The sequence below is a fragment of the Chryseobacterium pyrolae genome (assembly GCF_025153485.1).
GTDB lineage: Bacteria > Bacteroidota > Bacteroidia > Flavobacteriales > Weeksellaceae > Chryseobacterium > Chryseobacterium antibioticum.
This window is the reverse complement of sequence record NZ_JANZQH010000010.1, coordinates 115,344-160,102: the sequence shown is the minus strand read 5'-3', so window position 1 is coordinate 160,102 and position 44,759 is coordinate 115,344. Positions and strand designations below refer to the sequence as shown.

Annotated in this window: 38 protein-coding genes (1 of these 38 only partly in view); 29 read left to right on the top strand and 9 right to left on the bottom strand. The window is 34.9% G+C overall.

The genetic code is table 11. The annotated features are described in order from the left end of the window. Window positions 1-84 precede the first annotated feature (84 nt). Window positions 85-549, bottom strand: a complete 465-nt coding sequence (locus NZD88_RS18655; RefSeq protein WP_034729320.1) for a DUF1573 domain-containing protein — start codon at window positions 547-549, stop codon at window positions 85-87. 129 nt (window positions 550-678) lie between these two features. Between NZD88_RS18655 and NZD88_RS18650 the strand changes: the two genes are divergently transcribed. From NZD88_RS18650 to NZD88_RS18625, 6 genes are all read left to right on the top strand, one after another. Further along, entirely contained in the window at window positions 679-3,294 is a 2,616-nt protein-coding gene (locus NZD88_RS18650) for a valine--tRNA ligase (RefSeq protein ID WP_259831127.1), read from the top strand. Window positions 3,295-3,387: 93 nt separating this feature from the next. Further along, window positions 3,388-4,023: a DUF4241 domain-containing protein gene (locus NZD88_RS18645; protein ID WP_259831125.1), complete on the top strand. Its 636-nt coding sequence runs from the start codon at window positions 3,388-3,390 to the stop codon at window positions 4,021-4,023. A 65-nt stretch (window positions 4,024-4,088) separates the two neighbouring features. After that, the gene (locus NZD88_RS18640) at window positions 4,089-4,979 is read left to right on the top strand and encodes a ribokinase (RefSeq protein WP_259831123.1); all 891 of its coding nucleotides are present in this window, start codon (window positions 4,089-4,091) and stop codon (window positions 4,977-4,979) included. A 90-nt stretch (window positions 4,980-5,069) separates the two neighbouring features. Further along, complete coding sequence (locus NZD88_RS18635) at window positions 5,070-5,915, top strand: alpha/beta hydrolase family protein (RefSeq protein ID WP_259831121.1); 846 nt, start codon at window positions 5,070-5,072, stop codon at window positions 5,913-5,915. Beyond that, window positions 5,912-6,556 (top strand): HD domain-containing protein, encoded by a 645-nt coding sequence (locus NZD88_RS18630; protein ID WP_259831118.1) that lies wholly within the window; start codon window positions 5,912-5,914, stop codon window positions 6,554-6,556. The genes NZD88_RS18635 and NZD88_RS18630 overlap by 4 nt, the downstream gene beginning before the upstream one ends. Window positions 6,557-6,595: 39 nt before the next feature. Then, entirely contained in the window at window positions 6,596-7,189 is a 594-nt protein-coding gene (locus tag NZD88_RS18625) for a hypothetical protein (protein WP_259831116.1), read from the top strand. A 74-nt stretch (window positions 7,190-7,263) separates the two neighbouring features. Here NZD88_RS18625 and NZD88_RS18620 read toward each other — a convergent pair whose 3' ends face one another. From NZD88_RS18620 to NZD88_RS18585, 8 genes are all read right to left on the bottom strand, one after another. Then, window positions 7,264-7,494, bottom strand: coding sequence for a hypothetical protein (locus tag NZD88_RS18620; RefSeq protein WP_169234965.1), 231 nt, complete (start codon window positions 7,492-7,494; stop codon window positions 7,264-7,266). A 125-nt stretch (window positions 7,495-7,619) separates the two neighbouring features. Beyond that, window positions 7,620-8,510, bottom strand: a complete 891-nt coding sequence (locus NZD88_RS18615; RefSeq protein WP_169234966.1) for a DUF72 domain-containing protein — start codon at window positions 8,508-8,510, stop codon at window positions 7,620-7,622. Window positions 8,511-8,606: 96 nt separating this feature from the next. Next, window positions 8,607-10,700 (bottom strand): T9SS type A sorting domain-containing protein, encoded by a 2,094-nt coding sequence (locus NZD88_RS18610; protein ID WP_259831115.1) that lies wholly within the window; start codon window positions 10,698-10,700, stop codon window positions 8,607-8,609. Window positions 10,701-10,975: 275 nt separating this feature from the next. Further along, on the bottom strand, window positions 10,976-12,544 hold the full coding sequence (locus NZD88_RS18605) for a hypothetical protein (RefSeq protein ID WP_259831114.1): 1,569 nt from the start codon (window positions 12,542-12,544) through the stop codon (window positions 10,976-10,978). 6 nt (window positions 12,545-12,550) lie between these two features. Next, entirely contained in the window at window positions 12,551-13,123 is a 573-nt protein-coding gene (locus tag NZD88_RS18600; RefSeq protein ID WP_259831113.1) for a hypothetical protein, read from the bottom strand. 612 nt (window positions 13,124-13,735) lie between these two features. After that, complete coding sequence (locus NZD88_RS18595; RefSeq protein WP_259831131.1) at window positions 13,736-15,403, bottom strand: ribonucleoside-diphosphate reductase subunit alpha; 1,668 nt, start codon at window positions 15,401-15,403, stop codon at window positions 13,736-13,738. A 48-nt stretch (window positions 15,404-15,451) separates the two neighbouring features. After that, complete coding sequence (locus NZD88_RS18590; RefSeq protein ID WP_259831111.1) at window positions 15,452-15,739, bottom strand: hypothetical protein; 288 nt, start codon at window positions 15,737-15,739, stop codon at window positions 15,452-15,454. A 133-nt stretch (window positions 15,740-15,872) separates the two neighbouring features. Continuing rightward, a complete protein-coding gene (locus tag NZD88_RS18585; RefSeq protein ID WP_259831110.1) occupies window positions 15,873-16,847 on the bottom strand; it encodes a ribonucleotide-diphosphate reductase subunit beta in 975 nt (324 codons plus the stop codon). Window positions 16,848-17,273: 426 nt separating this feature from the next. Between NZD88_RS18585 and NZD88_RS18580 the strand changes: the two genes are divergently transcribed. The 23 genes from NZD88_RS18580 to NZD88_RS18470 all read left to right on the top strand — a co-directional run. Beyond that, window positions 17,274-17,963 (top strand): ABC transporter ATP-binding protein, encoded by a 690-nt coding sequence (locus NZD88_RS18580; protein ID WP_047449905.1) that lies wholly within the window; start codon window positions 17,274-17,276, stop codon window positions 17,961-17,963. Window positions 17,964-18,063: 100 nt separating this feature from the next. Next, on the top strand, window positions 18,064-19,293 hold the full coding sequence (locus NZD88_RS18575; RefSeq protein ID WP_169234973.1) for an ABC transporter permease: 1,230 nt from the start codon (window positions 18,064-18,066) through the stop codon (window positions 19,291-19,293). A gap of 89 nt (window positions 19,294-19,382) precedes the next feature. Next, window positions 19,383-20,654 carry an ABC transporter permease gene (locus tag NZD88_RS18570; protein WP_259831108.1) on the top strand — a complete coding sequence of 424 codons (1,272 nt, stop codon included), beginning with the start codon at window positions 19,383-19,385 and terminating at the stop codon, window positions 20,652-20,654. 127 nt (window positions 20,655-20,781) lie between these two features. Beyond that, window positions 20,782-21,975 (top strand): efflux RND transporter periplasmic adaptor subunit, encoded by a 1,194-nt coding sequence (locus tag NZD88_RS18565; protein ID WP_259831107.1) that lies wholly within the window; start codon window positions 20,782-20,784, stop codon window positions 21,973-21,975. A gap of 146 nt (window positions 21,976-22,121) precedes the next feature. Further along, a complete protein-coding gene (locus NZD88_RS18560; RefSeq protein WP_259831106.1) occupies window positions 22,122-22,685 on the top strand; it encodes a hypothetical protein in 564 nt (187 codons plus the stop codon). 11 nt (window positions 22,686-22,696) lie between these two features. After that, complete coding sequence (locus tag NZD88_RS18555) at window positions 22,697-24,214, top strand: glycosyltransferase family 39 protein (RefSeq protein ID WP_259831105.1); 1,518 nt, start codon at window positions 22,697-22,699, stop codon at window positions 24,212-24,214. A 77-nt stretch (window positions 24,215-24,291) separates the two neighbouring features. Further along, a complete protein-coding gene (gene bla, locus NZD88_RS18550) occupies window positions 24,292-25,044 on the top strand; it encodes a subclass B1 metallo-beta-lactamase (protein ID WP_259831103.1) in 753 nt (250 codons plus the stop codon). A gap of 314 nt (window positions 25,045-25,358) precedes the next feature. Next, on the top strand, window positions 25,359-26,258 hold the full coding sequence (locus NZD88_RS18545) for an NAD(P)/FAD-dependent oxidoreductase (protein WP_259831101.1): 900 nt from the start codon (window positions 25,359-25,361) through the stop codon (window positions 26,256-26,258). A 102-nt stretch (window positions 26,259-26,360) separates the two neighbouring features. Continuing rightward, entirely contained in the window at window positions 26,361-27,626 is a 1,266-nt protein-coding gene (glyA, locus tag NZD88_RS18540) for a serine hydroxymethyltransferase (protein WP_259831099.1), read from the top strand. 58 nt (window positions 27,627-27,684) lie between these two features. Further along, window positions 27,685-28,149 (top strand): regulatory protein RecX, encoded by a 465-nt coding sequence (locus NZD88_RS18535; RefSeq protein ID WP_169234980.1) that lies wholly within the window; start codon window positions 27,685-27,687, stop codon window positions 28,147-28,149. An 8-nt stretch (window positions 28,150-28,157) separates the two neighbouring features. Further along, window positions 28,158-29,285 carry an aminotransferase class I/II-fold pyridoxal phosphate-dependent enzyme gene (locus NZD88_RS18530; protein ID WP_259831096.1) on the top strand — a complete coding sequence of 376 codons (1,128 nt, stop codon included), beginning with the start codon at window positions 28,158-28,160 and terminating at the stop codon, window positions 29,283-29,285. Between the two features lie 121 nt (window positions 29,286-29,406). After that, complete coding sequence (locus NZD88_RS18525) at window positions 29,407-31,335, top strand: polysaccharide biosynthesis protein (protein ID WP_259831094.1); 1,929 nt, start codon at window positions 29,407-29,409, stop codon at window positions 31,333-31,335. Between the two features lie 35 nt (window positions 31,336-31,370). After that, window positions 31,371-32,189, top strand: a complete 819-nt coding sequence (locus NZD88_RS18520; RefSeq protein ID WP_259831093.1) for a polysaccharide biosynthesis/export family protein — start codon at window positions 31,371-31,373, stop codon at window positions 32,187-32,189. Window positions 32,190-32,196: 7 nt separating this feature from the next. Further along, complete coding sequence (locus tag NZD88_RS18515; RefSeq protein ID WP_259831092.1) at window positions 32,197-34,590, top strand: GumC family protein; 2,394 nt, start codon at window positions 32,197-32,199, stop codon at window positions 34,588-34,590. Continuing rightward, a complete protein-coding gene (locus NZD88_RS18510; protein ID WP_259831091.1) occupies window positions 34,587-35,879 on the top strand; it encodes a nucleotide sugar dehydrogenase in 1,293 nt (430 codons plus the stop codon). Before NZD88_RS18515 ends, NZD88_RS18510 begins: the two co-directional genes overlap by 4 nt. Before the next feature lie 41 nt (window positions 35,880-35,920). Further along, window positions 35,921-37,285 carry a lipopolysaccharide biosynthesis protein gene (locus NZD88_RS18505; protein WP_259831090.1) on the top strand — a complete coding sequence of 455 codons (1,365 nt, stop codon included), beginning with the start codon at window positions 35,921-35,923 and terminating at the stop codon, window positions 37,283-37,285. Between the two features lie 248 nt (window positions 37,286-37,533). Further along, window positions 37,534-38,517: a hypothetical protein gene (locus NZD88_RS18500; RefSeq protein ID WP_259831089.1), complete on the top strand. Its 984-nt coding sequence runs from the start codon at window positions 37,534-37,536 to the stop codon at window positions 38,515-38,517. Next, the gene (locus tag NZD88_RS18495; RefSeq protein ID WP_259831088.1) at window positions 38,518-39,783 is read left to right on the top strand and encodes a glycosyltransferase family 4 protein; all 1,266 of its coding nucleotides are present in this window, start codon (window positions 38,518-38,520) and stop codon (window positions 39,781-39,783) included. A 20-nt stretch (window positions 39,784-39,803) separates the two neighbouring features. After that, complete coding sequence (locus NZD88_RS18490; protein ID WP_259831087.1) at window positions 39,804-41,117, top strand: glycosyltransferase family protein; 1,314 nt, start codon at window positions 39,804-39,806, stop codon at window positions 41,115-41,117. After that, on the top strand, window positions 41,098-42,357 hold the full coding sequence (locus tag NZD88_RS18485) for a glycosyltransferase family protein (RefSeq protein WP_259831086.1): 1,260 nt from the start codon (window positions 41,098-41,100) through the stop codon (window positions 42,355-42,357). The genes NZD88_RS18490 and NZD88_RS18485 overlap by 20 nt, the downstream gene beginning before the upstream one ends. A 1-nt stretch (window position 42,358) precedes the next feature. Further along, a complete protein-coding gene (locus tag NZD88_RS18480; RefSeq protein ID WP_259831085.1) occupies window positions 42,359-43,564 on the top strand; it encodes a glycosyltransferase in 1,206 nt (401 codons plus the stop codon). Then, window positions 43,561-44,445 carry a hyaluronidase gene (locus NZD88_RS18475; protein ID WP_259831084.1) on the top strand — a complete coding sequence of 295 codons (885 nt, stop codon included), beginning with the start codon at window positions 43,561-43,563 and terminating at the stop codon, window positions 44,443-44,445. The genes NZD88_RS18480 and NZD88_RS18475 overlap by 4 nt, the downstream gene beginning before the upstream one ends. Window positions 44,446-44,457: 12 nt before the next feature. Then, window positions 44,458-44,759 carry the 5' end (the start) of a polysaccharide biosynthesis protein gene (locus NZD88_RS18470; protein WP_259831083.1) on the top strand. Its footprint extends 736 nt past the window's final position, so 302 of the gene's 1,038 nt are visible here — the first part of the coding sequence; its start codon is at window positions 44,458-44,460; its stop codon lies beyond the right edge, outside the window.

Sequence of the window (44,759 nt, the reverse complement as noted above, 5' to 3'; positions counted from 1 at the left end):
AAAGCAAAAACAAATTTGCTCTGGTTTAATTATTTATTTTTGTCCTGTAATATGTATCGGATTTTCAGGACTAGTCAATAGAGATTACTTTGCTGCTGCTTTTTTAGCAAGTTTAGCGGCTTTCTTTTCAGCTTTAGCTGCTGCTTTTTGCTCTTCAGCTGTCAACGGCTTCGGTTCAGGAGCGCTGGCGTCTACATTACCTTTGATGTAGATTACGCTTCTGCTGTTAGCCGGGTCATTAGAGAAAACCTCAATCATTTTATTGAAAGGTCCGTTAAGAGTAGTATTATATCCTACTTTGATCTTAGCAGATTTTCCTGGCATGATCGGGTCCTGGCTGAACTCAGGAGTTGTACATCCGCAAGAAGGCTTTACATTGGAAAGGATCAAGGGTTTGTCACCTGTATTGGTTACTGTGAAAAATCTTGTACCGTCTGCACTTGGCTTGATTGTACCATAGTCAAATGTAGTTTTATCAAATGTAATAGTCTGTGCAGATGCCAATGCAAATGTTCCAAATAATGCAATTCCTGCAATTAATTTTTTCATATTCTTGAATGTTAATATGTTTGTTAGATAAATTTTGAGAAACAAAGTTAAAAATTATTTTAATTCATACTTAAAATTTTTTTTCTTTAGACTATTTTTGCAAATTGTAAGCAAAAGAAATAGAATTTTATGCAGATTTCAGAAAAGTACAATCCACAGGAAACTGAACAGAAATGGTACAACTTCTGGATGGAAAACAAATATTTCCATTCAGAACCTAATGAGAAACCACCATATACTGTGGTAATTCCTCCGCCAAACGTAACGGGGATATTACACATGGGACATATGCTGAACAATACCATTCAAGATGTTCTCGTCCGCCGTGCAAGAATGCAGGGCTTTAATGCCTGCTGGATTCCGGGCACAGATCACGCTTCAATTGCCACTGAAGCCAAAGTTGTTGCTAAACTGAAGTCTGAAGGGGTCAATAAATCAGATATTACCCGCGAAGAATTCTTAAAACATGCCTGGGAATGGACCGACAAATATGGAGGAACCATCCTTGAGCAGTTAAAAAAGTTGGGTTGCTCTTGTGATTGGGACAGAACACGTTTTACTCTGGAAGATAAAATGTCTCAGCAGGTGATCAAAAGCTTTGTAGATCTATATAATAAAGGATTGATCTACAGAGGATACAGAATGGTTAACTGGGATCCGGAAGCCAAAACCAATATCTCTGACGAAGAGGTAATATTTAAAGAGCAGAACGGAAAATTATATTTCCTGAAATATAAAATAGAAGGAACAGAAGAATTTCTTTCTGTTGCTACAACGCGTCCCGAAACTATTTTCGGGGATACCGCCGTATGTATCAACCCGAATGATGAAAGATATGCTCATCTGAAAGGCAAAAATGTAATCGTACCGATCGTCAACAGAGTGATCCCCATCATTGAAGATGACTATGTAGATATTGAATTTGGAACGGGTGCTTTGAAAATTACACCTGCCCATGATACCAATGACTACGAAATCGGACAGAAACATCAGTTGAAAATGATTGATGCTTTGGATGACGATGGAAATCTTAACGAGCATGGTTTACATTATGCTGGTAAAAATAGATTTGATGTAAGAAAGCAAATTGCAAAAGAATTAGAAGAGAAAGATCTTTTGTTGAAAGCAGAAGATTATGTGAATAAAGTAGGGACATCAGAAAGAACAGGGGCTGTTATCGAGCCTAAAGTTTCAGTTCAGTGGTTCCTGAAAATGTCTGAAATTGCTAAACCCGCTTTAGATGTAGTAATGGATGATGAGGTTAAATTCTATCCTGAGAAGTTTAAGAATACCTACAAACACTGGATGGAAAACATCCGTGACTGGAATATCTCCCGTCAGCTTTGGTGGGGACAGCAGATTCCTGCTTTCTACTATGGAGAGGGAGAAAATGATTTTGTAGTTGCAGAAAACATCGAAGACGCTTTAGTCTTGGCTAAAGAAAAAACAGGAAACCCGGATCTCGAAACATCGAATCTAAGACAAGATGAAGATGCTCTTGACACCTGGTTCTCATCATGGTTGTGGCCAATGTCTGTTTTCGATGGATTACTTGATCCTGAAAATAAAGATATCAATTATTATTATCCTACATCAGATTTGGTAACGGGTCCGGATATTATTTTCTTCTGGGTAGCCAGAATGATCATGGCCGGATTGGAATACAGAAAAGAAGTTCCATTCAAAAATGTTTATTTTACAGGTATTGTAAGAGATAAGCTAAGAAGAAAGATGTCTAAACAATTAGGAAACTCACCGGATCCTTTGGAGCTGATTTCTAAATATGGGGCAGACGGCGTTCGTGTAGGAAGTTTACTAAGTGCACCTGCAGGAAATGATCTGTTGTTTGATGAAGACCTGATGGTTCAGGGAAGAAACTTCATGACGAAAATCTGGAGTGCTTTCCGTTTGATCAACATGTGGAACCATGAAGACAAGCCTGCAAATTCTACAGAAACTCAGACTATAGAATGGTTTGAAAATCAATTAAACAAATCAATTGCTGAAATTAATGATCAATTTGATAAGTTTAGAATCTCAGATGCTTTACACTTAATTCAAAAATTAGTTAAAGACGATTTCTGTGGTTGGTATTTGGAAGCGATCAAGCCTAATTACGGAGAAGGAATTTCTAAGGAAGTTTATGACAGAACCGTTATTTTCTTTGAAGAGTTAATGAAACTGCTGCATCCGTTTATGCCTTTCCAATCCGAAGAAATCTGGCAGTTAATTTCTGAAAGAAACAGAGATGAAGCTTTGATTATTGCTCAGCAGAAAAAAGCGGAAGCATTTAACGAAGATATTATTAAAAACTTCGAAACGGCATCAGAAGTTATTTCAGGGGTTAGAAATTACCGTCAGACAAAAGGTATTTCTCCAAAAGAAGTGGTAGAAATTTATACAAACGCTTCAGAATTTGCAAATGGATCTGTAATTAAGAAATTGGGTAATGTTGCTGAAATTCATTTCGGTGAAAAAACAGATAAGCCAAGCTTTACATTCCTAGTTGGAGCGACTGAAGTTTCTATTCCTCTGAGCGATAATTTAGATTTAGGCGAAGAGAAAAAGAAGACAGAAGAAGAATTAGCCTATTTAAAAGGATTCCTTATTTCTGTTGACAAGAAGCTTTCCAATGAAAAATTTGTAGCCAATGCTAAACCTGAGGTTGTAGAGGTAGAACGCCAAAAACAGAAAGATGCTCAGGATAAAATTGTTATCTTAGAAGAGAAGCTGAAGAGTTTGTAAATTTAAAAGATAGATAATAAGTTTGTCGGAATGTCAGGCTGAGCACAGATTTTTATCTGTACTCAGCCTGACAGTTTAAATAATTAAGAATAAATGACACACCTAGAAAACATAAAAAAGCTGTTCTCAAAGAACTTCGTAGAAAGCCCTTTACTGGAAAGCTTTGAAGTTGGGAAACTCTACCTTTCAAGTGGAAAACTGGTTGCCTGTGATCCTTTGATCACCAATGATATGCAGCCTTTCACTACAGAATTTCCAAAGGGGAATTTTTCTGTTTTACTGCATAAAGAAAGAGAAAGCAACTGTGTAGCATATGCAGAGGTTATTTTTAGCAATACGGAAATCACAGAATGGGAAATGGCAGTTACTGCAGGACAAAATGTGAAAGATCTTGCTGATGAAGAGGTTTTTGGATATCCTGTAGAAAGCGGAATGGGATGCCTGATGGACGTAGATACTCAAACCAGTCTTAACGAACTTGAAAAAAGACTGTATCATAGCAAAGGCGCAGATTTCATGGGGATCTATGAAGAATTCTTTCATGAGTATTTCTTTGATGAAAAGGGAGCTATCGATCAATATGCATTCCTGAAACCGGCTGATGAGCATCCTGGTACCATTTTCGCGTTTGAAACTGGATATGGTGAAGGTTTTTATGCGAGCTACATTGCATACGATAAAGATCACAAGCCTGTGAAGATAATTACTGAATTTATTGAGATAAGTTAATTAAATTAGTTATTTTTGAAACTTAGTTTTCTGAATAGATTATATTAAACTAACATAAAACACCAATGAACTTCTCATCAGAACAACCCAAAATTATTGTTGTAGGCAGCTCTTCTATAGATCTGGTTTTAGAAACCGAAAAAATACCTCAGCCCAATGAAACGGTTTTGGCCGTTAATTCAGATAGCTATTTTGGAGGTAAAGGCGCCAATCAGGCGGTAGGAACCTCAAGATTGGGAGCCAGTGTTTATTTTATTGGCTGTGTAGGTATGGATCCTCTGGGGCAACAGATCATGCGGAATCTGGTAGGGGAAAACGTAAATGTAGGCTTTGTCCATGAGACGGATATGGAATCTACAGGTACAGCCTATGTAACTACCAGTCATGGGAATGCAGCTATTGTAGTGGTTCCTGCTGCTAATAAATGCCTGAGTATTCAGCATATAGAAGAAGCGGACCGGTATTTTCAGACGGTAGACCTTATTCTTGTTCAGCTTGAAGTAGCGATGGAGGTGGTAGAATATACCATAAGAAAAGCGAAAAAATACGGAAAAAAGGTAGGACTGTATGCTTCACCAGCTATGAAGGTGAGTAAAGGAATTATCGAAAACGTAGATTTTATTGTTGCAAAAAGTAGCGAACTTCATACCGTTTTCGGGGAAGAGAAGAGAGAAGAGATTCTAAAAAAATATGTCAACAAAGTTTTTGTAAGAGACGATACGAATTCGACGATCTATTTTGATGGAACCGAAATGAAGTATTACAGAAACGACAAAGACGAGACCGTTTACAAAATGGGAATGGGCGATGCCTTTATTTCAGGATTTGCCGTAGCACTCTGCCATGGAAATACAATTGAGGATTGTGTGAAATTCGGAAACGAGGTTTCTTCAAGGGTTTCCGGAGGGAAAGGGTCGCAGACCGGACTTCCCAGAATGTCGGATTTCTTTTCCTAAAGCTATTTGCCACATATCGAAAGTCAGAAACTTAACATAAAAATATAAGTAAAATCTCCACTTTTATAGTGGATTTTTTCTTTTTACACTATGGAAAAACTGGAACTCATTACAAAAGATCATGTATCTCTGTCGGTTCATCTTTTCAGGCCTGAAAAAAGCAATGGGAAACTGCTTCTGATCAACTCGGCAACGGGTGTCAAACAACAGATATATTTCTCATTCGCCCGTTTCTTTTCAGACCATGGCTTTACGGTACTTGCTTACGATTACAGGGGAATCGGACTTTCAAAACCGGATCAGATGAAAGGTTTTAAGGCCTCAATGAGGATCTGGGGCTCTGAAGACTACAAAACCCTTACACAATATATTAAAACTGAATTTTCGGAATATAAAAAGTACTGTCTGGGACATTCAGTCGGGGCATTGATCCTGGGAATGAATGAAGATTCTGAAATGTTTCACGAATTTGTTTTTGTGGGAACCCAGAATGCATTTGTGGGAAACCTGAAATTAGGGACAAGAATTGAAGCTTATCTTGGGTTCGGAATTGTTCAGCCTTTAACTACCGGATTATTAGGGTATTTTCCCGCCAATTGGTTTGGGCTTGGAGAAAGTCTTCCAAAAAATTGTGCATATGACTGGAGAACCTTAATTTTAAACAGGAAATCAACCAACAGATTGTTGGAGAAAATGGTTGACTATTCTAAAAATTTGACACAAAAAGTCTTTGTGATCCGGGCGGAAGACGATGCATGGCTGACTGAAAAAGGTGTATTAAGCCTTTTAAACAATACCTATCCTAACCTTAAACCTTCCTACAGGCTGGTGAAAACCTCTGAATCTGACAAAAGAGAGATCGGACACATCAATTTTTTTAGAAGTTATAATAAAAAACTCTGGAACATTATTTTAAACGAATTGACAGCTCAATGAAAAGTACGATCGAAAACACCGTAGAATTTGTAAAAGAAAAATTGGAAGGCGCTGAAGCCGGACACGACTGGTATCATATTGAAAGAGTATGGAAGCTTTCAAAAAAAATTGCAGTCACAGAAGACTGTAACCTGGAGGTTGTAGAACTTTCCGCGTTGTTGCATGATATTGCAGATCCCAAGTTTCACAACGGAGACGAAACCATAGCTCCCAGGATCGCAAGAGAATTTTTAGAAGGACAGCAGGTTTCGGAAGACGTCATAGAAAAGGTTTTATTTATCATTAAAAATATTTCGTTCAAGAACAGAGCTGAGGTTCCTGCCGAGCTGCCTGTCGAGCTTAAAATTGTACAGGATGCCGACCGTATTGATGCTATCGGTGCTATCGGAATCGGAAGGACATTCAATTTCGGAGGTTTTAAAAACAATCCTATGTATGATCCGGAAATCCAGCCCAGCCTGAATATGTCTAAAGATCAGTATAAAAAATCCAACGGAACCACCATTAATCATTTCTACGAAAAACTTCTGCTTTTGAAAGATCTTATGAATACTACGAAAGGGAAGGAGCTGGCACAGGAAAGACATGATTATATGCTGGGATTTCTTGATCAGTTTTTCAAAGAGTGGAATGTTGATTAAGACTTTTCCCGAAAAATCTTAAATCAGTATCTTTGCAGTATGGTATTTATCATTTTTGTTATCTTTTGGGCTTGTGTGCTTTCTCTGGTTTTGTCTAAAGTAAAATCGGGAAGGGTGGCAAAATGGGCAAAACTCTTCCGTATACTCACGGTAGTTTTTTCAATATCTACTTTTACATACTGGTTTATTAAAAAAAGCGCGGTAAGTTTTGTAGATAATTCTGTTGGACTGCAGGTCGTTAATAAACTTCCTCAGACCCTGGATTTTTATCTCATTAAAGTAGATAGCGCTAAACACGGAAATCTGGAACCTAAACATATTGGAAAAATACGTCCGGAATATTATAGGGTAGAATATCTTAAAATGGATAAGTCCGATGAATACTGGATCATAGGATATCTCGGAAAAAAAAATATGGTCTATTTCTCGCAGCATGCTGTACCCAACAAAAATATTGACCAGATCGTAGAAGTACAGAACTATATCAATCAAAGTGTAAAGCTCTCTGAGACTGCAAAAAAAGAAGTAGATGCTTATAATTATGAAAATGCAAAGCTGGGAATCTGGGTGTCTTTGGATTTTCTTCTTCTTTTCCTGAACCTGGTACTTATAGTCAGAAAAAATAAGCAATAAGCAATAATGAGCAATAAATAATTTTTAAACACAATCTAAAAATTATTTATTGCTCATTATGTATTACCTATGTATTATGGATAATCCAGGATCTGCATCACCTGCTCTTTAAATTCTTCAGGGCAGCTTTTGACCAATTTATCTTTATTCTGTTTACTGATCTGATGCGGTTCCAGCCATTCGGTGCGATTGGCGCTCAGACTGTGGTTATCGTAGACCCTTTTTATGGTATGATCTTCATAAAATGTATATTCATCACCGAGCCAATTACTGGCAATGCTGATTGTGCAAATTTTTTCTCCCATGACATTTTGTATTTTAGAAATGCCTGTCCCTATATGGGTGGCATATATCCTAAGGTACTAAATTTTTTCTATTAAAACAGCTTTTTAAAAGCCAGGATGAAAAGTGCACGGTATTTTAATAACCGCTAAAACAATGTACCATTATTATCTGAAGCCATCTGCGGAATGTGAATATCAGTTTTCCATTCCTCATTCATTTTTTTGATGAAATAGGCAGACAGTAGCGGAGATGCTTTTTCAAGATTCTGGTGCACAAAGAAATACACATTCTGAATACCTTCCTTTTTCCATTTGGTAAGATGGGCCAACCAATCGTCCAGCCTTTCATAGTCGCTTTCTGCATTGGCACCAACGTATCGTATAAATGCATTGGGAGTGGTAAGGCGCATATGAAGCATGTCTCTTCTTCCTGCAGTGTCTACAATAATGTTGGTGATATTGTGGGCTTCAAAAAGATCACAGGTTGTATTGAAAATTTCTTCGTCCGTAAACCATTCCGTATTCCTAAGTTCAATGGCAAGAGGAACTTCTTTGGGCCAGTCTTTAACAAATTTTTCCAGCCTGTCATAATCTTTAGGCTTAAAATTATCATGAAGCTGTAGAAAAGCCATACCCAGTTTTTCATCAAAGTTCATCACTGCCGATGCAAAGTGGGTCACCGGTTCAGTCACATCAATCAGTCTTCTGAAGTGAGAAACCGTATTGGTTATTTTGGGGAAGAACTTGAAATTTTCAGGTGTTTTTTCTTTCCAGACTGCGACCTGTTCGGGGGTAGGCATTCCATAAAAAGTAGCATTCAGTTCAATAGAATTAAACTGTGTGGCGTAATATGTCAATTCGTCTTTAGTTCCTTTAGGATAAAATCCTTTAAGATCGGTTTTATTCCATTTAGCACATCCTATGGAAATATTTTCCAGTCCTTTTTTATTTTGATTTAAAATTTCCTTAGTTCTGGAATGATCCTTAGGAAGTGTAAAATCTATTTTTGAAGGGTCTTCTACTTGTCCGAATTTCATATCTGGTATTTTTAGGATTAAACTAGTGTAACAAATATAAAACAAAAACCATAGATGATTCTACGGTTTTTGTTCAAAGTGCTATTTTAAAACAGGCTATTCTTTTATGATTTTTTTAGAAATTTCGGTTTTATCGGTTTTAATCTTTAATACATATATTCCATGAGGATAAGCGGAAAGATCAATTCGGACTAAATCCTGATTGAAGCTTTGCTGGAAAATAGCTCTTCCTTGCGCATCAAATATTTTTATATTCTTGATTTTATCTTCAGACTTTAACTGGATAAAATCCTTAACTGGATTTGGAGAAGCTATAATTTCAATCTTGTTACTTTTTGAATCGTTTGTTGCTAAGAAACTTCCACAATTGGTTGTAAATGTAATGTCAGGATACATACTCTGTACGTCATTTAACTGGGCATTATCCACACAAACAGAAAGGTTACTGCTATAATTCATAAAATCAAGTCCTTCTTCAATAGAGCTGTTTCTTATATTGGTAGAAGTAAGATTAGGCATGTTCCACAGAGTTAAATACTGAAAATTGGGAGAATTTGAAAAATTCAGATCAGTAATTTGGGGACAGTTATTAAAATAAGCATTTTTTAAATTGATATTTGCAGAAGTATTTATGCTTGATACTAAAGGTAAACTAGTTACCGTCAGATCTTCCAGATTGATATTATTGGAAACATTTACAGCTGGAAGTAAGCTGTTCTGAGCAAGTTCCAGTGACTTTAGAGCAACACATTCACTAGTATTTAAAGCATTAATTTCGGTGTTGTTTATCGTTAGATCCTGAAGCCCCGTACATTGTTGTAAATTTACCGTTTGCAATTCTGTAAATATTCCATCACTATTAAGGACATTGAAACCAATGGCTAACCTTTGCAGGCTTAAACAATTTTGTATATCCAATTCTTTTAAATGATTATTATTCCTAAAGACCAGGTTTGTTAAAACAGTACAGTTTTTGGCACTAATCTTTTGAAGATTATCGTTGCCCTGAGTATTGGATGTTTCAAATCTATCGGTTTTTAAAGTATGTAAATGAGCAAGGTTATTCACATTTACCCAATTCATGTAACCTGCAGAGCCTGTAATGTCGATGTTTTCCAGATTCTGTGCAGTGCTAAAGTTGACATTATTAGTGATCTTCTGATTGAAAGCTTTTAATATTTTAAGTTTTGGTAAGCCGGTAAGATTCAGAGATGTTACATCCCCAAAGTAGACCCCTGAAGTGGTAGAATAAGTATTTCTATTATAAAATGAACAGTCAAGTTCCTCAAGATTTACCAACCCGGCTGTTGAAAAATCAATAGTTGCTGTATTGAGTCCTTTAATTTTTTTAAGATTGCTGGCTCCATTAAGATTTACAGAAGAAAAATAGGCTCCATTGGTATTATAATGATCTGTATCCGCAATGATTTCCTGTAAATTAGTACAATTATTGGCAATCAATTCAATATTTTGGTTAATAGATATCCCTACAGAATAAGGGAGTCCTAAAACGGAAACTTTTGTTAAAGTATTTAAGTTTGGAACAGATATTTTCCCCAAAAATTGACAAGAATTGAATGTTAAGGTGTTGATATTCAAACTCTCAAGATAAAGTTCTTTAATGTCTTTAGAATTGATGATCATATTTCCGGTAAGTTGCGGGCAATTCTTAAATCTCAGGATTTTGCTAACAGGGGTAGCCATATTAATATCAGAGGCAAACTGATTGATGTCTTGTACCGCTGAACAATTATCAAAAGAAAAATCTACCGGAACTACCTGAGACATACCCGAACCATCTGCAAATTCACCTGTTCCTGTGTATAATACTTTTTTAATTTTAGTATGTCCAAGAAAACTAATGACTGCAGACTTCGTATGGTAAATATACAGCTCCTCCATGTTAGAGAAAAGCTTTGCATCGTCAACATTATCTGGGAGGTCGTTATATGCAACGGTTCCGTCCTTTTTGATAGTTAAAATTTTTACTTGCTGTGCTTCCGAAACCTGAATTTCTCCATCCCCGTTGGTGTCGACCGCAATAGGGTTTCCACTGATGTTTTTAGCAATATCGTTGCTTGTACTGGAGCTTAAGATTAAAGTCTTAAACTTTGAATCTGCAAAATTTAAATTTTGAGAGTAAGCCATAGAAAAACAGCTTACCGAGAGGGTAAGAATAATTTTTTTCATGAATGTGTTTTTATTAAAGTTCCAATTCCTATGAATTAGAACTAATCCTGCAAAAGTAAATTTTTTTTTTGAATTTCATTGTAAATTTTATTCATTGTTTGTATTTATATCATATACAGGGATTATATCCGGTAATATTTGTAATATTTTTTTGAGGTTTGTTGTTTCAAAATATAAAAAGTCCTTTTATTAAATAGGGTTTAGCGTTAGACAACAAAAACCATAGAAATTTCTATGGTTTTATGCTGTTTTATAGCTGAATTTGTTTTGTCGTCTTATTTTACACCCTGTGTTACCATTCTATTTGAAATAACAGGATAAATACAGCCTGAAGTTTTTAGATTAACCGTAATAGTAGCTGGAACAGATCGATAAGCGGTATCCCCGTAAGGTTCAATGATTTTCCCGTTTGAATCTTTTACTGTTCTTCCTTTTATCGTATAGGTCATTGTTGCGGTTCCTGTAAATCCACTTGAAGGAGTGAAGGTAACAATACCTGTAGATTTATTGTAAGACCATGTTCCTTGCGGAGTTACTTTTTTACGGTACAAGGTAAGGTCCGTATCATTGGTTTTTGTAAAACTGAAGGTTGAATAATCGATATTCGCATTGCTTGCAGTAGGTGGAGTAGTAATGCTGATTGCACCTTTATAAGCAATATCATTATTAAAAACAGGAATAACGACTGGCTGAAATTTACACGTAGAAGCTACATCATCACTGGCAACGGCCGCATAAGGAAGAGTAAGTTTCACATTTCGGATGATATGCTGCTGAAAAGCCGCTCCCGTGGCAGCTGCAAAACCAAGCTTAAGCACAGCCGGAACCGTTGCATCTAAGGTGTGAGAAGTAGCAGGTCCTTCCGTATCTGAAGTGTTAAAATCAGTTGTCTGCGGATTCGCGTTTTCAGTGTAAGGCACTGACGTTTTATAATGATAATAGTTGATAATATTGGTAGGTGTTCCGTTTTGAGTGGTCTGGATATCCACCTTTACATCAAAGCCATCCGTTGTAGTAGGGGTTGTGAAGTGCGGAATCAGGTCAAGGTATACCTTTCTGAATTCTCCGGCATTATTTCTAAGATCAAATATGGAAGAAAGGCTGTTGGAAGTTGCCAGATAGCTTCTGTCCGCTTGCAGGATTCTGCCCACAGTTCCTGAATTGCTTAAAGTAGATCGGGTAACCAAAACCGGATATCCCGTATATCCTAATCCTAGACCATTGGCATTAATCGCAGCTCCTCTTGCTCCTCTTAAAGTCACATGGCTTGCCGTCTGGCTCCAGGCAACTCCGGCAATACCATTGATTCTGGATTCACCCTGAAAACGCTTCGATTTGAAATTTCCGAACTCATCCAGAGCAATGCCCAGGTAAGCCTCTGATAGACCAGCTTTTCTTTGGCTTGCGTAGGTGTTCTGTGTTCTGTTGTACGCATATCCGATACCAGCACCCGGTGCTCCGATCGTAGGACTTGCTACCGAACCATCATAAAGGAAAAATGATAAACCATCACCATAAGCACCACCTAGTGGTGTTCCGTTTTTCATATCATATTCAAATTCAACATGAAGCCCGTTTACTGAAGTAAAAGTTCTTCCGTTGATAAACAATCCTCCAAACTGTCCTGAAGCCGCGGGAGTAAGTTGTACTCCTGTAGAAGTATGCGATGCATTTCCCTGTATGGTAAGTTCTGATGCTGAAGAAGCATTCATTAGTGAACTTGAATAGGAATAAAACCCGTAAATACTTGCTACTTCAGTACTGTCTGTCTGTGCATACAAGAAATTAGTAAGCAGTGAGAAAACCAGGCTCATCAGAGATAGCCCTTTAAAATTCTTTTTCATGGCTGCTTATTTTACGACAAATACGATGTTGATAAAAGATGCTGAAGTAGCATTTGATAAAACATCATAATTTAATACGCCCGTGTTGCTGATGCTGTTTATCTTAAAAACCGTAGCATCATAGCCCGTTACGTAATAGTGCAGATCTGTTGCATTGGGAAAAAACGGAATCGAGGCCGGAGCCGATGCACTTCTTGCATTTGCCGGAACATTCGAAAACTGATTTTTATACAAAGTGTACAGGTCTTTTGTCTGTCCTGCTGCAATCGTTGTCGTATCAAAAACCACACTTGGCATGTAGAAGAATTTAGCTACATACGGAGAAAGGCATACCCAGTCAGGAGTTGCCGGAGTACCTACGTTTTGGCTGATACATTTTTTGTTGGTATCAAAAATAACGAGTCCTGTAGCGGGGTTGGTAACCGATGAAAGATTGCTGATTCTTGGGAGTAAAACTCCTTTAGAAGTACTGGTAATATCTAAAATAGAGCTTTGATCAGGGGAGGATGTGTTAATGCCCACCTGTGCGGTAATGGAGCAGAAAGCCATTACCAAAATTAAAGTGATAATTTTGTGCATTTTCGAAATAATTTTTTTGTGTGTTTGTACTATTAACAAATTTCTTGCCAATAGAAAAATAATTGTTTAATATAAAGGTTTTGTGTGTTTTGTGTTTTAAATGATATTTGTTTATTATTAATTTTAATTAAAAGAAACAAATTGAGTTTAAATTCATCATTTGGTGATTTGTGTTTAACTATTTTGTGTGTTTTTATGTGTATTCATGCATTTAGGTTTTCTTTGATTTTGTTTTGTGTTTTTGCTAATTATTTATTTTTTAATAAAATTCCAAAATGCAATATTTTAATCAATTTCTTGTTTTTGGTTATAAATGTTTAATTTTTAAATGAATTAATGTTGGTTAAAAAATCATTCAGTTTGCCAATCTTAATTAAAATTTTAAACAAATGTATATAAAATTGCTTGATAATAATAAATAAAGATCTGTCGTACAGGTACTTGATTCACTGCTTAGGGAGTGGGCAGCCGATATTTTCAGTATCAATGAATGATTAACGGGAAAATAGATTTTTCAGACTCAAATGTTAAAATTGTGTTAAAGTTTAATCTAACAAAAAAAGCACGCCAAAAAGCGTGCTTTACTATGTTGATGTTTATTATTGATGGATATTATGCCTCACAAGCAGAACAGCTAACAAAATTAACCATCATTTCTTTAGAGACAGAAGAACTTCTTTGATAATAAAGTGTTTTTACACCTTTTTTCCAAGCCTCAATATAAAGGTAGTTAACATCTTTTACAGGCATTGTGGAAGGAATCTGTAGGTTCAGAGACTGGGCCTGGTCAATGTATTGCTGTCTTTGAGCAGCCTGAGAGATAATTTCCATTGGAGAAATCTCTTTAAATGTTTTAAATACTGCTTTCTCTTCGTCAGTAAGCTCTTTTAAATGCTGTACGGAACCGTGGTTTAGCATGATTGTTCTCCAGGTTTCCTCATTGTCAAGGCCTTTTTCTTCTAACAATTTCGCTAAGTATTTGTTCTTACGCATGAAGTTTCCTTTAGCAAGACCAGCTTTATAATAATTGGAAGCAAATGGCTCAATTCCGGGAGAAGTCTGTCCTAAGATCGCAGAACTTGAAGTGGTAGGAGCGATAGCCATTGTGGTGGTGTTTCTCAATCCGTAACCTTTCAATAGTTCCGGTTCACCATAAATATTGGCTAATTCTCTTGAAGCAGTTTCTGCCTGCTCTTTGATATGTCTGAAAGCTTTTGCATTGAACTGAGTCGCCTCAAAACTTTCAAACGGAATCATATTTTTCTGTAGATAAGAATGGTATCCTAAAACTCCCAATCCAAGCGCTCTGTGACGCAATGCGAAGTTTCTTGCTCCCTGAAGGTAATAGTTTCCTTCTGTTTTTTCGATAAATTCAGTTAAAACAGCATCCAGGAAATAAACCGCTAATTTTACAGCATCCGTATCTTTCCACTCGTCATACAGCTCCAAATTCATTGAGGACAGACAGCAGATGAAAGATTCTTCTCTCGTAGAAGGAAGCATGATTTCAGAGCAAAGGTTACTTGCATTCACAGTCATTCCTAAATCCTTATAAACCTGCGGCTTATTTCTGTTAACGTTATCGGTAAAGAAAATATAAGGAAGACCTTTCTGCTGGCGGCTTTCAAGAACTCTTGCCCAGATTTTACGTTTGTCCATATCACCGTCAATCATATCCTGCATCCAGTAATCAGGAACGCAGATCCCTGTAAATAAGTTCTGAATAGGACTTCCGATGTCTTTGATCGATAAGAATTCTTCAATATCACCATGGTCAACATCCAAATAAGCAGCAAAAGCACCTCTTCTTACGCCTCCTTGAGAAACCACATCCATTGCCGTATCGAATAATTTCATGAACGAAACCGCTCCTGAAGATTTTCCGTTATCTGTAACAGCAGTACCTCTGTTTCTAAGTTCTCCAAAATATCCTGAAGTTCCACCTCCGATCTTTGTCTGCATGATTACTTCACCCATTTTATGAGTAATGCCCTCAATGCTATCCGGGATGTGAACGTTGAAACAAGAGATAGGAAGACCTCTCTGTGTTCCCATGTTGGCCCAAACCGGAGAAGAGAAACTGATCCACCCTTTCACGATCATTTCTTTGAAAGCGGCTTGTAGTTCCGGCTTATATAATTTTTTTGCAGCAGCAGTGGTGATTCTGTCGATGGCTCCGTCTACCGTTTCCCCTTTTAACAGATATCCTCTGTTTAGCATCTGCTCAGACTCTTCATTGAGCCACCATATATTTGAATTTTGTTCTTCCATAGATGTTATATTTTCGAATTCCGGAGCAGTGTTATGCTCCGGAATTTTGTTGCTTTTTTATATTGATTGTAAAATTTCCACTTTGTGCGTACCGTTCAGTCCGCTTTCATCTCTTAATCGTTGAAACTCTTTAAAAGACGGTACATTTAAAACCTCATGCTGAACCTCTTCATTGATATAATTTGAATAATGTACAAAAGTAACCCCGTCTTCTTTTACATACACCTTATACTCAAATGTCTCCTGGTCCAGATTTTTAAAATCATCCAGAAACTTTTGGATATGGGTTTTGTTCTCTGAAACGTATTCAGGCTGTACGGTATAGGTTACAATTACATTGATCATTTTTTTTGTGCTTGAGAATTGTTTTGTTATTCTGAGGGGCGAAGGTGTTTTTATTAAGATGAAATGCTTCGGCTGGCTCAGTATGACATTGCTAATACTATATGTTTTGACGCTCGCTTCGCTCGCGCTCTACTTAAAACAAATCGTTCGCCGTAATACTCTTGTCGTGTTTTGTATAATCCACCGGTCTTTTAGCAAAGAAATCATCCATAGAATTGGCGAAAACTTCTTCTTCAAACCATTTCATTGGACGGTATTGTTCAGGAGAAACGTTGTAACGGGTTTCCATATCGATTTTCTTCAAACTGTCGTCTACACGGTATTTCATGAAGTTCAGAAGGTCTTCTTTTGAGAAAAAGCTTAATTCTCCTAATTCAAAGATCCAGTCCAAGATTTCGCTTTCCAGTTCAATAGACTGATCTACCAATGTGTAGATGTCCTCGATATCTGAATCTGTTAATAGATCCGGTTGTTCCTCACGGATTTTGTTGATCAGGTAGATCCCTGCATTAGCGTGGATTTGCTCATCGATAGAGGTCCATGCGATAATGTTGGAAACATTCTTCATATATCCTTTGAATCTTGTAAAAGAAAGTATGATCGCAAATTGTGAGAAAAGGGATACGTTTTCGATCAGAATACTGAATAATAAAAGAGAAGATACGTATTCTTTCGGTGTCGTAGAGTTGGCGTGTTTCAGAACGTTGGAAAGGAAGTCAATTCTCTTTTTTACGGCAGGAATTTCTATAACATTCGTAAATTCTTCATTATAACCTAACACCTCTACCAAACGGGAATAAGCTTCTGAATGACGGAATTCACATTCTGCAAAAGTAGCGCCCAGTCCATTGAATTCAGGTTTTGGTAAGTGATTGTATAGGTTTCCCCAGAATGTCTTTACAGACACCTCGATCTGTGCAATGGCTAAAAGCGCATTTTTCACAGCGTGTTTTTCGTTCGGCTCTAACTGCGAATGAAAATCCTGAACATCTGCAGTAAAATCCACTTCCGAATGCACCCAGAACGATTTGTTAATCGCCTCTACAAACTGAAGAACCTCAGGGTATTCAAATGGCTTGTAACTTACTCTCTTATCGAAAATTCCCATATTAAAATAGCTTTAAAATTAAATAATCAGCATCACTGTGGATAACTTGGAAGTAATGCTTAACTTCTTGTATGTTTGGTATTTACATCTGAAACATATTCACATTGATCAATGTCGGTTTCTTGTAAAGAACTAATGACAAAGTTCGAAAAAAAGAACTGATTTTGAAAGGGGTAAATACTAATTGGCTGAGTTTTAACTGTAAAAGTTTTCCACATTTACATGAAACCAGCACGGGTAATGGCTTACAGGGGGTTCGGGGTAAAAAATAAATGGAAAATAAGGCTTACAGTTAAACAAAAGTTTGTAATGTGCTTTGAATAAAGGTAAAATCAGTTAAACAATAAAATATTCGAATATATTATGGTTCTTGTAACAAATTGAAAATATCATCTACTTATAGGGGTATAAAACAAGCATCACTTAATGTTAGTAATTCAGGATTTACATAAGTCATACGATACGGGGAAAAGCAAGTTGCACGTTCTTAAGGGAATTAATCTTAATATTTCTGAGGGCGAGTTTGTTTCTATTATGGGGAGTTCCGGGTCCGGAAAGTCTACGCTTCTTAATATCATCGGTATTCTGGATGAAAAAGATTCTGGGACTTACGAGCTGGATAACGTTCCTATTGAACATTTATCTGAGGTGAAAGCTGCGGAATACAGAAGCAAATTCTTAGGCTTTATATTTCAGTCTTTTAATCTGATCAGTTATAAAACGGCTCTGGAAAATGTGGCGCTTCCTTTATACTATCAGAACGTTCCCAGAAAAGAGCGTAACAAGAAAGCGATGGAATATCTGGAGAAAGTAGGTCTTGCTCAATGGGCAGATCACTTACCCAACGAACTTTCCGGTGGACAAAAACAGAGGGTAGCAATCGCAAGAGCATTGATCACAGATCCAAAAGTAGTGCTTGCAGATGAGCCAACCGGAGCACTGGATTCAAAAACAACGCATGATATTATGAAACTTCTTCAGGATATCAATAACGAAGGAAGAACCATCATCGTTGTTACCCATGAACCTGACGTAGCTGCACAGACCAAAAGAAACGTAATCCTGAAAGACGGCATCATTGAGAGTGATGAGTTTATTAAGCAGATCGTTTTATAGAATGTGCTGATTTTTGAAAATTTGATAATAAGATAATTTGAAAATTTAGAGCCCAATTTTTTAATCTTTAAATTATTCAATCTTTAAATACCAATAAAAAATGTTTGACCTAGATCGGTGGCAGGAAATATTCAGTTCTATTCGCAGTAATGTATTGCGGACAGTGCTTTCGGGGTTTACAGTGGCTTTAGGGCTATTTATTTTTGTGGTTCTTTTCGGAATTGGAAAGGGGCTGCAGAATGCCTTTACCGAAGGTTTTGCAAGAGATGCACAGAACCTTATCACGATCTATACGGGTAAAACCACCATGGCCTATAAAGGACTTCAGTCTGACAGAACGGTCACGATGAATAATGACGACTACGATTTCCTGATCAATACAGATAAAGAAAAAGTAGGCGATGCCAGCCCGAGATACAGCACCAGTTTAATGGTGAAATATGGGAAAGAAAGTGGTACATACCAGGTAAACGGTGCAGAACCAGGAGAAAAGATCATTGAGAACAGGAAGATGCTCGATGGACGCTATCTTACCTCTATGGACCTGGTGAGAAAGCAAAATGTGGCCGTGATCGGAAGAATGGTTCAGCGTGACCTGATCAAGAATGGAAGTCCTGTGGGGAAAGACCTGAATATCAATGGAACCATGTTCAAAGTTGTAGGCGTGTTTTCTGATGATGGGGGAGACTGGGATGAAAGACATATTGCCGTTCCTATTACGACCCTTCAGCAAATGAAAAAAGGCTCTGATACCGTATCTACCGCATATATTGCCTATAACCCAAAACTGACCCCCGAAGAAGCCATAAAATATGGTGACGAACTTAAAGACAGGCTAAAGTCAAGAAAAAATGTAGCTCCTGACGATGAAAACGGAGTCCGTGTCTGGAATAATGCCAAAAACATGAACGAAACATTTCAGTTTATGGCGGTACTGACCATCATCGTAGGCTTTATTGGATTAGGAACTTTGTTGGCCGGAATTATCGGGATCAGTAATATCATGGTGTATATCGTAAAAGAAAGAACCAAAGAGATCGGTGTCCGTAAGGCTATCGGTGCCAAACCTAGGAGTATTGTAGCATTGATTGTACAGGAAAGTGTGGTGATCACAGTAGTTTCAGGTATTGTTGGAGTTGGAATTGGCGTTTTGGCGCTAAGTTTAATAGGAGACAGTCTTGAAGAATATTTCATCAAAAGCCCGAGTGTAGGTTGGGTGACAATCCTTATGGCATTTATCGCCTTGGTACTTTCAGGACTTATTGCAGGATTCGTTCCGGCATACAGAGCTTCGAGAATCAAACCGATAGAGGCATTAAGAACAGAATAATGATGGGCTTGTGATGATGGGAAATAAACTTATCAGTTTTATCATTCATCAATGATCAATTATATAGTATAAACTTATAACTCAAAGAAGTGAACATTTTATTTAAAAAAGATACTTGGCAGGAAATTTATTATTCATTGAGGAATAATAAGCTTCGTACGTTCCTTACCATGATTGGGGTAGGCTGGGGAATGTTTTTGTACGTGAGTCTTCTTGGAGCTGCAAAAGGGATGGAGAATGGTTTTGATAAACTATTTTCAGGTTTTGCGACCAATTCTATTTTTCTATGGGCTCAGAAAACCTCTATTCCCTTCGATGGATTTCCTAAAGGCAGACAGGTTCATCTTAATTTATCCGATATGGATATGCTGAAAAGAAAAGTGAGTGCTATAGATTATATCTCACCCCAAAATGCAAGAGGAAGCTTTACCGGAACCCCTGGCGAGTCTATGTCAAGAAACGGTAAAAATGGAACCTATTCTCTTACGGGAGATTATTCGGTGGGAAATAAGATTTCAGAAAAGAAACTCATTTTCGGACGGTACATCAATGATGCTGATGTTATGGGTAATAAGAATGTGGTGGTGATTGGAGAAGAGATTTACAAAAATTTCTTTGATGCCAAGAAAAAAGAAAACCCGGTAGGTAAACAGGTTAATATAAAAGGAATATTCTTTAATGTAATTGGTGTTTTCAGAGTCAAAAAAGGAGGTGGATTTGAAAATGATCAGACTGCGTTTATTCCGCTTTCCACCTATACCAAAATGTATAATGCCGGAGAGCAAATTGATATGTTTGCGATTGTAAGTAAGCCTAACGCTAACGTTAATGAAGTAGAGGAAGGTGTAAAACAGGTATTGAAAACCCAAAATAAAGTATCTCCTGAAGATACCAATGCCTTTGGAAGTTTCAATCTGGGTAAAGAATTTAAAAAACTGACAGGATTCCTTACGGGGATGCAGCTTTTAACCATTATCGTTGGAACGCTGACCATTCTTGCCGGAGTAATCGCCATATCGAATATCCTTCTGATCACTGTAAAAGAAAGAACAAAAGAAATCGGAATTCGGAGAGCTTTAGGAGCGAAACCTGCCGAAGTAAGAAATCAGATTCTTCTGGAAAGTGTTGTCATTACACTGTCCTCGGGGATTCTCGGGTTCATGTGTGGAATCTTTGTCCTTATTATTTTAAATGCAGTGACTCAGAACCAGGATGAATTTCCTTTCTACAATCCAACCGTAAACTACGCAAACGTATTTGGAGCCATGGCGGTAATGGTTGTTCTAGGTTTAATTATCGGAATGATCCCTGCACAGCGAGCAGTAAAGATCCGGCCAATTGAAGCCTTGAGATCAGAATAATCATTTGGTAATAGGTTGATGTAGTAATTTAAAAATAATGACAGATTTTTTTAATGTTTAAATTCTTAAATCATTAAATATTTAAATTAGTTGAAAAAACTTTAATAGTAAAAAATAAACTAGATATATGAAAAAGAAATTCACTTGGAAAAAAGCCATTTATATTGTACTGGGGCTTTTATTTGCAGTGGCATTGTTCCTCGGGATCGGGTATCTCGTGAAATCAAATTCTAAAGAGAGTGAAGCTTTCCTGACCAGAAAACCAAGCTACCAGAACATGGAAGACAAGGTAATGGCCACGGGAAAAATCGTTCCGAAAGAAGAAATTGAGATCAAGCCGAACATTGCGGGAATCATTGAGAAAATTTTGGTAGATGAAGGAGATAAGGTGACGGCAGGACAGCTGATTGCTACCGTGAGAATTATTCCTAATATTGCTGACGTTAACAACGCTCAGCAGGAAGTAGTGAACTCTCAGCTGCAGATCAGTAATGCCAAGCTGAATGTTGATAATATGCAGAAACAATATGCTATGCAGGAAAAGCTTTACAAACAGGGCGTGATTTCCAAGCAGGAATATTTAAACGCACAGCAGCAGTTGTTTACCCAACAGCAGACCCTTAGAAATGCTAACCAGCAGCTGGCTACGGCTCAAAAAAGGTTACAGATTGTAAAAACAGGTGCTACTCCTGAACTTCAGGGCCTTGCAACAACTCAGATCCGTTCCAAAGCAGCAGGTACCGTTCTTGAAGTTCCTGTAAAAGTAGGAAGCCAGGTGATTGAAGCCAACTCGTTCAACGCAGGGACTACGATTTGCTCCATTGCCGACCTTAATTCTTTGATCTTCCAGGGAGAAATAGACGAAGCTCAAGCAGGAAAGCTGAAGCAGGGAATGGATATGAAAATTGTGATCGGTGCCCTTCAGAACAAAACGTTCCCGGGAAAACTGACCATGATCGCTCCTAAAGGAAAAGACAACCTGGGAACCATAAAATTCCCGGTAGAAGGTGATGTAACCAATCCTAACAACGAATACATCAGAGCGGGATTCTCTGCCAACGGAGAGATTGTTCTGAAATCTGAAAAGAATGCTTTACTATTGGATGAATCACTGGTTCAGTATGAAAAGAAAAACGGGAAGGATACTCCTTTTGTGGAAGTGAAGCAGCCGGACGGGAAGTTCAAAAAAGTATATGTGAAGTTAGGGGCCAGCGACGGGATCAATGTACAGATCCTTTCAGGAATTACCAAAGACTCTGAAGTGAAAGTATGGAACCCATCTGATAAAGACAAAGAAGAGCTTAAAGAAAAGAAAAAATAGTAAACAATCACTATATATTTAAACTGTAAGATCCTGAGGAATTTTTTCTCAGGATTTTTTATTGGGCAATATGAGGTATAAAGATTTATCATAATGTCTATGCATCTCTAAAATGGAATTAATAAATTTGATATTAAAATAAAGACATGTGCAGGTACGCAAGGAAAACATATAAATCCCATTACATATGTTTTAAGTGTAGAAAATCATTTAAGCAAACCGATACAGATGATATTCTTTCAAGAATTAAAAAAGACAAAATCTATCATCAGCCGGATGGAACGATAAGAAATGTGGGCGATGTTTTTACAAAAGCTAAAAAAGAAGAACTGGATACATTGACAGAGGAGATAAACTCAAGACAGATCAAATGTCCCGAATGTGGAAATCTAATGGCAGACCTCGGAAGAGATTTTAAGGCACCAAAAAAAACGGCTGTCAAAGAATGGAACATCATAGAGGGTTTGTTTAAAATAGGAAAATGTTTTCATAGCTGTGGTTGTGACGGGATAGGCTATATTCCTCAAAACCCTAAAGATTATGAACAGTATTTAAGAAACGCTTTACAAGAATACGAAAACTATATAATCAGTGGCCAGAATAAAACAGGTGAAGAATTTCCTGATAGGCGGGAATATATTAATTTTTGGGCAGAAAAGATTTCCAGTATTAAAGCAGAAATGATTCTGCAAAAATTTGTAGTAACTTAATACCACCCTCTATGAAGAAAAACTATCTGATTCTCCTTTTCTTTGTCATCATAAAATTCATCCTTCAGTATTCCCTGGTCAGTCCGGAATACGAACTGCACAGAGATGAATATCTGCACCTTGATCAGGGTAATCACCTTGCCTGGGGATACCTTTCTGTGCCTCCTGTGAATTCATGGCTGGCCTGGCTGATAAAACTGGCAGGAGATTCCGTCTTTTGGGTTAAATTTTTTCCCGCACTCTTCGGGGCATTAACTATTGTCGTCGTCTGGAAGATTATTGAAGAGCTTCAGGGAAATTTATATGCTAAAATTCTGGCTTCAACGGGGATTCTGCTTTCGGTGCTTCTTCGTCTCAATATGCTTTTTCAGCCGACTTCTCTGGAAGTGCTTCTCTGGACATTGATGTATTATGTGCTGATCAGGTATTTTAATTCTGAAAAAGTGAAATGGCTTTATGCAGCAGCCGTGATCTTGGGAATAGGTTTTCTGAATAAATATAATATTGTCTTTTCTGTGTTGGGAATTATTCCCGCCATTCTATTGACAAAACAAAGGAAAATCTTTCTCCAACCCCATCTTTACGGTGCGGGATTATTAGCCATATTGATTATGCTGCCCAATTTGCTGTGGCAATACAATAACCATTTTCCTGTTATCCACCATATGAAAGAACTGGCAGAACGCCAGCTTGTTCATGTTGATCGGTTTGATTTCTTTAAATCCCAGATTCTTTTCTTTATAGGTTCGGTTTTTGTGATCATAGCGGGATTCTATGCTCTGCTGTTTTATAAGCCGTTTGAGAAATTCAGGTTTTTCTTTTGGGTGTATGTAGTGACAATAGCTCTGTTTGTATTTTTCAAGGCTAAAGATTATTACGCCATCGGTCTCTATCCTGTATTTATAGCATTCGGGTCTGTTTTTCTCGATCATATTCTTGAGAATGGCTGGAAGAGATTTCTTAAACCAGTCTGCATTCTCATACCTGTTCTTTTGTTTCTGCCTTTGTATCAGGTCGCTTTTCCCAATAAAAGTCCTGAGTACATTGTCAGTCATCCTGAGAAGTATAAAAAAATGGGACTGTTGCGTTGGGAAGATGGAAAAGATCATCCGTTGCCTCAGGATTTTGCGGATATGCAGGGCTGGAAAGAACTTGCTTTGAAAGTAGATCAGGAATATTCCAGGTTATCCAAATCCGGACGTACCTTGGTACTCTGCGATAATTATGGACAGGCAGGAGCTATTAATTATTATTCAAAGAAAGGAGTAGAAGCTGTTTCCTTTAATGCAGATTATATCAATTGGTTTGACCTGAATAAAAAGTATGAGAACCTCATTCGCGTCAAAGAATTTTCTAAAGATGAAGATGAACTGAAAGAAACAGGTCCTTATTTTAAAAACTCCAAAGCTGCTGATTCCATTGTGAATAAATTTGCCAGGGAAAAAGGAACGACCATCTTCAGTTTTGAAGGTGCTAAAATTGATATCAATAAGAAGATTCAAAATGAAATTGATGAAATGAAATGGTAACATTAACACTTAATTAACTAGAGCATATCACTTCAGAGCGTAAAATGTTTTCTAATTTAGTTGTCATGTAATAACCTATGAAATCACTGTCTAAAATTTTATTGTTATCCTCGACGCTGTTATTTTTTAGTTGTACCCCTCAGAAAAAACCGGAGAAAGCTAAAGTGGTGTACAAAACCGATAATCTGTCCATAATTCAACTGTCAGATGGTATCTATCAGCACATATCTTATTTAAATACAGACTCTTTTGGAAAAGTAGAATGCAACGGAATGATCGTGAAAGACGGAAATGAAACCGTAATTCTGGATACCCCGACCAATGATAAAAGCACAGGGGAATTGATTGACTGGATTAAAAACAGTCTTCATTCAAAGGTAAATGCTGTAGTCGCAACCCACTTCCATGATGACTGTCTGGGCGGATTGAAAGAATTTGACAAAAATAATATTCCGTCTTACGCAAATAATAAAACCATAGAATTGGCAAAACAGGCTGGTGCTCATGTTCCGGGCTATGGATTTAATGAAACCATCACCTTGAACGCCGGAAAACATAAAATTGTAGTAAAATTCTTTGGAGAAGGGCATACAAAAGATAATGTCGTTGCGTATGTTCCGGATGAAAAGGCCATGTTCGGAGGTTGTCTGATCAAAGAAATGGATGCAACGAAAGGGTATCTTGGTGATGCTAACGTTCAGTCCTGGTCTCAAACCGTTGATAAAGTAAAAACTGAATATCCTGATGTGGAAATGGTAATGCCGGGACATGGAGAGATAGGAGGAAAAGAACTTCTGGATTATACAATCAGGTTGTTTAAAAGTAACTGACCCATAGACTGAATTTTCAGAAAATTATATTGACTAACAGCTTATTTTAAAATTTAAAATAAGCTGTTTCTCTTTTATATCCTTATTATAATTAGAGTGATAGAAAATGTTAATGCAACAATGTGTCTTTAATTGATTTTTGTTTTAACTTTGTCTAAACAAAAAGAGCAGATGAACAAAAGATATTGATTAAGGTATTCATAAGCAATTATTTAAATACTATTTATCATTTATCATTTATCATTTATCATTTATCATTTATCATTTATCATTTATCATTTATCATTTATTTAATAAGTAAGCATCAGTTAAAAATGAAAAATTACGACGTTATTATCATAGGAGGAAGCTATGCCGGATTATCGGCTGGAATGTCTTTGGGAAGGTCATTAAGAAATACCTTGATTATTGATAGCGGGAAGCCATGCAACAGGCAGACCCCCTATTCCCATAACTTTATTACCCATGACGGGAAAACACCGAAGGAAATTTCTGATCTTGCCCGGGACCAGGTAGCAGTATATGATACAGTGAAGTTTCATGAAGGGACCGTCATTAAATTACGAAAAACAGAAGAAGGATTCGAAACCGAAACTTCAGCTGGTGAAAAGTTCTGTGCTAAAAAACTCATTCTGGCATCAGGGGTGAAAGACATCATGCCAGGTATTCCCGGATTTTCAGAATGTTGGGGGATTTCAGTCCTGCACTGCCCATACTGTCACGGTTATGAAGTGAAAAATGAAGTGACCGGAATACTTTCAGATGGTGATATGGCGTTTGATTTTTCAAAACTGGTGTACAACTTAACAAAGGATCTTTTCTTATTGACCAATGGAAAATCAGTTCTATCCAAAGAGCAGAAACATAAACTGGCTCAGAATAATATCAGCTTAGTCGAAGATGAAGTTGAAAATATTGAGCATGAAAATGGAAATATCCGGAAAATTATTTTTAAAACCGGAAAGGAAATTTCTTTGAAGGTTTTATACGCCAAAACACCTTTTGAACAAAGCATCAATGCTTCTGAAGATCTTGGCTGTGAACTTACCGAGCACGGATTTATCAAAGTTGATTTTATGCAGAAAACAAATGTTGCCGGTCTTTTTGCCTGCGGTGATACTGTAACCATGATGCGATCTGTAGCTAATGCTATTGCTCAGGGAGGTTTCACCGGAGCTGTTGTCAATAAGGAACTTGCAGAAGAAGAGTTTTGATTTTTTGTAAATTTTCAGGTTTAAAATCATGCTTTCAGATGCCGAAATCTAACGGGAAATTCCGTACATTTGGGGTGAAAAATTTCAAAAACTAAAAGTAAAATGGACATTATTTTCGACCTGATTGAAAAAGAAAGACAAAGACAAGCCCATGGATTAGAGCTTATTGCGTCAGAAAACTTTGTTTCTGAGAACGTGATGAAAGCAATGGGAAGTGTACTGACCAACAAATATGCTGAAGGATATCCCGGAAAGAGATATTACGGAGGCTGTGAAGTAGTAGATGAGGTTGAAACATTAGCCATCAACAGAGCAAAAGAACTTTTCGGTGTGGATTATGTCAATGTACAGCCACATTCCGGATCTCAGGCTAATGCTGCCGTTTATCTTGCAGTTTTGAAAGCGGGAGATAAAATTATGGGTATGGACCTTTCTATGGGAGGACACCTTACTCATGGTTCAGGAGTTAACTTCTCCGGAATTCAATATCAAGTGGTTTCTTATGGTGTTCAAAAAGAAACCGGACTTATTGATTACGACCAAATGAGAGAAGTTGCTTTAAGAGAAAGACCTAAAATGCTTATCGCAGGTTTCTCTGCTTATTCAAGAGATCTTGACTATGCTAAATTCAGAGAAGTGGCAGACGAAATCGGAGCAACGCTTTGGGCAGATATAGCTCACCCGGCTGGTTTGGTTGCAAAAGGATTATTAAATTCACCATTCGAACATTGCCATGTAGTGACCACTACTACTCACAAGACTTTAAGAGGTCCAAGAGGAGGAATGATCATGATGGGGAAAGATTTTGAAAATACGTACGGTCACAAGACACCGAAAGGAGAAACAAAAATGATGAGCCAGGTATTGGACGGAGCCGTTTTCCCGGGAATCCAGGGAGGACCGCTAGAGCACGTTATTGCTGGTAAAGCAGTAGCTTTTGCTGAGGCCATTGACGGTAAGTTTGAAACGTATGCCAAGCAGGTTAGAGCTAATGCACAAGCATTATCAAAAGCGATGATCGACAGAGGTTTCGATATCGTGAGTGGAGGTACAGACAACCACCTGATGTTGGTAGATCTTAGAAATAAGAATGTCAACGGAAAAGAAACAGAAAAGGCATTGGTGCTTGCAGACATTACATGCAATAAAAATATGGTTCCTTTTGATGACAAGTCGCCATTCACTACTTCCGGTATCAGACTGGGAACTGCAGCGATTACGACAAGAGGTCTTAAAGAAAATGATATGGATACGATAGCAGGATTAATTTCTGACGTGGTTGATAACATCAAAAATGAAGACGTGATCTCTTCTGTAAGAAAAAAGGTTAACGAACTGATGGAAGGAAGAGCCCTGTTCAACTATTAATTTGACTTAAAACATTATATAAAGAATGGGCATCTGTCCATTCTTTTTCATATCTACTATGGAGAAGAAATCTTTCACTTTTGATGAAATAAAACTGAAACTGGTCAACTACTGTGTTTATCAGGACCGTTGCCATGCAGAAGTTGAACAGAAAATGCGTGAATTTCTGCTCATTGAGGAAGCAAAAGATGAGATTATCCTTTATCTTTTGAAAGAAAACTATCTCAATGAAGAAAGGTTTACGCGGAGCTATATCAGGGGTAAATTTTATATCAAGCACTGGGGCAGGAATAAAATCAAAATGCACCTGAAGATGAAACAGATCTCTGAAAAGCTTATCAGCAAGTGCTTTGATGAAATAGACGAGGGTGATTATGAAAAAATGATCAGAAAGATATTTGAAGATTATTCCTCCAAGCAAAAAGGATTGCAGGAATATCAGAAAAAATCTAAAACGATAAAATATTTGATGAGCAGAGGTTTTGAATATGAGAAAATAAATGATACTTTTGACGAAACATAAGTAGATAATTGAAAAAGGAAAAGATTTGGCTGTCGCCCCCACATATGGGAGGAAATGAGCTTAAATATATACAGAACGCATTTGATACCAACTGGATTTCCCAATATGGCTCCAATATAGATGAATTTGAGAATAGTCTGGAAGATTATTTAGGAAACAATTCTCATGTCACAGCTTTATCTTCCGGAACTGCAGCTATTCATCTGGCACTACGGTTATTAAATGTTGAAGAAGATGATTTTGTGATTTGTCAGTCTTTTACCTTTGTAGCTACTGCCAATCCTATTCTTTATCTCAAAGCTGTTCCTGTATTTGTAGATAGCGAAAGCCAGACGTGGAATATGTGTCCGGAAGCACTGGAAGAAGCTATAAAATACTGCATTCAGCAGGAAAAAAAACCTAAAGCTATTATTACAGTTTCTCTATATGGAATGCCTTTTAAGGTGGAAGAAATATTCCAGATTTCCAGAAAATATGAAATTCCTGTCGTTGAAGATAGTGCGGAAGCACTAGGAAGTAAATATAAGGGGCAGCCATGCGGAACGTTTGGTGATCTTTCCATTATAAGTTTTAACGGCAACAAAATTATTACTACAGCAGGTGGAGGAATTCTAATTTCAAGAAATACTGCTGTTAAAAAAAGAGCTCTTTTTCTTGCTACACAGGCTAAAGATAATGAAGAATTTTACAGTCATTCTGAAATAGGATATAATTACAGAATGGATAATATTGCAGCCGGAATAGGAAGAGGACAGTTGGAAACACTGGAAGAAAAAATAAATCAGCGAAGAAAAAATCATGATTTTTATCAACATATAGTGAAGAATCATGATAATATTGACCTGTTTTCTGCACCAAACAGTGACTTTTATTCTAATTATTGGCTCAATACAGTCGTTCTGAAAAATAGTCTTTTAAAAGAAAAGTTGAAAAAAAAATTTTCACAGAATAATATAGAAACCAGATACCTATGGAAACCTATGCACCTGCAGCCACTCTATAAAGGATATAAGTTTTTTGGAAATAATTTATCTGGTACACTTTTTGAAGCAGGACTGTGCCTACCATCGGGGACCAATTTAACAGATGATTGTAGAGCTAGAATTTCTGAAGTTTTACAAACTGAAATTCACTAAATTTGTTTTTTTAAATTTAAGTGTAGATGAAATTTTATTTTAATTTTGTATTCGCACTTAAGAATGAGTATTAATAAAACAAGGGTATCAACCCATTTAAATATGAACACAAATACAGACAATGTACAACTCTCTTAGAAAAAAAATATTCGGAGGTGATAATGTTGTTAATCTCTCAGACGTAAGATATCTTCCCAGATGGATAATACTTGTAATAGATATTATCATCTTGGTTATGTCTCTATTTCTTTCTACCTATACTATTGAAAAAATTACCCAAAAAGAGTTTGTTTATCATGAACATAAGAGCGTTGTCTTTGCTTTTATTATTTTGATCAATACAATGTTTATGTATTTTTTCAAAACGTATGCAGGCATTATAAGGCATTCTACTTTTATTGACCTTTTCAAACTGCTGATATCATGTTTCTGTACGATGTCCGTAATAGGGATAGGAAACCTTATTTATTTCTGGACTACAGGAGGAAAGTTTATACTAACTCCATTTCTTATATTGTACTTTATTATTTCTTTCATGGGGCTATTTCTCTTCAGATTATATGTGAAAGAATTTTTTCATATTGTAAGAGAATATAGAAGAAGTGCTCTGAAAAAGAGAATTTTAGTATTAGGCATTGATGAGCAGTCCATTGCTATAGCACGTGCCATTTTAGATAATCCAAGTTTGCCGTATCAGGTAGTAGGTTTTCTGACTCAGAGAACAGATTCTAAAAGAGCTTCTTTATTGGGGAAACCTATTTATGAGAAAAGAAGAATAGAGGAAGCTACAAAAGAAGATCTTATCATCGATGGAGTTATTATTGTTAAGGAAATGATGTCTAAAGATGAAATGAATTCTTGGGTGAATTTATTTTTAGAAAAAGACTTAAATATATTCAAAGCGCCATCTGTGCAGAAATTAAGAGATAGTGATTTAGGTGGAGCCATCAGAAACCTTCAAATTGAAGATCTTCTGAACAGAAAACCAATAAAAATAGAAAGTGAAGAGGTCAGAAGCAGACACTTTAATAAGAATATACTGGTAACAGGTGGTGCTGGTTCTATTGGTAGTGAAATCGTAAGACAGGTTGCGCAATTTAACCCTGCGTTGATTGTTGTTTTAGATCAAGCCGAGACCCCTCTTTATGACATTGAGCTTGAAGTGAAGGAAAAATTCCCTCACATCAGATTTAAATTTGTTTTAGCGGATGTTTCCAATATACATAGAGTTGAACCTATATTTCAGACCTATAATTTTTCAATGGTCTACCATGCTGCTGCTTATAAACATGTCCCATTAGTTGAAGAAAATCCTAATGAAGCAATTCGTGTCAATGTATTAGGTTCAAAAAATATAGCTGTTTTATCAAGTCGTTATAAGGTGAACAGATTCGTAATGATTTCTACAGATAAAGCTGTAAACCCTACCAATGTCATGGGGGCTTCTAAAAGAGCTGCAGAATTATTCGTTCAGTCTTTACAGCATGTCGAAGGAAATACAACAAAGTTTATTACAACAAGATTTGGTAATGTTTTAGGATCAAACGGTTCCGTTATTCCACATTTTAAAAAACAGATTGAAGCGGGAGGACCTGTGACTATTACACATCCGGATATTGTAAGGTACTTTATGACAATTCCTGAAGCTTGCGAACTTGTTCTTCATGCTGGAACAATGGGTAAGGGAGGAGAGATCTTTGTTTTTGATATGGGAGAACCTGTGAAGATTCTCGATCTTGCAAGAAGAATGATTAAATTATCAGGCTTTGAACCGAATATTGATATAAAAATCATATATACAGGACTACGACCTGGAGAAAAATTGTATGAAGAACTATTGAGTGATAATGCTAAAGCACTTCCAACACATAATGAAAAGATTATGATTTCTAAGGATCCAGCAATGGCTTTCGTGGAAATAGAAAGGTTGATCAATCTAATTACAGATGCTTCTGTAATGGAAGAAAAAGTAGATGTGGTGAAGATGTTGAAAATCATTGTTCCTGAGTTTAGGAGTAATAATTCTATCTATGAGGTTTTGGATAAATAGAAAAATATAAGTGTATATTTGTATAATTTAAAAATATGAAGAGTAAAATATTGGGAATATTTTTTATATTCTTGTTAGTATCCTGTAAGGTTAAAGAGAATGCTAAGAATGAATTGAACTATATGCAGAATATAGAGAATGTTGCTATAGAAGCTTCTACAAAAAACTCTAATTCTACAATACAAGTTGGAGATCAGTTAGTAATCCTTATTACAGCGAAAGATATGGATGTCGTTAAACCATTTAATCAAAATTATTCATCATCTGAATTGATTCAAACAAATAATTTTGCTGGTGGGAATACTCCTAATCAAGGTATGACAACTATTTCAGGACCTACGTATAATGTTGATACAGATGGGAATATTGATTTCCCGATTCTTGGTAAATTGAATACATCTGGAAAGTCACTTGTTGATTTCAAAAATGAATTAAAGGATAAGATGATAAAATATGTTATTAATCCAACAGTAAATATTAGACTTTCAAACTTTAAAGTTACAATATTAGGAGAAGTGAATAGACAAGGAGATTATACTATTGCTAATGGCCAGGGGACAATTTTAAATGCTCTTGGTTTGGCCGGAGATATGACAATGTATGGGAAAAGAAATGATGTATTGGTAATACGTACTGAGGATGGTAAAGTTATTCATGGAAGAGTTGATTTGCATGATGCAAATTTAATTAATTCTCCTTTTTATAATTTAAAGCAGGGTGATGCTATAATTGTTTCCTCTAATAGTACAAAAGAAATTACATCCAGACAGAATCCTAATACAGCACTTTATTTAACTGCTGCATCTATCGCGGTTACAGCAATTGCAGTAGTAGTAGGTTTATTTAAGAAATAGAAAATTAATGAGTAATCAACAATCCTTACACTTTTCTGAAGTGGAAAATAATTCAACTAATATTGATATTAACGAAATCGTAAAACCTTATGTAAGAAAGTGGCCCTGGTTTATCATTTCAGCTTTTTTATTTTTGTTCCTAAGTTATTTTTTTTTGAAATTTATAACGCCAGTTTACGAGATTAAAAGTACTATTCTTATTAAGGATTCTAAAAATGCAGCATCTAACAGTGATTTTGGTGTTCTTGAAGATTTGTCAGGCTTTGGAGGAATGAAGACCAATAGTATTGATAATGAAGTAGAGATTCTGAAATCTAAAAAATTAATGCGTGATGTCGTAACTTCTCGAGATTTACAGACAAATCTTTATGTAAAGAATAAATTTAAAACTTTAGAACTCTATAAAGAATCTTCGCCGATATTAATAAAGGTTATCAATGAAAAAGCTTTAAGTGTTTTTCCAAATAAACCATTACATCTTATTATCAATAGTACAGGGATAACATTATTTTCGGATGAACTAAACGAAAAGGTTGTCTCCAGTTTTGGTAGGACTATAAGTTTACCATATGCGAATATTATTATTATTAAAAATCCTAATTTTAATCCATCAACGGTTAAAGATTTAAATGTTAATAATCTTGAACTTACGATATCTTCAGTTGACACTAAAGTGTCAAACCTCCAAAATATGTCAAGTATAGGGGTGGTAAGTAAAAAATCAACAGTAGTAGGATTAGGTTTACGCTATCCTCAAATTGAAAAAGCTAAGGATATCCTAAATTCACTAGTAATTGCATATAACAATGATGCTATAACGGACAAAAACTTTGAGTCTAAAAAAACATTAGACTTTATAGAGGACCGAATTAAAAAGCTTTCTGTAGAATTGGGACAGGTAGAAGATCAGAAAGAGAACTTTAAAACCAAAAACAACCTTACAGATTTAGAGACAGAAGCTAAAATAAGCTTGGAAAGTTCAGCTTCAGCTAGAGCTAAACAGCTAGAGCTTGATGCACAACTTGAACTAACAAATACTATAATTGGATTTGTTAATAAGCAAGGACTTTACCAGGTTTTACCATCTAATGTAGGACTTAGTAATCCAGAGGCAACTAATGGAATCTCTTTATATAATCAGTTGATATTACAGAGAACCAGATTGCTGGAGTCTGCCACATTAGAGAATCCAGCTGTGGTAGATGTTACCAAGCAAATCAATTCAATGCGTACATCAATTGTACAAAGTTTGCAGAAAAACAGAGATGGGTTAGAATTGGCTAGAAATGAATATTTAGGGGAACAAAATACAGTTTCAGGTAAAATATCTAAATTCCCCTCCATTGAAAAGATGTTTAGAAGTATTGAAAGGCAGCAACAGATAAAGGAAAACCTATATTTATTACTGCTTCAAAAAAGAGAGGAAACAGCTATAGCACAATCCATCAGCGCTCCTAAGGCAAGAGTAATTGATGTTGCTTATGCTTCTGGGGTGCCTGTGTCTCCCAATAAAATTGTTTTTTATGTTGGGGCATTGTTTATTGGATTATTAATACCATTTATATTAATATATCTGATAGAGTTATTTAATAATAAAATTGTTACTAAGCATGATCTGGATAAATTGGTACATGCTCCTGTGATAGCAGAATTACCTAGCCTTGAAAAAGGAGATTCTGATGTTGTACAAGTAAATGATATAACTCCAATGGCAGAGGCATTTAGAATTCTTATCACAAATATGAATTTTATGCTTCCTAAAGATAAGAAAGGGAAAGTTGTATTTGTAACTTCAACTGTAAAAGGTGAAGGAAAAACATTCACCTCTGTTAATTTAGCTCTAACATTAGCAAATCCTAAGAAAAAAGCAATCATTATAGGTTCTGATATCAGAAATCCTCAGCTGCAGAGATATAATCCTGCAAGGAAAGGACTAGCAGGGCTCACCGAATATTTATATTCAGACCAGATTAAGTTGGAGAATATTATCCACGTATCATCTTTCAATCCACATCTAGATGTAATTTATTCGGGTACCATCCCTCCCAATCCCACTGAATTATTATCAAACGGAAGGTATGAAGTACTTTTAGAGGAATTGAAATCTAAATATGATTATATTATCTTGGATACAGCTCCTTTATTATTAGTAACAGATACTTTCCTGATTGCCGAACTAGCAGATGCTACAATCTATGTTTCTAGATCGAGGTATACAGAAAAAGCGTTGACGGAGTTTGCTAATACTAATATTGATCTTGGCAAAATCAAAAACGTTGGTTTTGTTCTCAATGATGTTAATAGAGAAAATCTAGGCTATAGTAATAAATATGGATATGGATATAATAATGTGGAACATACAACTTGGCTTAGTAAGATCACAAAAATATTCAATCGATGAAAACTTATAAAATAGCTGTCATAGGACAAGGTTATGTAGGATTACCTCTAGCCTTAGAATTTTCCGTTCATTTCTGTGTCCTTGGATTTGATATTAATGCTCAAAGAATACATCAGCTTAATAATGGAGAGGATATAACCCTTGAAGCTGAAATTGAAAAACTGACAGAAGGTTTAGAAAGATATAAAACTTCAAATGGGGAGATAGGCTATAAAGGGACAAGTAATCTATCCGATATTGCAGATGCTAATGTTTATATTGTAACAGTTCCAACACCTATTGATAAATTTAATGCTCCTGATTTAGATCCACTTATTTCTGCTTCTCAAATGTTAGGGGAAATAATCAAAAACGGAGATATAGTAATATATGAATCTACTGTTTTCCCAGGATGCACAGAAGAGGAATGTGTCCCTGTTTTAGAAAAATACTCTGGATTAGTTTATAATAAGGGATTTTTTGTAGGATACTCACCTGAAAGAATTAATCCGGGAGATAAAGTGAACACCCTTACCAGTGTTATGAAAGTAACATCGGGATCCACAGATGCCACTGCTGCAGAGGTGGATGAACTATATAAAAAAATTATTACTGCAGGAACCCATAAGGCACCTAGTATTAAAGTTGCCGAGGCTTCAAAAGCTATCGAAAATGCACAAAGAGATGTAAATATTTCATTTGTAAATGAGTTGGCTTTAATTTTTGATAGAGTTGGAATTGACACCAATGATGTTTTAGAAGCTGCAGGAACAAAGTATAATTTTCTTAAATATAAACCAGGCCTGGTGGGGGGACATTGTATTTCTGTTGATCCCTATTATTTAGCACATAAAGCTGAGCAACTAGGATATCATCCAGACGTTATTTTGTCGGGAAGACGCGTGAATGATTCTATCGCTAAGTTTATTGCTTCTAAGGTTGTCAAATTACTTATAGCCAAGGGAGGAATTATTAAAGACTCAAGAGCTCTTATACTTGGAATTACATTTAAAGAAAATTGTCCGGATGTAAGAAATACAAAAGTGGTAGATATATATAAAGAGCTTGAAGATTACGGAATCAATGTCGATATATATGACCCTTGGGCAAGTAAAGATGAAGTTAAAAATGAGTACGGTATTGATCTGCTTAGTAAACTTCATCATGGTGAAAAATATGATTCTCTTATTATTGCTGTTTCTCATAACGAATTTCTCCAAATGGATTTCGATAAATTAAAGAAAGATAATGCAGTAATATTTGATACCAAAGCTTGCTTGGATAGGAAATTGGTCGATGCAAGGCTATAAGTTCATTATTTAAGTAATGAATTTAATCTTTAATTATTCAAATGTTTACACAGTTTAAAAATAGCACCTCAACTTATTTAACCTCTTTTTTTAAAAATGGAGATAATAGGTCCATAAAAGCAAAAAAAAATATATTTTTTCTTTTTATAACAAGATTATTATCCCTTCCAATATCTTTTCTGATTCTTCCTCTTACGATTAAATATGTAGATGCAGAATCATATGGAGTTTGGTTAACATTAAGTTCTATTGTAGGTTGGATGAGCTTTTTTGACATAGGTTTAAATAATGGATTAAGAAATAAGTTGGCAGAAAGTTTAGCCACTGGGAATATAACTCTTGCGAGGCAATATGTAAGTACAACTTATGCAATTCTCGGCTTAATTTCTGTAGGTCTATTTGCTGTATTTTTTTTTGGCAACCTTTTTATTAACTGGTCTGATTTACTAAAGGTTTCTGCCGGGTTATCTTCTGAATTAAGTAAAGTAGCTATAATATCAGTAGGATATTTCTGTGCAAGATTTGTTCTTTCTACAATTCATATTATTTTGTTAGCATATCAATCACCTGCTAAAGCTTCATTACAGACATTAGTAGAACAAGCTGTTTCTTTAATCGTAATTTTTTTATTAACTAAGTATACAACTGGGTCTCTCACAAACCTGGCATATGGTCTATGTATAGCTCCTGTATTAATTTTATTATTCTTCAATTTATCAAGTTTTTATACTAAGCTTAAAGAAATCAGACCGTCTTTATCTTCTGTGAATTTTTCTTTGACAAAAGATTTAATGGGAGTCGGTTTTAAGTTTTTTATTATTCAAATAGCAGGTATTGTTCAGTATCAAACTGCTAATTTTATTATCATAAGAAGTTTTGGAGCAGATGATGTTACTGTCTATAATATTGTATTTAAATATTTCAGTATACTAACCATGTTGATGGCTATTTTTATGACTCCACTTTGGTCTGCTGTTACAGATGCTTATGCTAAAAAAGACTATCAATGGATCAAAGATGCAGAAAAAAAATATCGTAAAATAGCTGTAGGATTAGCAATTGTAGGTATAGTAATGCTCGGTGTATCCAATTTTGTATATGATTTATGGCTGGGAAAAACGCACATAATGATTCCTTTTTCTATATCATTATGCATGTTCTTATTTACGATGCTGTCATTTTTTGGTAGTATCTACTGTATCATATTAAATGGGATAAGTGCTCTGGATGTACAGTTTAAATCCTCTTTATTTTCTCCCTTTTTATTCATTGGGCTTACTATGTTATTTATAAAAACATTTAATTGGGGAGTAGAATCAGTTATTGTGGCGGCTACAATTTCTAATTTTAATGCTATTATTTTAGCTCCTGCCCAGTACATGAAAATTTTTAAAAATAAAAGCTAAAATAGGTGATGATTATAAAGAAGATTCCGCTAATAAAATTACAGTTCTTTTTCTTAACATTATTGTCTGTACTTAATGTTTTAGCTCTTATATATGATGATCTTAAGATAATGCTTTATTATGGTACATTGTTGTGTTCATTATCATTACTGGGAGTTAGTGTCTTTGAAATGTTTAAGTATGGAAAAAATAATTTACAGCTTAGAAAAAATATATTCTATATCTTTCTATGCATCTGGGTCTTATGTATGGCATTAAGAGGATTTCAGTTTAATTATGATTATATAAGAGATATTACTTTGTCACCTTATGTTTTGTTTCCTTATATCTTAATATTTTTTACCCGTTTTTTCAGAATTGAAGATTTTAAAAGTATATTAAAAAGCATTCATGTTGTTAATATATTATATCTATTACTAGTATCATTTACGCTTATTTTTGATAATCAAAAGTTCGCTATGATCAATTTTGTAGAAGACTGTATAAAATATCTATGCTTTCCAAACTTTTTTTTGTTCCTAAGTTTTTCTAAGTTAACTAAGAAGCAAAAAATAGTTTCGACTTTAGTTTTTATAGTAGGTTTCTTAATTGCCATTTTAGCAGCAAGAAGGAGTTTAGTATGGATATTTGCTTGGACCTTTATGGTATTTGTTTTCATAAACTATCTTAGAAAGGGAAGTAAATTAAAAAAAATAGCCCTTATACTTATGACTTTGGTTATCGGTTTTGGCACCACAATCTTGTACAATCTGTTTTTTGAAACCTTATTTGGAGAGTTAGTAGAAAGATTAGATAGTGATACCAGAGGAGCAGTTTTGAGAGATTTTCACAATGATATGGATACGGTAAGTTGGATTGTTGGGAGAGGAATCAGTGGTGAGTATAATCTGTATGAAACTGATTATGTTTTTGGATCAGATGATGAAATGCTGGAAATCAGAAATATTATTGAAGCAGGCTATCTTAATTTAATTCTTAAAGGAGGGCTGGTATATCTTATTCCTTTCTCCATTATTATTTTCATAGCATTAAAAAATGGAATTTTTAAATCAAAAAATTACTATTTGAAAGTCTGCAGTGGCTTTATTATACTTTATGTTGTTGAATGCATACCTGCAGGTGTATTCATGTTTAACATAAGATTTTTTTTGTTATGGTATTGTATAGCTATGTGCTGGAATAAGAAAGTAATTAACGCTACAGATCAAGAAATAGAAAAACACTTAGTATAGATGAATAATAAAATTAATGTTTTATGGATTACTAATATTCTGTTACCGGATATTTGTGAAAAACTAGGCTTCCCGAAACCATTTGTTGGAGGGTGGATGTTTGCTCTTTCAAAGTATCTTTCGTCTCAGGAAGATGTTTCTTTAGCTATAGCATCAGTATATAACGGAACTGAGCTCCAGGAAATTATTGTTAATAATATTACTTATTTTTTAATTCCCATAAAAGATATTTCGGAATATGATCAAACAGCAAATGCTTTATGGACAAATGTTAATAATTCATTTAAACCAGATATTGTTCACATACATGGAACCGAATTTCCTTACGGATTGTCTTATATAAAAGCTAGTGGAGCAGATAAGTGTGTAATTTCAATACAGGGGCTTACAAGTGTTTATACGAGATATTTTTTAGGAGGTTTAACTAAAGATGAAATAGATTGTAGTACTTCATTGTATGATAAAATCAGAAAGAATACACTTTATGATCAGCAGCTTCAAATGGCGAAAAGAGGAGAAATAGAAATTGAATATATAAAGACTGTTAAAAATATTATTGGAAGAACAGACTGGGATAAAGATCATGTGTGGGCAATAAATCCGAATACTAAATATCATTTTTGTAATGAAACTTTGAGAGCGGGATTTTATACTAAATCATGGGATTATAAGCAGTGTGAGAAATATTCCATCTTTTTAAGCCAAGGAATGGTTCCTTTAAAAGGAATTCATCAATTAATAAAAGCACTCCCATTAATTTTAAGATCTTATCCAGACACTAAAGTTTATATAGCTGGAAAAAATATTATACACTATAATTCTTTTAGAGATAAATTGACAAGAGGCCCTTATGCTCGATATATCTCGAATTTAATAAAAAAATATAATATTGAAAATAATATAGTGTTTTTAGGAAGCCTTAATGAAAAACAAATGATTGAGAGGTATTTGAAATCTAATGTTTTTGTATGTCCGTCAGCCATAGAAAATAGTCCAAATTCTTTGGGTGAGTCCCAGATTCTTGGAGTTCCTGTTGTTTCAGCTTATTGTGGGGGAGTACCAAATATGATAAATGATAAGAAAACAGGGTTTTTGTATAGGTATGAAGAAACAGAATCACTTGCCCGTATTATATGTGAAGTATTTGATAATACTTCGAATGTAGAAATATCTAGAAATGAGATAGAAGTTGGACATCAAAGACACAGCGTAGATCATAATGGGGAAGTTTTAAAAGAAATTTATTATTCAATAAAGAATAATTAACCTCTAAATATTTGATCTATATGTCTGAAATTAAGTATCCAAAAGTGTTGATTATAAGTGACTGTGATTTTCACCATGGTACAGATGCTACTGCTATTACTTTAAGAAATATATTCAGCGGATGGCCTGTTGGTAATTTGTCTTTTTTACAGTTGAAATCTTATAATGTAGTTGAAAATACAGTTGAAAATAAATTTATTTTAGATAGCAGAAATTTACAATTAGGGGGTCTTTTAACAAAACTAAGAAATAATTCCGGTAATGTCACAGGTACTGCTCCAGCACTGGTTGTCGAAAGTAATGTAAGCCATTTGCAAAAATTAAAGCAGAATCTTAGATTAAGTGTATCTTCTTCTGCAGATATGCTTAATTATAAAATAAATAATGATCTTATTGAGTTCATTAAGGATCATGAACCGGATATTATCTATTTATTGCCCTATGGAAGAAGAATCATAAAACTTGCGTTGAATATTAAGAGTAGGTTTGGTATTCCTATTCTGCCTCATTTTATGGATGACTGGCCTTCGACTATCTACATGGACTCATCTCTCAGTTTAATACAGCGAAAGTGTACTCTGAAAACATTGAATACCTTACTTAATACCTGTGAGAAGTCCTTGGTTATTTCGGATGCCATGAAATGCGAGTTTGAGAAAAGATATAAGAAATGTCAATTTTTTTCTTTAATGAATGATGTAGAAGAATACTTGGGTTCCTCCGAAGATGATAATAGATCAGAAGAAAAAATGTCATTATGCTATGCAGGTGGGTTACATCTTAATCGTTGGACTTCTCTATTAGAATTATGCAATATAGTTAAGGACAATGAAGACATTCATGAAATAGCAATATACACCAGTCAAAACGATTGGAAAAATGTAGAGCAGTATTTTAAAGAATTTCATTTTGTTGTTTATAAAGGTTTTATCAAACAGACAGACGTATTAACAACACTAAATAATTATGATGTTCTCATTTTTATAGAATCTTTTGATGAGAATATTAAACAATATACAAGGTTTTCAATATCTACAAAGATCCCGGAATATTTATCGCTGGGAAAGGCTATTATAGCAGTAGGGCCATCGGATATAGCATCAATTGCCTACCTTAAAGAAAATAATCTTGCTATAGTATGTGATGATACAAATAGAGTAGAGTGGAAAAATGTTTTGAAGAATGACCTTACGGATAAAAAACTCTTGAAAAAGAATATAGAAAATGGTAAAAATATATTTTTCAGAAATCACTATAGAAAAACCCAGCAACACAAGTTTTTGGAAATTTTACGAGCTTTAAAAATAAATAAAAATGAAGATTCTAATCATTAGTCACAATCCATTTTCGAAAATCTCTAATAATGGAAAAACTTTAGAATCTATTTTTAGAGATTTTAAAAAAGAAGAATTAGCCCAACTATATTTTGTAGACGATAAAGATATAGATATGGACTATGCAGGTTCATACTTTAAAATTACGGACAAAGATCTTCTTTTAAAAAATAAAGAAGAAAGAAGGGTAGATCTAGAGGGGAAAACCGCTGTGTCTTCCCAAAAAAAAGGTTTAGATTTACGTAGATATAAACATAATTTAGCGATTTTTAGAGATTATCTATGGAAATTTAAAAAAGTAAAAGATAACAAAGAACTGCACCAATGGATTCAACATCAGAACCCAGATTTTATTTTTTTTATTGGTGGTAATCAGGTATTTTCACATGATATCACGGTTGAAATTGTTGAAAGGTATCATCTTAAGTCTGCAGTTTACTTTACCGATGATTATATTTTTTCAACTCAAAAAAAGAATTATTTACAAAAATTACACTATACTAAACTGTATAAGGCATATAAAGCTACTATTTCTAAAACAGAATTATGCTTTGGTATAAGTCATTTAATGTGTCAGGAATATTCAAAATATTATGGAAAAAAGTTCAATCCTATCATGAATAGTGTAAATACCAAACTTTATGAAGGAGTGGAAAAATATAAAAACCGGCCACAAGATGAAATTGTAGTATCATACTTTGGTGGATTACATCTTAACCGTGATCAAATGATTATTCGTCTGGGTAAAATGTTTTCAAAAATGGGGAGTAAGAAAATCATAATTAATGTTTATACTCCTACAGAAATAGATAGTGTACAGAAAAATAATTTCTCTGAAAATAATATATTTATAAAAGGTACGGTACAAGGAAAAGAATTGTACCAGGAGATTATCAATACAGATATTTTACTGCATACTGAAAGTGATGATCTTTTTAATAGGTCTTTGACTAAACTTTCTGTTTCTACAAAAATTCCTGAATATTTATTATCACAGAATTTAATCTTAGCTTACGGACCTACAGAGATTGCATCTATAAAACTACTACAGGAAAATGACCTGGCACTAATAATTGATAGCGAAGACACTGATGAAAACAATATAGAGAAGATTATCAATATCTTAAGCAGTGATGAAGAACTCAGGTTAATTAAAAATGCTTATCAATATGCAGTAAAAGAATTTGACGAAGAAAAAATAAGTACTAATTTTCGTAAGATTATTGAAAATGAGATTTGATATGAACATTACTTTTATTGGAGGATTATTTCCTGACGAAAATATGGATTTCTTCAGAACACACTCCAAGGGAATCTTTCAATATGCTGCAGATGTACTGCAGAAAAATATTATTAAGGGTCTGGAAAATAATGTAAATCAGGCTATTAATGTTATTACAGTCCCTTTTTTAGGTGATTTTCCAAAGGCTTGTGATTTAAAAGTTGTAAATGAAGAGAAGTGGCAAAATAAGGGGGGACAAATACATCAAGTGGGCTTTAAAAATATAAAATTTTTAAATGAATTTTCCAAATATAACGCACTCAAGAAAGCTTTAGAAAACCAATTTGTAAAAGAAAAAAATGAGGTGGACACGATAGTTATTTATGGAATGTTTTCTTACTTCCTAAAGCTTACAGCTTATATAAAAAAGGTATTACCTGATGTGAAAATATGTATGATAGTCCCGGATCTTCCCCATCTGATGGGAGCAGATAATAATAAACCACACATAAAACTTTACAATACTTACACTAAAAGTGTTGTAAATAGAAATATCAAACATATAGATTCCTATATATTTTTATCTAAATATATGGAAGACTATCTTAATACAAATAAACCTTTTGATATTATTGAAGGGATCTATAATACAAATGAGAAAAACATAACAGAATCTAAAGAGGTTTTACCTACCATTTTTTACTCAGGGACATTGGCTTTAAGGTATGGAATTGAAAGACTGTTAGAATCTTTTGCATCAATTAAAAATGATGAATTAAGATTATGGATTTGTGGGGCAGGTGATGGCGAGGAGATGGTTAAAGAATATTCTAAAAAAGATAACAGAATTATTTTTAAAGGTCAACTAGACAGATCTGAAATTCTTAAATTGCAGAGAAAAGCAACGCTGTTAATAAACCCAAGAGATGGTAAGGATGAATTTACAAAATATTCTTTCCCATCTAAAACAATAGAATATTTAAGTTCAGGAACTCCAACCATCTTATACAAGCTAAAGGGGATTCCAGAAGAATATTATGATTATTGCTATACCTGTGATTCAGACGGATATGAAGGATTAAGAGATACAATAATAGAAGTACTTGATATTTCTAAAGATGAAAGAGATATCATGGGAGAAAGAGCCAAAAAATTTATTTTGAATAATAAAAATGAAACCGTACAAAGTGGAAAAATTATAAAATTAATTAAAACCTTGTCATGAATTTAAAGCTTATCACATCCTTACTATTATTTTTTGGCATATTTATAGATGCACAGAAAACGCAGCAAATTTTTTTCTGTTCAGAAATATATAACCCTGAACAACAGGATTTTGTAAAAAAGAATAATATAAAAAATTTTTATATTATTTATCAGGATTATATTATAGATCGAGATTTGAATTTAGATAAAGTAAAATTAAAGAAAGAGATAGATAGGCAAATACCCAACAGTAATACGTCAGGCTATGCAGCTTTGGATATTGAATCTGAATCTGTACTAATTATATTAAAAGAAAAAAAAGTAAGTGTTAGTGAATATAATAGAATCTTAAATAATCATATAAATACCATAAGATACGCAAAATTGCTCAGACCAAATATAAAATGGACTTTCTATGGTTACAATTTAACCAGCTATCCTTATGTGACACCCGGGCATGAAAATAATGTTACCGTAGGGACTTACCCTTTGCTTAGAGAACTTGATTTTCTTGCTCCCAGTATGTATTTGCAAGACAAAAAAACGCCTTTGAAGCTCGATAAAATTAAAACTTTTGTTTCTTCAAATTTGACCTTATCTTTAAAATTGGGTGAAAAATTCAATAAACCGGTATATCCTTTTGTATGGAACAGATATCATAACGCTGAATCTGAAAATACTTTAATAGATTCAACCGATTTTCAATGGTATATAAATCAGATACTGAATTTTACCTTCAATAAAAGAAAGGTAGACGGTATTGTATTTTGGAATGCGGAAACCTATACCTACGAAACAAATAAGAATATTAATGTCAAAAATGAATATAAAAACGTAAAGGATATTAATAAATACCAAAACGAAGTATTACAAAAATATTGGAACACAATAAAAAAATAAATAAATATACATATGTCTGAATTAAAAAATAAAGTACTATTGATAACCGGAGGTACAGGTTCTTTTGGTACTGCAGTACTTAACAGATTTTTAGGAACTGATCATTTTAAGGAAATCCGTATTTTTTCTCGTGATGAAAAAAAACAGGATGATATGAGAAATCTTTATAAAAATGATAAAATAAAATATTATATAGGGGATGTAAGAGATTATACCAGTGTGGAACCTGCTACGAGAGGTGTGGATTATGTCTTTCATGCCGCTGCTTTAAAACAAGTTCCTTCTTGTGAATTTTTCCCAATGCAGGCCGTAAA

Bases quoted from the DNA above. Each gene is read 5' to 3' on its own strand.
- NZD88_RS18505 (WP_259831090.1), top strand. From the start codon at position 35,921: ATGTTTACACAGTTTAAAAATAGCACCTCAACTTATTTAACCTCTTTT.
- NZD88_RS18615 (WP_169234966.1), bottom strand. From the start codon at position 8,510: ATGAAATTCGGACAAGTAGAAGACCCTTCAAAAATAGATTTTACACTT.
- NZD88_RS18655 (WP_034729320.1), bottom strand. From the start codon at position 549: ATGAAAAAATTAATTGCAGGAATTGCATTATTTGGAACATTTGCATTG.
- bla (WP_259831103.1), top strand. From the start codon at position 24,292: ATGAAATCACTGTCTAAAATTTTATTGTTATCCTCGACGCTGTTATTT.
- NZD88_RS18480 (WP_259831085.1), top strand. From the start codon at position 42,359: ATGAACATTACTTTTATTGGAGGATTATTTCCTGACGAAAATATGGAT.
- NZD88_RS18585 (WP_259831110.1), bottom strand. From the start codon at position 16,847: ATGGGAATTTTCGATAAGAGAGTAAGTTACAAGCCATTTGAATACCCT.
- NZD88_RS18495 (WP_259831088.1), top strand. From the start codon at position 38,518: ATGAATAATAAAATTAATGTTTTATGGATTACTAATATTCTGTTACCG.
- NZD88_RS18565 (WP_259831107.1), top strand. From the start codon at position 20,782: ATGAAAAAGAAATTCACTTGGAAAAAAGCCATTTATATTGTACTGGGG.
- NZD88_RS18605 (WP_259831114.1), bottom strand. From the start codon at position 12,544: ATGAAAAAGAATTTTAAAGGGCTATCTCTGATGAGCCTGGTTTTCTCA.
- NZD88_RS18485 (WP_259831086.1), top strand. From the start codon at position 41,098: ATGAAGATTCTAATCATTAGTCACAATCCATTTTCGAAAATCTCTAAT.
- NZD88_RS18525 (WP_259831094.1), top strand. From the start codon at position 29,407: ATGTACAACTCTCTTAGAAAAAAAATATTCGGAGGTGATAATGTTGTT.
- NZD88_RS18475 (WP_259831084.1), top strand. From the start codon at position 43,561: ATGAATTTAAAGCTTATCACATCCTTACTATTATTTTTTGGCATATTT.
- glyA (WP_259831099.1), top strand. From the start codon at position 26,361: ATGGACATTATTTTCGACCTGATTGAAAAAGAAAGACAAAGACAAGCC.
- NZD88_RS18490 (WP_259831087.1), top strand. From the start codon at position 39,804: ATGTCTGAAATTAAGTATCCAAAAGTGTTGATTATAAGTGACTGTGAT.
- NZD88_RS18610 (WP_259831115.1), bottom strand. From the start codon at position 10,700: ATGAAAAAAATTATTCTTACCCTCTCGGTAAGCTGTTTTTCTATGGCT.
- NZD88_RS18625 (WP_259831116.1), top strand. From the start codon at position 6,596: ATGGTATTTATCATTTTTGTTATCTTTTGGGCTTGTGTGCTTTCTCTG.
- NZD88_RS18650 (WP_259831127.1), top strand. From the start codon at position 679: ATGCAGATTTCAGAAAAGTACAATCCACAGGAAACTGAACAGAAATGG.
- NZD88_RS18640 (WP_259831123.1), top strand. From the start codon at position 4,089: ATGAACTTCTCATCAGAACAACCCAAAATTATTGTTGTAGGCAGCTCT.
- NZD88_RS18630 (WP_259831118.1), top strand. From the start codon at position 5,912: ATGAAAAGTACGATCGAAAACACCGTAGAATTTGTAAAAGAAAAATTG.
- NZD88_RS18575 (WP_169234973.1), top strand. From the start codon at position 18,064: ATGTTTGACCTAGATCGGTGGCAGGAAATATTCAGTTCTATTCGCAGT.
- NZD88_RS18600 (WP_259831113.1), bottom strand. From the start codon at position 13,123: ATGCACAAAATTATCACTTTAATTTTGGTAATGGCTTTCTGCTCCATT.
- NZD88_RS18510 (WP_259831091.1), top strand. From the start codon at position 34,587: ATGAAAACTTATAAAATAGCTGTCATAGGACAAGGTTATGTAGGATTA.
- NZD88_RS18545 (WP_259831101.1), top strand. From the start codon at position 25,359: ATGAAAAATTACGACGTTATTATCATAGGAGGAAGCTATGCCGGATTA.
- NZD88_RS18535 (WP_169234980.1), top strand. From the start codon at position 27,685: ATGGAGAAGAAATCTTTCACTTTTGATGAAATAAAACTGAAACTGGTC.
- NZD88_RS18515 (WP_259831092.1), top strand. From the start codon at position 32,197: ATGAGTAATCAACAATCCTTACACTTTTCTGAAGTGGAAAATAATTCA.
- NZD88_RS18590 (WP_259831111.1), bottom strand. From the start codon at position 15,739: ATGATCAATGTAATTGTAACCTATACCGTACAGCCTGAATACGTTTCA.
- NZD88_RS18500 (WP_259831089.1), top strand. From the start codon at position 37,534: ATGGCATTAAGAGGATTTCAGTTTAATTATGATTATATAAGAGATATT.
- NZD88_RS18520 (WP_259831093.1), top strand. From the start codon at position 31,371: ATGAAGAGTAAAATATTGGGAATATTTTTTATATTCTTGTTAGTATCC.
- NZD88_RS18645 (WP_259831125.1), top strand. From the start codon at position 3,388: ATGACACACCTAGAAAACATAAAAAAGCTGTTCTCAAAGAACTTCGTA.
- NZD88_RS18560 (WP_259831106.1), top strand. From the start codon at position 22,122: ATGTGCAGGTACGCAAGGAAAACATATAAATCCCATTACATATGTTTT.
- NZD88_RS18620 (WP_169234965.1), bottom strand. From the start codon at position 7,494: ATGGGAGAAAAAATTTGCACAATCAGCATTGCCAGTAATTGGCTCGGT.
- NZD88_RS18580 (WP_047449905.1), top strand. From the start codon at position 17,274: ATGTTAGTAATTCAGGATTTACATAAGTCATACGATACGGGGAAAAGC.
- NZD88_RS18555 (WP_259831105.1), top strand. From the start codon at position 22,697: ATGAAGAAAAACTATCTGATTCTCCTTTTCTTTGTCATCATAAAATTC.
- NZD88_RS18635 (WP_259831121.1), top strand. From the start codon at position 5,070: ATGGAAAAACTGGAACTCATTACAAAAGATCATGTATCTCTGTCGGTT.